This is a genomic window from Xenorhabdus budapestensis, from assembly GCF_002632465.1.
Lineage (GTDB): Bacteria > Pseudomonadota > Gammaproteobacteria > Enterobacterales > Enterobacteriaceae > Xenorhabdus > Xenorhabdus budapestensis.
This window is the reverse complement of the sequence record NZ_NIBS01000004.1, coordinates 1-57,671: the sequence shown is the minus strand read 5'-3', so window position 1 is coordinate 57,671 and position 57,671 is coordinate 1. Positions and strand designations below refer to the sequence as shown.

The following is a 57,671-nucleotide window of genomic DNA, read 5'->3' as shown; positions in this document are numbered from 1 at the left end:
AGAGGTCAACTACGTACGCTTGGTGCTACAACCTGGTCAGAATACAAAAAATATATCGAAAAAGATCCTGCCTTGACTCGTCGTTTTCAGGTTGTGCAGGTTCATGAACCTGACGAAACCAAAGCTCTGATAATGCTGCGTAGTCTGGTCAATACACTGGAAAAACACCACCGTATTCTTTTATTAGATGAGGCAGTAGAAGCCGCAGTGCACCTCTCCCACCGCTACATCCCTGCCCGTCAGTTACCGGATAAAGCCATCGCATTACTGGACACAGCCTGTGCCAGAGTTGCTGTCAGCCAACATGCTGAGCCTCCTCAGCTAGAAAACTGCCGCCATCAGATAGATGCACTGAATGTTGAGCTGGAAATTGTGGAGCGAGAAGCAAAAGTCGGTATGGGTGACTCGCAGCGAGCAGAAAATATCCTCAATCAACTCGCCACTCTGGCAGAACAAAAAGAGCAGCTAGAAGCACGCTGGCAACAAGAACTTTCTCTAACAGAGAAAATTATTCAATTACGCATCCAATTAAATGAAGACCAAAATAATGATACCGCTACTCTCCATACTGAATTAACTGATCTGCAACAACAATTGGAAACTTTACAGGGGGAAGAGCCTCTCATTTTTTCGGCAGTAGACAGTAACGTTGTTTCCGCTGTTGTGTCAGATTGGACCGGCATCCCGCTAAGCCGCATGATGAAAGATGAAATCGAAGCCGTATTGCAGTTGGCTGATACACTCAGTCAGCGGGTGATTGGTCAGTACCACGCATTGGAAATAATCGCAAAACGGGTACGTACTTCACGGGCGAAATTAGATGATCCCAATAAACCGGTTGGTGTCTTTCTATTATGTGGCCCTTCTGGTGTGGGTAAAACGGAAACAGCACTCGCTCTGGCTGAAACACTATATGGTGGCGAGCAAAATCTCATTACCATCAATATGAGTGAATTTCAGGAAGCACACACCGTATCAACATTGAAGGGCGCACCTCCCGGCTATGTTGGCTATGGTGAAGGAGGTGTATTAACCGAAGCTGTTCGCCGCCGTCCTTACAGTGTTGTATTGTTAGATGAAATCGAAAAAGCACATCCTGATGTTCATGAGATTTTCTTTCAGGTATTCGACAAAGGCTGGATGGAAGATGGTGAAGGCCGACACATTGATTTTCGTAATACCATTATTATCCTGACATCCAATGTGGGAGCCGATTTAGTCAGTTCATTATGCCGCCAGCATAGCCAACAAGATAATAGCGTACCAGAGCCGGAACAGCTCAGTTCTGCATTACGTAAGCCATTATTAGACACATTCCCAGCAGCTTTATTGGGACGTTTATTGGTTATTCCCTACTATTCATTGAATGACGAAGTGATGACTAATATTGTCCACTTACAATTAGGGCGAATTCAAAAACGTTTACTGGAGAACCATGGCATTGCTGCAATATTTGATGACGCTATGATTGAAAATATTGTCAGCCGTTGTACTGAGGTTGAATCAGGTGGTCGTACGGTTGATGCTATCTTGACTAACACCATATTGCCACAAATCAGTCAACGGCTGCTCTCTGCCAGTGCTCAGGATGAACAATATAACCGATTACAAGTATCACTCGAACAAGGGGAACTTCAATTCCAGTTTTCGGATGATAATCAATAGATCCTGCATAACATCTTGTGTATACCCATAGGTTCAAGAGGCCATCTCCGATGCAGAATTCCTACTATAACTATTTTAATAACAGGCACCCATTATTGCAGGCATTACCTATTGGGTACTGCTTCAATGAGTTTGAAATTGAGAAGATTATAGGTAAAGGTGGATTTGGCATCGTATATAAGGCTTGGGATCACCGTAAAAAATGTGCTGTTGCCATTAAAGAATATCTGCCATCGGCAGTTGTGATCCGTCGCAATGATTTGAAATTAAACCTGCGTTGTTCAAGTCTGCAAAAGAGATTCAAAATCGGTCTTCATAGTTTTATGCGTGAAGCCCATATAATGTCTTACTTTAATCATCCATGCCTGCCCCGTTTCTTGCGTTTTTGGCAACAAAATAGCACGGCTTATATTGCCACTCCGTTTTACAGAGGCATAACACTAAAACTGTTGCAGTTAAAACACCCAAAGATCATTACACAAAACTGGCTGTGTCGTATTTTGTTTTCCTTATTTGATGCCCTCAATACGCTTCATCAGGCAGGCTATCTGCACTGCGATATTTCTCTCGATAATATTTTAATTCAGAACAATCAGTTACCAATACTGCTTGATTTGGGATCGGCCCGAAAAACAACAGAACATTTATCTGATGATGAAGAAATCACTGTCAGGTCTGGTTTCACGCCTTGTGAACAATACACTGCCAATGAAGAAGGACAGCAAGGCCCCTGGACTGATATCTATGCCTTAGGGGCTGTATTACATACTTTGATTGTCGGGAAACCACCACCCGTCAGCATTGTGCGCAGTATTGAAGATCATTATCAACCTTTAACCAAACGGTGCCCTACAGGTTATTCCTTATCATTTCTGCATGTAATTGATTGTATGTTGGCAATAAAAGTGTCAGACCGCCCGCCCTCTATTTCAAAATTAGCTGCGATGATAAAGCCCGCTATCATCCAAGCCTGTCAAATTCCCACATCGCATCTCCCATTCCTTTATCAAATCTCCTGACCTATCTGCCTTCAGGAGATCTGAGCAAGGAAGAGCAGCCGAAAATTATCTCCTGAAAAACGTTATCCCTCGGAGAAAGCCTGTAGTTTGCACAAACAGGCATTATTCATCACTCGAATCCAATTCAACTGTCTGTTTTTTTCCACTCAATCCATATTCACGCAGTTTATTGGCAATAGCGGTATGAGAAACACCAAGCCGTTTTGCCAACTTGCGGGTACTGGGATAATGGCGATAAAGACGGGTCAAGACAGAACGTTCAAAACGCTTACTGATTTCATCTAAAGAGCCAACCAGAATGTCTTCATTGATAAAGGCGGTTTCTGTTTCTAATTCCGGTAACTGAATATCTTGTGGGCTTAATTGGTTACCTTCAAGCTGCGTTAATGCCCGATAGATGGCATTACGCAACTGCCTCACATTTCCGGGCCAATAATAGCTACACAAGAATTGTTCCAGATCAGGTGAGAATTTGGGTTTTTCTACATCTTGCTCTCTGGCAAACCGGGTTGCAAAATAATTCGTCAATGGAATGATATCAGCCTGACGCTCCCGTAAAGGTGGCAAAGTGATTGTTAATACATTGAGCCGATAGTAGAGATCTTCCCTGAATTCCCCTTTTTGCACCAACTCAACCAAATTCTTCTGAGTGGCGCAGATGATCCTGACATTCACTTTAACTTCGTTATCCTCTCCAACACGACGAAATGTTCCATCATTGAGGAAACGGAGTAATTTGATCTGCATCTGTGGTGACATTTCACCAATTTCATCTAATAGAACCGTGCCTCCATTTGCCTGCTCAAAAAAGCCTTTTTTACCTTCCAGTGCATTCGGATACGCACCTGCCGCATAACCAAACAGTTCACTTTCTACTACGTCATCCGGCATAGATGCACAATTTAGTCCAAGAAAAGGTTGTTTTCCTCTTGCACTTCTCAGATGACACGCTTTGGCAAATTCATCTTTCCCTGTTCCTGTATCACCAATAAGCAACAAAGGCAGATCCAACATAGCAATTTTATGGGCCTGTTCAACGATATGAACCATCTTCGGACTGACAGCAACAATATCCTTAAAGGCCTGATCGTCATTCACTGTCAATTTTTTCTGCACAGGTTCCGCATAAACGGATGCACGTAGCATAATCACCGCTCCCACACATTTAACCTTCTGATTTTCATCAGTCAGTTGCATGGGAGTAATATCCATCAAATAAGATTTTCCTTTGATAGTTAACGTTGTCGAATGAGGCTGATGATGATCACTTTCCAACCAACGAAGGAAATTGTAATTACTGATAAGCTGGCTGATATTTTTTTGGCTGATTTTTCCTTTACTAATGCCAAACAATGTCTGGGATGCCAGGTTAGCCAAATCAATATTTCCTTTTATGTCAATGGACAAGATAGGCTCAGGCACAGACTCCAGTAATGTCCACATAGCTCTGTGCTCTTTTTCTGATGGCATAAAAGCCACTGTCCTGACATCTATCACACCATTAATACGGCGGATTTCTGCCATCAGCAGGCGAAAGGTATTGAAATCAATTTGAGTAAAACTAAGGTAAATACGACGCTCAGGAGAGATCTCAATTCCTTTCAGGTCAATATTTCTTAAAACCAATAAATCAAGTAACTCGCGAGTCAGCCCAATTCGATCCTGACAAGTAACTTCCAATCGCATTTATTCCGACCTTATTTACACAATGTTCATAGCCACCTGAAATATTACTCGTTACTGTGCAATAGATGAAGCCCCTTGTCAGCTAAAGTTGACAATAAAGCAAAGTGTCAAATTTAAATGACAGTCGCTTCTATTTGGTTACGATTTCTAGTTGGTTACAATCCCGTTTTTTTGGTTTCACTTTTGGACTTAGTCGCCAACGTATTTTTAAGCTGGTTAATCAGCTGATAACGGAAATCCCCCAATTTGGGTTTATTGTCATCAATCCAGGGTAAAGGACGACATAGCTCCATTGCCTTAATTCCCAAACGAGCCGTAAGCAACCCTGCTCCAATACCCTGCGCAGCACGGGCTGAAAGCCGGGCAGCAATATCCTGCGATAACCAATCCATTCCCACTTCTCTGACCAAATCTGACGCACCCGCAAAGGCAATATTCAGCAATACCAGCCGAAACAAACGAATACGACTGAAATACCCCAATTCAATTCCATATATTGCCGCAATCCGGTTAATAAGACGAATATTTCGCCATGCAATGAAGGCCATATCCACCACAGCAAGTGGACTGACAGCGATCATCAGTGCAGATTCTGCCGCCGAACGACGGATCTCTTTTTTGGCCTGCTCATCCAGAACAGGTTGAACCAGCTTGCTGTATAACATAACTATCTCACGGTCATTGTGAGTTTCATGCACAGCAGTCTGCCAACGTTGCAAAGCCGGATGTTGTTGCCCTATACCTGCTTGTTCTGCCAATTTTTCACAAAATTGGCGTCCTTTGCTAATGCCATGACTTTGTAATAATGTTTTGGCGATATCGCGCTCTTCTGTCCGCTGACGTAAACGATAAAGACGACGCCATTCGCTGATTACACCACCTATTCCCGCAAAGATAATCAAACTGCCTGCGGCTGCTACGCCCAACGCAATCCAATTCTGTTGTTGCCATGACTGGTATATCCACTGAATAAACTGGGCAATAACACTGACTCCCAATAATAGCACTGCGCCAGAAAAAACTTTTCTCCACAAGCTGCGCTTAGGCTTCAATGCTGCATTAACAGCTCCTTCAAATTCACTTTCCTGCTCCTCAGCATTCAATTCAGGCATAGCCGGATAGAATTCGTTCTCCTGTTCATTGAATTCTTTTTGGGATTTCAGAGAAGGTTCTGATGATGTTGATAAAAGATTATCAAAATCGACTCTTGGTTTTAAGGAACCAGATCCCTTTGGCTCCGTCTTCAAGGAATCCGTCATGTCAGTTTGTCTCCTAATAAAAACTCCATCGCACTGTCCATGCGGATATGAGGTAACGGCTCATCAATATTAACTTGTCTTGGCCGAAATGACTCAAAACTGAAACCCTGCTTTTGCCAAAAAGCATTGTCAGGCAAACGTTGTGGCACTTCCCCCGGAAAAAATGTCAATAACTTATCATCTGACAAACGGTTTCCCTTGATAGCCGGGATCTTTTCTCCCTCATGCACCACAATACCACTTTCAGTTGCCTGAACTGACGCAAGACCAACACAATCCATACTGATCCCTTCAAATGCAGCATTCTGCCATGCTTCATGTACAAGTTGCTGGAGAAGGGAAACAAGATTGGCATGTTGATCCGCTGTGACATGATCCGCTTTGCTGGCTGCAAACATTAACTTGTCAATGCAAGGCGAAAATAAACGGCGAAATAGCGTCCGTTTGCCATAATGAAAACTCTGCATTAGTTGTGTCAGCGCCAGACGCATATCGTTAAAGGCGTGTGGGCCACTGTTTAATGGCTGCAAACAATCAACCAGAACAATTTGCCTATCAAAACGAAGGAAGTGTTCTTTATAAAAATCCTTTACGATGTGATTGCAGTAGTACGTAAACCGTTCACGCAGCATACCAATATTGGTATTTTTATCCGCTTTAAGTAGTTGAGGCTCTCCGATTCGATCAATATCCGGCCAGGGAAAAAATTGCAGTGCAGGTGCTCCCGTCAAATCTCCCGGTAAGATAAAACGCCCCGGCTGAATGAAATGTAGCCCCTCTGTTTTACACTGATGTAAATAATCCGTATAAGCCTGCGCAATTCTGGCCAACAGATTTTCATCGGCAGGTGCTAGTGGGTCACACTGTTTACATAATGCCAACCACGGTTCGGCCCAGCTTAACCTTTCACCTTTCAATAATCCGTTCATCTGCCATGACCATGCCAGATAACTCTGTTCCAGCATGGGTAAATCCAATAACCACTCTCCCGGATAATCGACAATTTCCAGATAAAGGGTGGAGGTTTCTTTGAGATAACGAAATAAAGAATCTTTTGAACGATAACGCAGAGCAAGACGGATTTCACTTACTCCCCGGGTCGGAATTGGCCAATAAGGCGGTATGTTATGCAACGCGGCAATGTTTTCATCATAGGTAAAACGGGGAACACCAAAATCCCGCTGGGGTACTCGTTTCACACCTAATAAACGCCCATCACGTACAGTTGAAAACAGCGGTAACCTGACACCATTGTGAACATGCAGAAGCTGATTGACCAAAGAAGTAATAAATGCTGTTTTCCCACTACGGCTTAATCCTGTTACTGCCAGCCGTAAATGGCGATCGATTCCACGATTAACAAGTGCCGTCAGTTCATTTTGCAATCGTTTCATGTTTCTCCTGAATTAGACACTATAACATTGTTTATGCCTGCCATATTTCAATAAAGACATCTCCAATGTCGTCCATTTTTATCATGACTTGTTTATTATGGCTTTGATTTTCCGAATAGGTGAATTCCCTCACCCAACCCAATGGGTGAGAGATAATGGGCGAGGGATTGCAGCCGGAGCAACCTTTAGATCTCTGCCAATAATTCAAGTTGCCTCACTGAAAATCTATCCGGCATCGCTTAAAGCTGGCGAAAGCGGCTGCGCACATTATAGGTATCAGAAGTAACATAACGTTCCATTTGGCGCAGACGTTCTTCCCCTGCCCGCAATTGGTAGTCAACTTCATCCAACATTTTTCGGGTTGATGGTGCCCGGTTTTCCTCTGCCTGATATCCCGTAGGTGCGGGATCTAACACAAAGGTCAGGATAATGTAGGCCAATACTGTTATGCCAAATAATCCAAAGAATAGTGACAATATTGTCATGGTACGGATGAGCGCAACTGGGACACCAAAATAGTGCGCTAACCCGGCACACACGCCTTTAATCACTCCCTGTTCTGGCAAACGGTAAAGTTTTCCACGGTAAGAGTTAGACATTATGACTGTCTCCAGTTTGGATGTTCTGCATCAAGAATATCTTCCAGCGTTTTGATTCGCTCCTGCATACGCCGGGCATTTTCTGCCAGCTGCTCCAAACGTTGAATTTCATTGTTCTCTAATTTACCGCGATTCTGGTGGCTGTAATGCAGCCATAACCAGATGGGTAACACAAAGAGTACAAACAGGATCAGTGGGATCCCCAGAAATATATTGGCCATTACCTTTCCTTAGTTGTAAATGGAAGTGCAAATAACATTTGCTATCACAGTGAATCTTTCGCACTCATTTTAGCCTTGAGTGCAGCAAGCTGTGCACTAATTTCATCATCCGCTTTCAATTCTGCAAACTGCTGTTCCAGTGATTGTTTTTTCCCCAGACCAACAGCTTCCGCTTCTGCTTCCATGTGGTCAATTCTGCGCTCAAACTGCTCGAAACGTGCCATGGCTTCATCAATTTTACCGCTGTCTAACTGACGACGTACTTCACGGGAAGAAGCCGCCGCCTGATGACGCAAAGTCAAAGATTGTTGTCTTGCCCTCGCTTCTGTCAATTTGTTTTCCAGTTCAGCAATTTCTCCTTTGATACGGTCAAACGTTTCATCCAGAATAGACAGTTCGTTTTTCAGCGTTTCAACCAATTGGCTGACTTTTTGTTTTTCAATCAAGGCGGCACGAGCCAGGTCTTCTTTATCTTTACTCAATGCCAATACGGCTTTTTCCTGCCAACCTTCAATTTGACTTTCTCCGGTGCTGATACGGCGCAGAAGCTGCTTTTTCTCAGCCAATGTACGGGCAGATGTTGAACGTATCTCCACCAGCGTATCTTCCATCTCCTGAATCATCAAGCGGATCATTTTTTGTGGATCTTCTGCTTTATCCAGCAAAGAAGAGATATTAGCGTTAACGATATCAGCAAAACGAGAAAAAATACCCATAGTCATAAACCTCTTTCATTAGAATATATGTATGTTATGCCTGTGTACTGTTAAGTAAGATACAGAGTAAGGCATTCAGTTAAATACAAGATACGTGCCAACTTTTATATCTCAATTATCATATTGAAATATATCGTTTAATTTTCATTTGATTTTTTCTTACAATGTTTTAATGTAGTCAAATCAACCAGTAATTGGCTAAAAACACCATCTATTAGTGGAAAAATTATGAATCAGTTCACTGATAACCTATTAGGGGAAGCAAACAATTTTATTGAGATTTTGGAACAAGTCTCTGAATTGGCAAAATTAAATAAACCTGTTTTGGTTTTGGGAGAACGAGGAACAGGTAAAGAGCTAATTGCCCGCCGTTTGCACTATCTTTCTCCCAGGTGGCAAGGCCCTTTTATTTCACTGAACTGTGCCGCCCTCAACGAAAATTTACTGGATTCAGAGCTTTTTGGTCATGAAGCTGGTGCTTTTACCGGTGCCCGTTCGAAGCATCTGGGGCGTTTTGAACGGGCCGATGGCGGAACACTGTTTCTTGACGAACTTGCTACTGCTCCAATGCAAGTACAAGAAAAGCTATTAAGGGTCATTGAGTATGGATATTTTGAACGCGTGGGAGGCAGCCAAGCCTTACAAGTTGATGTCCGGCTGATCTGTGCCACCAATGAAGATTTACCTGCTATGGCAGCTCATGGAAAATTCAGGGCTGACTTGCTCGACAGGCTGGCATTTGATGTTGTCAACATCCCTCCATTGCGCCAAAGACATCAAGATATTATGTTACTGGCACAACACTTTGCCATTCAAATGTGTCAGGAATTAAGCCTTTCTTTCTTTCCGGGATTTACCGAACAAGCCAAACAGCAGTTACTTGATTATCATTGGCCCGGCAATGTTCGTGAATTGAAAAATGTTATAGAGCGCTCTATCTACCGCCATGGAGATAATCAAAATGAATTAAATACTGTTATTATCAATCCTTTTTCAACATCACCAATATCTTCATCTTCCGCACAAACGGTGTCAGATAAGACCTCCAACCATAATGTAGCCAGTGACTATTTTCTTCCCGATTTACCTCTCGATTTAAGACAATGGCAAAATGACTGTGAAAAGCGACTGATTATACAAGCAATAACAGAAAGCCAATACAGCCAGAAAAAAGCGGCTGAAAAACTCAACCTGACATACCATCAATTACGTGGGTTAATCAAAAAACATCACATCAATATCCATGTTATGGATTAAAAATTATCGGCTATTTATGGGTTAGTTTTGGGCTATAAAAGAAAAAATGCAGAAGGTTGTGCAGATAAAAAAATAGCCAGCACCCGAGCTGGCTAATAATAAAAATACTGGAAGCAATGTGAGCAATGTCATGCTTGTTGAGACAACAGACTGGGGTCATGAAATACATCTCAACAGCACGATGAGAATGATAATGCTTATCAATAGTGATTGTAAAGTATTTTATTGAGAATTTTTCTCACTATCGTGATCTACCCATTGTTTTTGAGCAAGAAGGGTTAGTTAAGCTACAATAGCCAGACTTTTTCCCATAACTGATCTGATGTTTCATATGCGCTATTTGATTTACTGGATCATATTATTGTTTTCAGCATCCACTCCGGCTGCTGAGATAGCAATTCCAGAAACGACTAAAGCTACTGCCAAAGTGGCTCATGGACATATATCAGAAGGTATATCCTATGTTCCGGCAGCCCTGCGGCGGAATGGTTTTATTTATTGCGTCAACGGTAACCTGAATACCTTTAACCCCCAAATGGCTATTAGCGGCCTGACCGTAGATACTCTGGCCGCCCAGATTTATGATCGCCTGCTGGGAGTAGATCCTCTGACTTATCGTTTAATGCCAGAATTAGCTTCTCGCTGGGAAGTAAGGGATAACGGAGCAACATACCGTTTTTACCTGCGTCATAATGTTGCTTTTCAGTCAACTGCCTGGTTTACTCCGACCCGTATGATGAATGCTGATGATGTTATCTTCAGCTTCCGCCGTTTATTCGACAAAACGCACTATTATCATTATATCAACGGTGGGCATTACCCCTATTTTGATAGTTTACAGTTTGGTGATTCCGTTCAGGATATCCGAAAAATAGATACATATACTGTCGAGTTCCGCCTGAACGCCCCTGATGCTTCTTTTCTCTGGCATTTAGCCACTCATTATTCTCCTATATTATCTGCGGAATATGGGCAGAAACTGTATAGCACAAACAGAGAGGAACAAATTGACTGGCAGCCCGTCGGGACAGGGCCATTCATGCTGGAAGATTATCAGATGGGGCAATATATCCGTCTTGTCCGGCATGATAATTATTGGAAAGGTAAGCCATTGATGGAACAATTCGTTGTAGATACTGGAGCGGGTGGTACAGGCAGGATATCCAAATTACTCACTGGTGAATGTGACGTATTGGCCTACCCAACGGCTAACCAATGGAGCTTACTCCATAATGATCCAAACTTGCGCCTGACCTTACGTTCAGGGATGAATATTGCCTATCTTGCATTCAATACCAGTAAACCGCCATTAGATAAACTGGAAGTGCGTCAGGCCATTGCATATGCCATTAATAACCAAAGATTGATGCGAACTATCTATTATGGTACGGCTGAAACCGCGGCATCTATTTTACCAAGAGCATCATGGGCTTATGATAATCGGGCTGAAATCACCGAATATAATCCGGCAAAAGCCCGCAAGATCCTGCATAAATTGGGTTTAACTGGACTGGAGCTGACATTATGGGTGCCAACCACTTCACAACCCTATAACCCAAGTCCTTTGAAAATGGCGGAGTTGATTCAAGCAGATCTGGCACATGTCGGTATTAACATGTCTATCCGCTCTGTTGAAGGCCGTTTTCAGGAAAACCAATTAATGGACAAAACCCATGATATGACGTTAGCGGGTTGGTCTACTGACAGTAACGATCCCGATAGTTTTTTCCGCCCGCTTTTTAGTTGTGCAGCTATCGCATCTCAAACAAATTTGAGCCGCTGGTGTGATCCGACTTTTGATAATGCAATCCACCAGGCACTGTTAGATCAACAACTCGCGTCACGTATCAAAAGTTATCATATTGCACAGCAAATCCTTGCCCAACAATTACCTGTATTACCATTAGCCTATCCAATGAGATCACAGATATTTCGCTATGATATTAAAGGATTAGTTCTGAGTCCTTTTGGCAATAGCTCCTTTGCCGGTGTTTACCGAGAGCAGGAACACTATATATCTACTGAACTTACGCCGGCTAAAAACGAAAAGGGAAGCAAATGATTATTTATATTCTGCGTCGTTTGCTATTGCTGGTTGTGACGTTATTTTTTCTCTCATTAATCAGCTTTAGTCTGGTGTATTTTACGCCTCACGGACCTTTGAGCGGTGCATCACTGATTGATGCCTATCTGTTCTATTTTCACGGCCTGCTACAGTGGGATTTTGGCATTTCCAGCATTAATGGTGAGAGAATTGTTGAACAACTGTATGATGTATTTCCGGCAACTCTTGAACTTTGCCTGCTTTCATTCACTCTGGCGTTATTAATTGGTATCCCTTTAGGGATTATTGCTGGTGTATGGCGGAATAAAAAGGCAGATAAAATTATCAGCACGCTTGCACTGTTTGGTTTTTCTATTCCAGTGTTCTGGCTGGCTTTACTACTCACTCTCTTATTTTCACTACATTTAGGTTGGTTACCAATATCAGGAAGGATTGACTTGCTGTACCGGATGGAACCCGTAACAGGTTCAGCACTAATTGATGCCTGGTTATCAAAAAGCCCTCATCGTAATGAAATGATCATGAATGTCATCCTGCACATGATCTTACCTGTTATCACACTGTCAGTTGCTCCGATGACTGATGTTATTCGCTTGATGCGTAATAGTGCGGAAGAGGTTTCAGCATCCAACTATATAAGATCTGCTTCCATTCGTGGCTTATCAAGACTGACGATTATCCGTCGTCATTTACTGCATAATGCCCTGCCTCCCATTATCCCCAAGCTGGGATTACAATTCTCAACCATGCTCACATTAGCCATGGTCACAGAACAAGTCTTCAATTGGCCTGGATTAGGACGTTGGCTCATCAGTGCCATTCGTCAGCAGGATTATTCGACTATCTCTGCGGGGGTGATGATAATAGGAACTTTAGTTATTTCAGTTAACGTGCTGACAAATATTATTGGCGCGATGGCTAATCCCTTAAAACATAAGGAATGGTATGCCCTTAGATAATTTTTACCGTGAAAAGAAAACGCCTTCACCCCTAAAAGTTATCTGGCGTTTTTTCTATGCTGACGCACTGGCAATGACGGGTTTCTATGGCGTACTGATTTTAATTGTCTTAAGTCTTTTCGGTAGCTATATTGCTCCATATCAGCTTGATCAGCAATTTATCGACCAGTTAATGCCCCCTTCGTGGTCACATTACGGTAATGTTGCCTTTTTTCTTGGCACAGATGATCTTGGGCGGGATATTTTCAGTCGATTATTGATTGGCACTTCTTCTACTTTTGGTGCGGCATTGGTTGTGACTACGGCAGCAGCCATTGTCGGATTATTTATCGGCAGCCTTGCTGGGATAACACATGGGTTGAAGTCTGCAATTCTGAACCACATTCTTGACACCTTACTTTCTATTCCCTCACTGCTATTGACCATCATTGTAGTTGCTTTTGTGGGAGCCAGCCTGCAACATGCGATGATTGCTATCTGGCTGGCCTTATTACCAAGGATCGTGCGGACCATTTACACCGCTGTGCATGACGAGTTGGATAAAGAATATATCATTTCTGCCCGTTTGGATGGCGCTTCAAATTATCATATTTTACGTTATGCCGTTTTTCCGAATATTACTGCTGTGATAGTCAGTGAATTAACACGTACTTTCTCTATTGCCATCCTTGATATTGCAGCTTTAGGTTTTCTCAATCTTGGCGCACAATTGCCATTACCTGAATGGGGAGCTATGCTCGGTGGATCACTGGAATTAATCTACACTGCCCCCTGGACAGTGATGTTACCCGGTGTGGCGATTATGCTCAGCGTCCTGCTGGTTAACTTACTTGGTGATGGCCTGCACCGTGCTATTAATGCAGGAGTCGAATAATGCCGTTACTCGATATCCGTAATCTTACAATTGAATTCATGACGGCAGAAGGCCCTGTCAAAGCCGTTGACAGGATGAGTATTTCGTTAACAGAAGGTGAAATACTCGGACTGGCCGGTGAATCAGGTTCTGGTAAAAGCCTGATCGCCAAGGCTATTTGTGGTGTCACAAAAGATAACCTTACAGTTACCGCAGATCGTTTCCGCTTCAATGATATTGATTTATTACGCCTGACACCAAAACAGCGCCGTAAAATCATTGGTCACAATATTTCAATGATATTTCAAGAACCCCAATCATGCCTCGATCCATCGGAGAGTATTGGTAAACAACTTATTCAATCTATTCCCGGCTGGACGTTTAAAGGTCGTTGGTGGCAACGATTTAACTGGAAAAAACGCCGTGCTATTGAATTGCTCCATCGGGTGGGCATCAAAGATCACCATGACATTATGAACTCTTATCCCTATGAGTTAACTGATGGAGAGTGTCAAAAAGTGATGATTGCCATTGCGCTTGCCAATCAGCCAAGATTGCTGATTGCCGATGAACCGACCAATGCAATGGAGCCAACAACGCAGGCCCAAATATTCCGTTTGCTATCGAGTCTGAATCAAAACAACAACATGACGATTTTGTTAATTAGCCATGATTTGCAAATAATGAGTAAATTAGTAAAGCGCATCAACGTGTTATATTGTGGTCAAACGGTGGAAAGTGCTACACCTGATGAGCTGCTGGTAACTCCTCGTCATCCTTATACACAGGCATTGATTCGTTCAATTCCTGACTTCGATAGCCCACTACCCCATAAAAGTCGCCTGAACACCCTACCCGGTGTGATTCCATCATTGGAACATTTGCCGATTGGGTGCCGGCTGGGGCCTCGTTGCTCTTATGCCCAGAAGACCTGTATTGAAACGCCACGATTGCGGGGGGTCAAAAGTCATACCTTTGCTTGTCACTTCCCCTTGAACATGGAGGAACAATAAGTGGTCAAGACATTATTGGAAGTTAAAAACCTGACGAAAACGTTCCGTTATCGTGCCGGATTTTTCCGCCGCCATCATCTTAATGCCGTGAAACCCGTAAGTTTTACTTTGCAACCCAGCAAAACACTGGCGATCATCGGAGAAAATGGCTCAGGCAAATCTACACTGGCCAGAATGCTGTCAGGGGTTATCGAACCTACAGCAGGTGAGATATTGATCAACAACCATAAACTGGTTTACGGGGATTATAGTTATCGTAGCCAGCTCATCCGCATGATTTTTCAAGATCCCAGTACGTCATTAAATCCTCGTCAACGGATTGGTCAAATTCTGGATATGCCTTTAATCCTGAATACGAAACTCTCTCCTTCTGAACGGGAAAAACGCATCAATCAGACATTACGCCAAGTCGGGCTGTTGCCCGATCATGCCAATTATTACCCACACATGCTGGCTTCAGGTCAGAAGCAACGTGTGGCACTGGCACGAGCACTAATATTACAACCACAAATTATTGTTGCTGATGAAGCATTAGCTTCTCTTGATATGTCTATGCGTTCCCAGATTATTAATCTGATGCTGGAATTACAGGAGAAACATGGTATTGCCTACATATATGTCACCCAACACCTCGGTATGATGAAACACATCAGTGATCAGGTGTTAGTCATGCATCAGGGGGAAGTCGTAGAGCGCGGTAATACTGCCGAAGTGCTGGCGTCTCCATTACATGATATTACACGCAAGATGATAGCCAGCCATTTTGGCGAACCTCTGTCCGCCGAAGCATGGAGACAGGATATCACTTGATTTTATCACTGATCGGAACAGCAGTGGAAACTCACCACATTTTTTTCCAGCGTGGTAGAATCATACCCGTTTATTAACAATGATACCCTAGTTATAGTGAGTATATTATTATTCCACAATATTAACTTTGGTATTTTGATCATTAAGAACAATAAGGAACTGCTATGGGTTTCATGACCGGCAAGCGCATTCTAATCACTGGCGTCGCCAGTAAACTGTCTATTGCCTATGGAATTGCTAAGGCAATGCACGATCAAGGTGCTGAACTGGCTTTTACCTACCAAAATGACAAATTGAAACCTCGTGTCGAAGAATTCGCTGCATCACTGAATTCGAACATCGTTCTGCCATGCGACGTGGCTAAAGATGAAAGTATCGACACATTGTTCGCTGAACTAGGTAAAGTATGGCCGAAATTCGACGGTTTTGTTCACTCTATCGGCTATGCACCTGCTGAACAACTTGACGGCGATTATGTCAATGCCGTCAATCGCGAAGGCTTCAAAATTGCACATGATATCAGTGCATACAGCTTTGTTGCGTTGGCAAAAGCCTGTCGCAGCATGTTGAATCCTGACTCTGCCCTGCTTACCTTAAGCTATTTAGGTGCAGAGCGCGCAATCCCTAACTACAACGTTATGGGGTTAGCAAAAGCGTCTCTGGAAGCAAACGTACGTTACATGGCAAATGCGATGGGCGCTGAAGGTATTCGTGTTAATGGTATTTCCGCAGGCCCAATCCGCACTCTGGCCGCATCTGGTATCAAGGACTTCCGCAAGATGCTGGCACACTGTGAATCTGTCACACCTATCCGTCGTACCGTTACCACAGAAGATGTAGGTAATGCTGCTGCATTCCTGTGCTCTAACCTGGCTGGCGGTATTACTGGTGAGATCCTGCATGTTGATGGCGGATTCAGCATCGCTGCTATGAATGAACTGGAATTGAAATAATTTCGGTAAATTTTTGATATAATGAGATAAGTTAAGAGAGAGTATTATCTCTGAACTTATCTCTTCTTTCCTGATAATTAGATTATTCCGGTTGTACTATGGTCACGAATTTCAGTCCAAATTTCATTGGTATTAGAGTTTTGTCGAAAAAGTGAGAGCTTAAAAATGATCTGTCTGTCGAATTCAGAGATTTCACACTTTTAAAAAAGGACTTGTTTTCTTGAACTCAAATAGTTACCAAATAAGAATACTATAATATCAATCAACAAATTGTTGTCACAATCAAACCTGCTATTGACCTCCTACTGCAATATATTCTGTCATTATTGTATGATTCACAGCATATTTCGCCTGCCATGCTTTCGGATTGATCAGATAATGTTGCCGAAAACGTTTAGAAAAATGGCTTGGACTGGAATAACCTACTGCTGTAGCAACTTCAATAACACTCATCCCTTTTTTCAATAAATCTTCTGCCGTGATCATACGAACATTTTCCAGATATTGATGGAAGGTACGAAAAACAACCGCACGGAATCCCTCTTTTAATTTCCGCTCATTCAAACCTACTGCTCTTGATAATGATTTTATTGTCCAAGGGTAATGATAGTCGTTATTAATTATTTTTATTGCATTGTAAACAGCTCGACGCTGTAAGCCGTTAATCGCATTATATTGGCAATCATAAACTTGAGCCGTCACACACGCGAGAATTTCTAATGCTTTTGCCTTTAAATAAATCTTGCGGACATTACCATTTAATTGACATTCTTCTATTTGATTAACTATCTGCATAAATGGCGGATGAATAGGACCAGCCATCATTAATACATTACTGTAACTAACATTTTTTTCAAAACTAGTCGCTAATTTGGTAAAAGATGGCAATTCCTGAGCTTCAATTTCGTTCAGAGAAAAACGAATATCAAGAATATGCCATTTTCCACTACCAAAAAAATTCATACCTCGTGTTTTTTTAGGGGAATAGAAAAATATCATTGTTCCCGGATTAATATCTAAAATATCGCCGTTTTCAATCGCCATTTTTCCTTTCCCACTTAGAACAAAAGCAATTGATACCGTTGGTGGCCCTTCACAATATTCTGTTAAATCTTTGTTAAGATCGAGACGAATACGGTTTATATGAATTCCGTCAGATAATTCCTCAGTAAGTAACGGGGGATTTATATTATTTTCCACCACCTGTGGACGTATGTAATTGCAATGACCAGCAGTGAAAATGCACAATTTCTCGCTATAAATCGTCTTCATGAGATCCTCTGTAAAATTAGCATCAGATTCCATTTAAAAAGCTATTTCCACAATAAAAACAGTATATTGTTCGTGCTAGATTCATTATGCTTTTATTTTATATATATATACATAATGTAAATATCACGCAATTTATCATTAATGATAATTATTATCAATAGTACGTATCGCGTTACTTTTGTCCCTATCCCGTTAGCCCTATTTCTCTATTCCTGTTAGCCTCCCTGATAAGTTTTCTTCGTTTTACCATACCTGATTTTTGTAAAACATGATTTGAAAGGGCATAATGAGTACTTATATGAAAAAAAAATATGCTAATGCGTCTGTCTTATGTTGCTTAATTACACCCGTAGTCTGGGCGGAACATACATCTGAAGCGAAAGAAGATGTTTTGATCGTGACGGCTAACAAACAGAAGGAAGCATTAAATAAAATTAATGGCAGCATTTTGGTTAAAACTGGCGAAGAACTTGAGCAAGCGGGAATTACCCAAGTGCAGGATCTTGAACGTGCCTTCCCCGGTTTACAAATTCGCTCTCGCGGTAACCGAACCTATTCGGCAACCACAATCCGCGGTATCAGTTCACCTGACTATTATTCACCTTCCGTTCGAATTTATGTTGATGGTGTTCCTCAGGATCATCAATTCCTAACACAAGAATTAATTAATGTAGAACGCGTAGAATTATTACGTGGCCCTCAAGGCACTTTATACGGCAGGAACGCCCAAGCGGGAGTTATCAATATTGTTACCCGTTCCCCCAAAGAAGGTCCCTGGCTTAACCTGTCTGGTAATTATTCTAAATTGAAACAAGGCGGTTCCTTCAGCGGATCAACGCCTCTTATAGAAGGCATTCTTTATGGCAGTACGAGCCTACGTTGGGTAAAAGAACCTGGGCAAATTGATGCACCAAATCGTAAAAGTATTGACTCCAGTAAAACTTGGTTAGGTAAAGGCCAACTGACATTTGCGCCAGATGATTCACCTTTCAATGCTGAACTTAGCTTTGCTCACGAGGATCTCAACTCACATGAAGAGCTTTATTTAACCGACGAGCAATTCCGTCGGAAAGAGTACGATGGCCCTATTCCTGATTTAAAACGGCGAGTCAACAGTTATGCACTGAAGGCTGAATATGATTTCGGCAACAGTGCATTAACCAGTGTCACTTCCTATCAGGATCGCGATATTTTCCGTAATTTCATCGGGGGTCAATGGAAAGAGAAGCACCACGCCACAACCCAAGAACTGCGTTTAAATTCTAACTACTCAAATGGAATCACCAGTGTTCTCGGCGGTTGGTTCTCAAATGAAAATAGTAAACATCTGGTTGGTGCTTATCCTGGTTACTATAGTGATTCCCTGAACACAATTAAGACAAAATCCCTGGCACTGTTTGGTGAGGTTAAATTACCACTCGCTTCTCAATGGGATCTGACTCTTGGCGGACGTTTGTCACATGAAAAATCACAGATAGCCTATGCAGGCCGTTCTGGCATAAAGACGATCAACGCTTTTGAAAATCAAGTTTCCAACAATGAGTTTACACCTAAAGCGGCTTTGGGCTGGCAATTCACGCCTAATACCCGTTTCTATATTTCTGCCACTAAAGGTTATAAACCCGGCGGATTCAATAACATTATTTCCTCTGCTGAGGATAGAAAGCCTTACGATACCGAAACTTCAGACAATTATGAATTCGGCTGGAATAGCGCATTCTTTGATGATACCGTGACATTAAACAGCGCGATTTATTACATCTATTCAAAAGACAAACAGATCTATGTTGGACCTATTGCCATGCAATCCATTCGCAATGCCGGAAAAGCAGAAAGTAAAGGTATTGAACTGAGTAGCCAGATTAAACCAATGCAGGGGCTCAGATTTTCTCTTGGCGCTAACGTTGGTAAATCAAATTTCACTTATGCAACCGATACAACAACTGGCGTAAGTTACAACGGCAAACGTCTGCCTTATGCACCAAATGTCATGCTTAATGCAGGTATCGACTATCTGATTAAACAGACATTCTTACCAGGAAATCTCTATGTCAATGCTGGTGCCCGCCATTATTCAAAAAGCTACTTTGATGAAGCAAATACCCTTGAACAAGGTGCATATACTCTCTATGACGCTTCATTAAGTTTAGAGATGACCCATGGTGTCAATATTAAGCTTTATGGCGAAAACCTGGGCAATAAAAAGTACCGTGTTTCTAGTTTCCCGAAAGGCCATACGCTCAGTATGATGAGTAAGGGCTTGAATGTTGGGCTGGATGTGAGCATTGCACTATGACGAGCAATATTTCAAACTCCCGTCATGTTTCGTTACTACTTCTGACTTTGGCTGGTGTTTACACCATACAAAGCACCATTGGTATGTTAACGTTACAAAGCATGCCTGCGTTTCTGCGCAGTCACGGTGTAACGCCGGATAAAATAGGGTTACTTTATCTGTTAATGTTACCCTGGGCATGCAAATTTCTTTGGGCGCCGATTGTAGAGCATTATCGTAAATCAGGTTCGGGGGATACCAACCCCCGCCGCATCATGCTCTGTGGTAACATTTTAATTTTTTTCCTTTTCTGTTTAATATCATTGGCAAAACCTGCCGAACATATGCCGTTAATTATAGCGGCGCTATTTCTGATAACACTTTGCCTGACCGTCGTAGATACTACCACAGATGGTCATGCTATTGATCGGTTATCACCACAGCATCGCCCCTGGTGCAATGTCATGCAGGTTGGTGGTAGTTATCTGGGAGCAATTATCGGTAGCGGCCTGTTTTTATATCTGACCTCACTGTATGGATGGCACATTGGAGCAGGCGTATTAGCCATAGTGATTCTCTTGATGTCGCTGCCTATTTTATTCATCCGAAAAATACAGGAAAAGAGAGAACCGGATGTTTCAAAGTCTACCGCCCCCCCATCCCTCAAGATTGCATTTCGCCGTACTCCGGTTAAACAGGCATTGGTTTTAATCCTGTTATGTATGCTTGGTACACGTCTGTCACTCGGTATGCTCTCTCCATTTTTGGTCGATCGCGGAGTGGATTTAACTCAATTAGGCATTATTGCAGCCAGCGGAGGTGCATTAGCCGGATTATCTGGTGTCCTGTTTGGCGGTATTCTTGTACGTAAGTTGGGCACCATGCAAACATTAATGGGCCTTATGCTGCTTGAATGTATAGTGCTGGTGGGGATTTTTTGGATTGCCCAACAACCAAAATCCTCCGTATCTTTGCTTTCAGCAGCATACGTCTTTATCACGTTGATCACTGCGGCAAAATTTGTTGCCTTATACACCCAGATGATGTCTCTGGCAGTAGGCACCCAATCTGGTGTGGATTTTGCTGTGATGCAATCGGCAGATATGGGCATTGCGATCATCTGTTCAATGCTCGGTGGACTGCTGGTTACCAAAGCGGGCTATTCTTCCCTTTTCGCTCTCGCATCACTCTTCACCCTCGCTGGCCTGTTCTGGACACTACGCAAGTACCACGATTTCCAAAAGGAAAACATCTATGCTCAGTAACGACTCGTCTGTCCAGAATTCGCCAGAGCAACGTGCCGCTGATGCCGGCGTTCTTAAAGCATTATGGAATATGATGCGCCCATACCGTGCTCTGAATTACGTAGCTATTGCACTTGCCATTGTTTCCGCTGGCCTGCAAATTTTGCCGGCGGCAGTTGCTGGGCTGATTACTCAATCCATCTATAACAGGCAATACGACACACTCCTGAGTTATGGTGTCATGTTATTAAGTTCTACTTTTGCCGCTATGTTGACTTTCAGTGCTTCAACGTTTGTTTCTCATTTGATAGCTGCCGACGTTCAGGCTGATATTCGGCGTAATATCAGTAATAAGTTGAAGTCCGTTCCTCTGGGCTTCTTTATGCTAACTGACAGTACTGAAATCAAAAAGATAATGTTAGATGACGTCGAACAGCTCGAAGATGGGATTGCCCACATTATTCCAGAAATGTCAGCAACCCTGTTCGGCCCGCTGATCGCGGTGAGCGTCATGTTGGCTATCGATTGGCGACTGGCATTGGCGGCATTTGCTCCAACCTTAGGCGCTTGTCTACTGTTCATCTATATCCAGATGAAAGTTCAAACCACAACTCAGCGCTTTTACGCAGCCCAAAATCGCATTGCTTCGACGATGGGAGAAGTTATCAATGCAATCCCCGTAGTAAAAACCTATTCAGGCGGCAATATTGCGCTACAGCGTGCCGAAAAAGCATTTACCGCTCTGACACGTATTATCGATGTTTGGGTAGAGAAGGTGCAGGTCAAATCCAGCCGATTTTTTGTCCTATCCAGCGCCAATTTACTGTTCGTACTCCCTTTGGCGGTCTGGTTAGTTAACCGACAAGAAATCTCGATATTTGAATTTACCTTCTTTATTCTGGCTGCCATGGCGTTCGGCAATATTGCCTCCTCCATGTTCGCTGTAATGACCCGCTTGCAACAGCAAGAAGCATTAATCACACGTTATCACTGGTTAATGAACCAACCTGAACTAGCACCATGTGCTCAGAGTCACACACCTGTTGATAACAGTGTAACTTTGCAAAATGTCAGTTTCTCCTACCAAGATGAGCAGGATAATGCCTTAAATAACATCTCATTCTCCGTACCGGCCGGAAGCTCAATGGCTCTGGTCGGAGCCAGTGGTTCTGGTAAATCCACAGTAGCCAGTTTGATTGCTCGTCTTTGGGACCCGCAGCAAGGCAGAATTACTGTTGGTGGTGTTGATATCCGCAATATGGATGAACTCACCCTGCGCAATAACATCTCTTTTGTTTTTCAGCGGGTATTTCTGTTCAACGATACGGTAGCTAATAACATACGCTTGGCCCGTCCTAATGCTTCCCTGGCTGAGGTTGAAGCCGCAGCTATCGCAGCTCAAGCACACCAATTTATCCAACAGTTACCACAGGGTTACAACACAGTACTGAACAACGGTATCAGCTTATCTGTGGGAGAAAAGCAGCGTATCGCCGTTGCCGCCGCTATCCTGAAAAACGCGCCAATCCTTGTCTTGGATGAAGCGACCGCCTATGCCGATCCTGAGTGTGAAAAAGAGATGCAACAAGCACTCAACGCACTATGTCATACCCAAACAGGCCAGAATAAGACAGTGATTGTTATTGCCCATCGCCTGCCGACCATTTGTCATCTTGATCAAATAGTGGTTTTGGATAAAGGACAAATCATTGAACAAGGCATCCATGATGAACTTATCACACAGCAAGGTGCCTATGCCAAACAGTGGGCTGCTTGGCGGGGAGAAAATACCAGAACAGGAGTAAATTATCATGGGGTTATTTAATCGTCTCCAGCAACATCTGTCCCCGAAACTGCAACGGGTTTGGTTCATTGGCTTGTTATATAAGCAGCTTGATACCATAGCAATTATTGCTCAACTTGCCATCGCAGCTTGGGCTATCACACATCTGGAGGATCGTCATCTGAAAGAAGGTAGCACTGATATGCTGCCGATTATCACTCTGATATTATTAGTTATTTTATTGTTGTTGCGGTTCGCGTTTATGTCCCGCGCACTGCGTAAACTCACCATTGCCGCTTATGGATTGGGTATCGAGATCCGGCGCTCTTTACTACAACGGCTTGTGAGTATGTCGGTCGCGACAATTCGGGGCTTAAGTGCCGGAAAAATAGCGCTGACATTATCCGAGGATGTGCTATGGCAGGAAAATCAGTCAGCCTATACCACTCCACAAATCACCTGTCAGATTGTGATGCTGGCGCTCATTTATCTGGCTTTATTTTGGTTCGATTGGTTTGTGGCTGGCAGTGCGTTGTTAGTATTGATGGTTGGATTATTCATCCTGATCGCGATCCGCCAAAAACTCAATGAAATATTACGTCGACGAGCTGCTATGATGGCTGGCGTATCTGAAGCGATTGTAGAATATGCACAAGGCATGGCCTTTATCCGTGCAGCAGCAACAACCACAACGGTAGAACAACGTTTTGTCCAAGAAATTGAACAATTACGTACCGCATTCCGACGGGGAGTATTCAAAAGCATACCACTATTGAGTCTGTTCTACATCGTTATTGATACGAGTGTAGTTGTGGGAATACTGGCTGGTGCTCTACGCTTCCATGTGCCAGAAACGCTCTCAATTTCCGAAATGCTCATCACAACCCTACTATTGTTTGCCACGATTACCCCTTTACGCGGGATTATTCCCCTGATCAATGTAACTGCATTGACACAAGTGGGTGAAACGCATATTGCCGAGATAGAAACAGTTGCAACGCAAGTTTCTGGGCCATTAGCCGCACCTACTCAATATGATGTTGAAGTTAACAATATCTCATTTAGTTATCCGGGTACTAGCCAACCCGCTATCCAAAACGTTTCATTCTATGCACCACAAGGAAGTATAACTGCCATTGTGGGGCCTAGCGGCAGCGGTAAATCTACGCTGGCTTATTTATTGCTCTCTTTCTATCAGCTAGACAAAGGTGAAATTCACCTGGGTGGAAATCTCATCCATCATTATCAGACTCAGGCACTGTATGACACCGTCACAATGGTGTTTCAGGAAACCGCACTATTTCAGGATACTGTCGCGAATAATCTCCGTTTGGGGGATCCAAATGCGACTCAGTTGGAATTGGAGCAAGCTGCTCGTCTTGCCAATATTCACGACACAATTATGGCTCTGCCACAAGGATACGACACCCTTTTAGGTGTAGATGGCGGTACATTATCCGGCGGTGAACGCCAGCGTCTTGCCATTGCTCGCGCTATCTTAAAACAGTCTCCTGTTTTATTCCTGGACGAAGCAACCGCTTCACTAGATCCTGAAAATGAGCGATTGATACAAAAAGCATTTTCTTCTCTTACCGAGAATAAAACTGTCTTTGTTATCGCTCATCGATTAAGCACGATAACTCGTGCTGATCAGATATTAGTAATGGATCATGGAACCCTTTGTGATAGTGGAACCCATGACGAATTACTACAACGTTGTCCACTTTATCAATCTCTCTGGAAAAATCATCTTGGTTCAGAAGAGCATTGGCATTTGCAACCAAAACATTTATCCGAGACATCCACTTAGAAATATTCATTCCAATAAATTGTAACTCCGTTTATTGATTTATTAGGTAACTGCCATTTTTATAGGATTTCTTCATGCACATGGACCTTCCTTCCCCAGATTCACTGCGCCAGCTTATTTCTGGTCTATTTAACCAAAAAAATATTTTGGTGGGTGATAACGACGATTTAATTCGCAACGGACTGGATTCAATGCAAATAATGGCATTGCTAAACCAATTCAGACGTCAAGGGTATCGCGTCACTCTGCGTGAGCTTTACCAAAATCCAACACTGTATGCCTGGAGCCAGCTTCTACAACGCCATGCACCGCTCTCTCAAACCGTCTCTCAAGATACAACGCCACTGCCACGGATTGCAGATGTTCATCCATTCCCATTAACAGCAGTACAACATGCTTATTTTGTTGGACGTTCACCAGAACAAACATTGGGGGGCGTTGGTTGTCATTTGTATCACGAATTTGATGGTATTGGGCTGGAACCTGAACAATTGGAGGCAGCTATTCATGCTCTGATTCAGCGGCATCCAATGTTGCAAGTACAGTTTTTGCCAGATGGCCGCCAACAAGGAATGGCTCATGCTTACTGGAAAAAATTAACTGTTCACGATCTGCGTAACCTGACAGCCAATGAACAACAACAAACGCTGATTAGCATACGTGAACAGCTAAGCCATCGGCTATTACAGGTTGAAAAAGGAGAAACTTTCGATATCCAACTTAGCCTGTTCGGTGATAATCAGCATCGGCTGCATGCGAATATCGATTTACTGATCATGGATGCCGCCAGTTTCAGTCTGTTCTTTACTGAACTGGCGGCATTAATTGCCAAACGTAACTTGTCAGTTATATCCTCTGACTATGATTTTTGCAGTTATCTAACGCAATATCAGGCTCAATTTAAGCAAGCCAGACAAGAAGCCGAGGTATTCTGGCGTAGTCGATTAGACACCTTGCCACTTGCACCTCAGCTCCCCCTGGCCAAAGATCCTGCCCTAATAAAAAATGTCCGGATCCAGCGCAGACATTTCTGTTTAGCGCCTGAGCATTGGGAACATTTTAAACACCTCGCGCAGCAAAATGGGGTAACACCAACCATGGCATTGGCGACCGCATTTGCTGCTTTATTATGTCGCTGGAGCAGTACGATACAAGACCGCGCAATACAAGATAAGGCAACACAAGATAGCGTCACGCGCTTATTGTTTAACCTAACGCTATTTGACAGAACTCCGCTGCATCCTGCGGTTGACAACATCCTGGCAGATTTTACCAATATTCTACTGCTGGATATTCCCGGTAATAATTTACCATTCTGCCAACTAGCTCAAAATGCACAAGCAACGTTTGCCGAAGCATATGAACATCGTCATTGGTCTGGTGTAGAAGTATTGCGTGAGCTTAAGAAACGCGGCAACCACCCACACGGTGCGCCAATTGTGTTTACCAGCAATTTAGGCCGACCTTTATATGGTGAGAATACCCACGATGTTCTGGGAAAACCAAGTTGGGGAATCTCACAGACACCTCAGGTATGGTTAGATTTCGTTGCTTTTGAACATGAAAACACATTGAACATTCAATGGGACAGCAACGATGAACTCTTCCCTGACGGCTTAATGGATACCTTATTCACTGTCTACCAAGGGCTTATTGAGAACCTGACGGAAAACGCCGCTCAGTGGAACGAGAAACTCCCGGATTTGATGCCTGAATCACAATATCAGCTACGACGTCAAATCAACAACACGGTTGAACCGTTACCAAACACTTTGCTGCATGAAGGTGTGTTTACCCAAGCAGAGCGCACACCCCATGCGGTTGCGTTGGTGACTCATCCTAATGAAAAAATCAGTTATGGCGAACTCAGTCTGGCAGCTCGCCAGTTAGCGGCCGCACTGCAAAAAATGTCGGTTATGCCGGGAGATAGAATTGCGATTAGCATGGAAAAAAGCATCGGGCAAATCGTTGCTGTATTAGCCATCCTTTATGTTGGAGGTGTTTACGTTCCAGTTCCGGTGGATCAGCCATTAAATCGACGTCGTGCTATCTGTGAAAGTGCCGGTATCGCTATCGTTATCATTGACCTTAAACAGCAACATGTGGATTGGTCACAAAATATATGCTGTATTTCCTGGCAACAAGATGACCCATTATTACCTTTAACTCACATGGCTAAACGTGCCGTGACCGATCCGGCTTATATTATTTATACCTCTGGTTCAACCGGCATGCCGAAAGGTGTCGTCATCAGTCATCAAAGTGCACTGAATACCTGTCTGGACATCAACCGCCGTCATCAGGTTCAAAGTCGTGATCGATTGCTGGCACTCTCCGCACTGCATTTCGACCTTTCCGTTTACGACATTTTTGGCATTCTCAGTGCCGGAGGAGCACTGGTACTTATTAATGAAGCACAACGGCGCGATCCATCAACTTGGGAAATGTTGATCGAGCAACACAATATTACGTTGTGGAACAGTGTACCGGCACTGTTCGATATGTTGCTGACCTATTGTGAAGGAATGGAAGTCGATGCACCGAAAACGCTTCGTACCGTGATGCTATCTGGAGATTGGATCGGTTTGTCACTGCCTGAACGTTACCGTGCATTCAATCCTGCTGGCGTACTCAGTGCCATGGGAGGTGCAACGGAAGCCGCTATCTGGTCAAACGAATATATTGTCAAAGAAGTTGATCCGCAGTGGCGTTCTATCCCTTATGGCTATCCTCTGGCTAACCAGCGTTACCGTGTCGTGGGTGAAGATGGCCGAGATTGTCCTGACTGGGTTGTCGGTGAACTTTGGATTGGTGGAGCCGGCGTTGCACTAGGCTATTTTAATGATGAAGAACGCACCACCGCTCAATTCAATATCGATCAGGGAGAGCGCTGGTATCGAACTGGTGATCTGGGTTGTTATCATCCCGAAGGCTGGTTGGAATTTATGGGGCGCCGCGACAGTCAGGTCAAAATTGGGGGATATCGCATTGAGCTAGGAGAAGTTGATGCTGCCCTCAATCAAGTAACCGGTATTCGTAAAGGCGTTGCCTTAACCAGTGGCGACAAAGAAAAATCGCTGGTGGCATTCCTTGAATTGGAAGGCGATACCTTATGCCAACGCATAAATCGTGCCCCACAGTTACCGACAACCTACCGTGATCTGTTTCCTGCAACACAGGCCATTATCAATAAAACAGATACAACTGGTGACAACAGTGAACCTCAAGTTGCAACATTTTTGCTGGAACATCTGTCTCGTTACGGCATTACGTTTACTTCCCCCCAACCGCTCACCGATTGTCTGAAAGATTACCAGCCTCAACCGGAATATCATGACTGGTTTGCCCGTATGCTGGCGTATCTTTGCCAATGCAATCTATTGGTTGAATCTGAGCATAACGTTTATCAAACTGGATTGTCATCCTCGACATTCAAGAATGAAACTAAAGCAGGATTTATCCCTGAGCGCTGGCATTCTACGCTGCGTAGTATTCTGACCGGACAACAAACCGCAGTCACATTGCTTGATGATCCGCAGTTCGCACCGGAACAACAGCTCTTTGTACTGCCCGAAACTCAACAATGGTTGGCAGGATTAAAGCAGGTTATCGTTGCCCTTTCCCAACGGTTACAACGCCCTGTTACCGTGATGGAGTTCGATGCCCGCAGTGGTCTCTGTGCCCAATGGCTGGCAGAACAGATTACCGATCAACATCTGTCCTATATCGGCTTTGAACGTTCTCAGGCATTCATTAACCAGATGCAAACTCGGTTAAGTGCTCACACTCATATGTCAGTGAAACGCTGGCCTAAGCAAATTCCTGATTCGTTACAACATCAGGCAGATATTATCTTGCTAAACAATGTATTACACCGAGAAGAAGATCCGGCAAACTGTATTGAGGCGTTGATACCTTTAGCACAACCCGGTGCGTTGGTATTGGCAATAGAGTTGCACCACGCTTCATCTATCTCTCTGGTTACCACTGAGTTGCTCTCACCTCACGGTATTCAGCTACGCGCTGCATCACAATGGTTATCTCTTCTGCCGCTACAGACAGAAGCTCCAATTACCCTTGGCAACCTTAGTGTGTTATTAATGCAAGCAAGTGACAACGTCACCGTAACAGATAGGGAAAAAATTAAGTCCGTATTGGCACAATATTTACCGGGATATATGATCCCACAACGCTTGCATGTTATTCCTCATCTGCCCCTTACACCTAATGGTAAAATCGACCGTAAAGCTCTGGCACAAGGCTTGCTGTCCGCCACAAAAACCGAAACCGAACCGCACCAGAATGACATGATTCTGTTGAATGCACAGGAGCAAACTGTTGCTGCCATTTGGCAACGTTTGTTGAATACTGAGCAGCCAGGTCGTAACAGCGACTTTTTCCAACTTGGCGGTGACAGCCTTTTGGCTACACGTCTGATCGGTGAACTGGCACAACAAGGCTTGAAAGGTGAACTGAGTCACCTTTTCCGTAACCCGCAATTAGCGGCATTCACCACGACACTTTCTCCACTCATTGCGCCTCTGTCTGAAACTTCATCAGAAACATATTTAACACTAAAAGGACAAGATGAATACCAACCTTTCCCACTGACCGAAGTTCAACAGGCTTATCTGGTTGGGCGTCACCCCGGTTTTACCCTAAGTGGTGTTGGCTCGCATTTCTTTATCGAATACCGGATAGAACAACTAGATGTTCAACGCCTGAACCGAGTATTAAATCGCCTGATCCAGCGTCATCCGATGCTTAGAACCGTGGTTGTTAATGGGCAACAACAAATATTACAAGATGTCCCCTTCTTCTCAGTTAAACAACACCAATTCACTGATATTACTGAGGCGGATACACTACGCGATCGTTTGTCACATCAGGTATTAGATGCCGGACACTGGCCAGTGTTCGATTTCCAACTTGCGCAAGACAACAGCCCTGTTTCCCGATTATTCGTCAGTCTGGATAATTTACTATTAGATGGCTTGAGTATGCAGATATTGCTGGCTGAATTAGAACAGCTATATCTCAACGAACAACACGAATTGCCACCACTGAGCATCACATTCCGAGAGTGTGTGTTACGTCAGCAACAAACGCCAGTGCATCAAAGTTCGCTACAATATTGGCAAGAGCAGGTGAAAACATTACCACTGGCACCACAATTACCATTGCGTATTGTACCGGAAAACGTGCAATCCCCACATTTTGTACGTTATAGCGATCGGTTATCTGCACATGAATGGAAGCAGTTGAAGCAATATGCTGCCCCACATCAGATAACACCTTCCGCGCTCTTGATTGCCGCTTACGCGGTTGTTCTCTCTGCATTCAGCACCAGAGCGGAATTAACCCTTAATCTTACCCTGTTTGATCGTCCACACTGGCATGAGGACATTAATCATATTTTGGGTGATTTTACTTCACTGTCACTTCTCGCCTGGCATCCAGAGAAAAATTGGTTATCAAGTGCACGGCGATTACAACAACAGTTATGGCAGGATCTGGATCACCGCCATATTTCGGCGATCAGAGTGATGCGTGAGCTGGCACAAAATCGTGGCCCGGATGCAGCTACCATGCCTGTTGTTTTCACCAGTGCATTAGGAACTCATGAGGGGAAATTCCTTTCACGTTCATCATGGATGAAACCCGTTTGGGGCATCTCGCAAACGCCACAAATCTGGCTGGATCATCAGGTTTACGAATCTGACGATGAGCTTTGCCTGAACTGGGATGCGGTCGAAGCGTTATTTGAGCCGCATCAGTTGCAAACCATGTTTAACAGCTATATGACGCTATTACGCACCCTCGCGGCACAACCAGAAAGCTGGCATTCAGCGTTAGAACAACTGATGCCACGCCAGCAATGCCTGATGGTTGAAGATAATGCATCCGTTGTTATTGCATCATCACATTCAGAAGGTTGCGATCCAAAGATATGCAGTGAAATTCAACACCTGTTTTTATCTGTAACCAACCACGCCATCAATGTTCAACAGAACTTTTTTGATGCCGGAGCCAATTCGCTACAGTTAATTCAATTGCACGGCAAATTACAACATGCAGGTTTTCACCACCTTGCTGTTACTGATTTATTCGCTTATCCAACTCCAGAAGCACTCAGTTTGCGTTGTCGAAAAGATACTCACGGCGGAAATCAATCGTCGATTACTCTTCGTCAGCGTCAACAACAAAAACGTCTGCAACAACGGGAAAAACGTCATAAAGGAGCTGCACAATGACTGATTTAACGCTTCACTACGATAATTGTGATCCTATCGCAGTGATTGGCCTTGCCTGTCGTTTTCCACAGGCACCAGATAGCGATACTTTCTGGCATAACCTGCAACAAGGGATTGAGTGTACTACCACACTCTCCCGCCAAACATTATTGGATGCAGGTATTCCACCTGAAGTCATTGATAGTGAAAACTTTGTCAATCAGGCAGCGATATTAGAGGATGCGGAACAATTTGACGCCACACTGTTTGGCTATTCGAGTCAGGAAGCAGAAATGCTCGATCCTCAGCAACGCCTGTTTCTGCAAACAGCCTGGCATGCCCTTGAACATGCCGGCTATTCTCCACGTAATGTGCGCCTGAAAACAGGCGTTTTCGCTAGTAGCCGAGTCAGTACTTGGCCTTCATGGTCACAATTCACTATGACCGACATTGGCAAAGTGAAAGGGCTACAAGCGCTAATGAGCAACGATAAAGATTATCTTGCGACGCGTACCGCCTATAAATTAAATCTGAAAGGTCCCGCACTGACAGTACAAACAGCCTGTTCAAGCTCACTGGTTGCTGTGCATATGGCTTGCGAAAACCTGCGTTCCGGTGAATGTGATATGGCACTGGCGGGTGGTGTAGCGGTTTCTTTCCCACAAGAAAGCGGTTACTTGTATCAACCAGGGATGATCTTCTCACCCGATGGGCACTGCCGTCCCTTTGATAGTCAGGCAAACGGCACTTACGGTGGCAATGGCGTTGGTGTTGTTACGCTGAAACGTCTGAGCGATGCGTTACGCGATGGCGATCCTATCATGGCGGTGTTGCGTGGCAGTGCTATTAATAACGACGGCAATGAGAAAGTGGGTTTTACTGCCCCTTCGGTTAATGGTCAGCGCAGTGTAATTACCGAAGCATTACAACTGGCAGATGTCAGCATTGATGATGTCGGAATGATTGAAGCACATGGTACAGGTACACCACTTGGCGATCCAATAGAAGTTGATGCATTACGCAGCATATTCTCCAAACGTAGTGTGGCTGTACCGCCTTGTTACCTTGGTTCAGTGAAAAGCAACATAGGCCATCTCGATACTGCCGCGGGTATTGCCAGTTTGATTAAAACGGTTCTGTCAGTCTGGCATGGTTACATTCCGCCGACTATCAATGTACAGCAACCCAATCCGGCATTGCGGTTGGAAGAAAGCCCATTCAGGCTAGCAACACAAGGGCAACGTTGGACACAAGAACTGCGTACTGCGGGCGTTTCTTCATTCGGTATTGGCGGCACCAACTGCCATATCGTGGTGCAATCATTGCCAGAAGAATTACAGCGTCACCGTGTCAATTATTCTCAAGTTCAAGCACAAAGCACGCCTTTGTTGCTCTCCGCAGCTTCTGAATCTTCACTACGTCAATTGGCACAACGTTACGCTATTGTGCTTGCCTCAGAAAATCATGCTAATTTGGCCTGGACGGCTTTACAGGGGCGCGATCTTTCATTCCCCTGGCGTTTAGCATTGACACTGATACCACAAAATACGGCAAAAAATGCTGCGAGCTTATCCGCTTTTGCGAACCATAGTCCAACACCGGATATTTTTAGCGGACAAGAGAGGAGTGAAAATAAACAACTGTGGCAATTCAGCGGTCAGGGTTGTCAATGGTCTGGCATGGGAGAAGCAATGTATGCCAGCTCTCCTGTTTTCTCCGCTATGTTGGATCGCTGTTGTGTCGCCTGTACCTCTGAGTTGGCACTGCCATTAAAAGCAGTGATGTTTGGAGAGCATGAAGCCGCATTAGCTACCACTGAATATGCACAGCCAGCAATTGTGGCGCATCAGATTGCGCTGGCAGCATATTGGCGATCACTTGGCTTAAAGCCGGATTACGTATTAGGGCACTCCGTTGGCGAATTCGCTGCTGCCGTTGTTGCCGGAATTCTCACGCCGGAGCAAGTGATGCCGCTGGTCGCGGTACGGGGCAAGTTGATGCAAAAATGTGCCCAAGGGGGGGCAATGTTGGCAGTTTTTGCCAACGAAGAAGATATTCTTCCCCTTACGCATACACTGGCATTGGATCTGGCGGTTTGCAATAGTCCACAACACTGGATTTGGGCTGGTACAGAAACAGAAATTGACACACTGACACAACGTCTGGAACAGCAGCAGATCAATTACCAGCGCCTTAACGTTGCCTGCGCAGCACATTCAGCCATGCTTGAACCAATTCTGGAAGAATTTTCTCAGCATTTTTCCCTGTATGGCAACCAGCTACAGCCTGTATCGGGCGAAATTCCGTTAATTTCTACCCTGACAGCAGATATTGCAACTACCGAGCAACTAGGTTCACCAAACTACTGGCGTCACCATATACGTCAGACAGTGCGTTACCATCAAGCGATTGAGTTCGCCCGTCAACAAGGTGTGGCATTATTCGTAGAATTTGGTGCTGATGCACAGCTAACAGGGATCGGACGACGTATCAGTTTGCCACATGAAACCTGGGTTGCCAGTGCGCCTCGTCAAAATATGCCAGAGACAGCTCAGCAAACAGCACTAATGCAACTCTACTGTGCTGGGGCACATCTTGATTGGCCGCGTCTTTTTCCGTTTACCGGATCAAAATGCCATGCTCCTCTCTATCCATTTGACAAACAGCATTATAGCTTCGCTACCGCCAACACTGTGCAACACAATTTTGTACAACATTCGGCCAATACTAATACTGAGCTTGATATTAATTCCCTGCTCGATCCTGCCATTGAGCAAAACGCCAATGCAGCAATACTTCGAGCGCTGTATACCGATGCACTGATCTATCAATGTCATGGGCACAAGACTGAACAAGGTTTCAGTGCCATTGACACGATTCGGGCTGGCCGACTGCAACCTTGCTGGCGCCCTTTGCTAGAACAACTATTGAACCATTGTGTTCAGCAAGGCTATTACCAACAAGTTGTCGGGCCAACAGTCAGTAAAATGTATCGCCCGCTCCGTGCTCTGCCATATGCCAAGCGCCGCTTATTGGAGGCAAATTTACTCACCGATTTCCCTGCATTGATTTATGTTGGCGAACGTTTATTCGCCTTAATGAGTGATCGGGCTGATCTACCTCGCCAGTTAGCGACAACACCGACGACGACAAAATCATGGCTTCCTGCACCACAACCTTGCCCTGATACTCACTATGTTCTGCATTGGCGCACCATAAAGACTGTAGATAAACCAAGATTTTCAACGAGGTATACTCTTCGTTCATCAACAGCGAGTGACACAATTGCTCAACATTGGCGTCAGGCAGGCATTAATTTACAGCCGGAAAGCGGAAATACATTATTACTGCTCCAGGGTGATGATGTTGGTGAATTGTGTGATCAGGTTATTAGCGAATTAAAACGTGATGAAACAACATCCTTAACCGTTGTAACTTGCTGTGCTCAACCTGAAAGCACCTTATCAAAAGAGGATATCAATCCCGCTCAATACGCCGTCTGGGCACTGTTGCGGGTTGCGGTTGAAGAGTATCCCCATCGCCATATTCAGGCGATTGATATCACCGATATCAATGATACCGATGCTTTGTTATTAGCACTCGGTTATCTGAATGAACAACATCGCTGGCTGAAAGTACGCGGAAATCAAGTGGCTGTCCCTGTTTTACAGCGTCAGCCATTTATGTTATCGCAGCAACCAATGTCGATTCCCCATCAGGGTTGGCACATCGTTACTGGTGGTATGGGTGGGATCGGGCAAATTTCTATCCGTTGGTTGCTGGCTCAAGGTGCTCGTAAGGTTGCTGTGTTTGCCCGCCGCAAACATGAGAACTGGGATGCTTTTGTCCAAGAGCTGTCACTAAGTGGCGAATACGAAATACGCTGGATTAATGTTGATGTCACTGACACATCAACTTTGTTAAATGCCGTGCAATCACTGGCACAAGAAGATGGTATTGCTGGCGCGATTCATGCCGCCGGTATTGCTGATCATACTCCGCTGGCAAAACTTGAGCGTCAACATCTGTTGCAAATGTTATGCGTAAAATCCCAGAGCGCGTCAACGTTACATACGGTACTTCAGCAACATAAGGCAAAATACCTGCTGCTTCATGCTTCCGCTGCTTCCATGTTAGGTGCTCAGGGACAAGGCTCTTATGCCGTCACCAACGCTTGTCTGGAATCTTTAGCACTGACCGCAACCACTCCATTGATGGCAAATACATTGATGGTAAAAACGTTAGTTTGGGGTGTTTGGGGTGGCATTGGCATGACCAGCGATCGGCGATTAGTGGAAAAACTAGCGCAAGATGGCATGTTACCATTCAGTGTCAATGAAGGAATCTGGCATCTCAATCAATCCCTGCGTACCGCTTCTCCTTGCTATCTGGCAATGCGGTTAGATGAGCGTCATCCTGACATTTTGCGGCGTTTGCAGGCTGACACAGCCCATACCGCTACAATGCCGACATCTGCATTCACTGCTGATAACGCGCTCTATCAGGACAGTAAACAGCGGCTTCATTGGCTACATCAGCATATTGCAACATTATTGCGCTTAGAACAGCCTGAACGTCTGGAGTCCCAACAAGATCTATTACAATTCGGTTTGGATTCCTTACTGTTCCTTGAACTAAATACGGTAATTCACCAGCAATTTGGTTTCAGATTAACCGCTGAATTGGCCTATCAGAATATGACACTGGAGGGGCTTAATACGCTTATTGGCGACGCATTGCCTGAACAAACCTCTGTATCCGCTCAGCCTGAGATCATTATTGACAGTGCCCAACACCATGCACCATTTCCTCTGACACCCATTCAGCACGCTTACTGGGTTGGTCGTACCCAGGCCATTGATTTTGGTGGTGTGGCATGTCACGTCCTGTTTGAATGGGATCTGACACTGAACAGCTTTGATATCCCACGTTTTGAAAAGGCATGGAATGCTTTAATTCAGCGTCATGGCATGTTGCGCATGATCGTTGATGAAGATGGGCAACAGAGAATTCTGTCTGAAACACCTTGGTATGTTTTATCGCAGGATGATTTGCGAACGCTGGACGATACAGCCTGCGAACAAGCTTTAGCTCAGCGTCGTCATACTCTTTCTTATCAAGTGCCGCCTGCGGAACAGTGGCCACTGTTTGAAGTCTCTGTTTCCCTGCTGCCGAATGAGCGTTGCCGCTTACATATGAACTTGGATCTGTTGCAGTTTGACGTACAGAGTTTCCGGATCATGATGGACGATCTACAACGAGCTTATCACCAGCAACAACCACTGGCTCCACAAACATTTACTTTCCGCGACTATGTGATGGCAGAACAAGCACAACGTGAAAGTAAAGAGTGGCGCGCATCATGGGCATACTGGCAGGAACAATTACTTTCACTGCCTCCTGCGCCAAGATTACCGTTGAACCCACAATTACCTCAGCGTAGCCAGCCACAATTCACGACTTATGAAGGTCGGCTGGCACAATCTGACTGGCAAATACTTAAACAAAGCTGGAAAAAATGGGGAGTCACACCTTCCGCGGGTCTGCTAACACTATTTGCCCATACGCTTGAATGGTACAGCCGCCATCCGCTGTTTACCCTCAACCTGACATTTTTTAACCGCCAGCCTTTCCATCCAGAGGTTCAAGAGCTGATTGGTGATTTTACCTCCGTCATGCTGATGGATTTTGATTTACGCAAAACCACCTCCCTGCGTGCCAGCATGGAAAAAACCCAGGCTTTGCTCTGGCAACGGCTGAGTCATAGTCATGTCAATGGGGTTGAAGTGCTGCGGGAATTGGGTCGCCAGCAATCTGGTGAAGCCCAAAACAGGCAACCTCTGACACCGGTTGTTTTCACCAGTATGTTGGGGATGGCACAAGAAGGTGTCGCAATTAAACAATCCATCACTCAATTACTGGGCGATCCGGTCTTTGTGCTGAGCCAAACGCCACAAGTCTGGCTGGATCATCAGGTTATGGAAGTGGATGGTGATCTGCTATTTAACTGGTATTGCATGGACGATGTACTGGAAGCGGGAGTCATTGAAGCACTATTTACTGCCTATAACACGCTGTTAGTGCAAGTTATGCAAATTTGCCGCCAGCCTGAACGTCTGGAACATTATGATCTGCATACGCCACCTGCCGGTCATACTCGTTATGACTTCTGGCCACAACACCCCGCATTGCATCAGGCCGAACAATATCTGCGTTCTCAGCCTGAAATACGGTTAGCAGAAATTCAGCCACGTCAGGACGATACTCAGGGTTACAATTTATGGCTGGTAGCAGAAGATAATGTGTCATTATCGTTGCCAGAACCATCGTTTTCAGAACCATTGGTGATAAACACTGAAGTCTTACCGCTGCCGACGTTAACGGAACAACAGGCATTTGAACATTCCTGGCAACATATTGAGCAACAGGCGTTATTGGGTCTGGGACAGACCTTACTGCGCCATAACCTGTTCACGTCTTCACAACAATGTCACTCTCGTGAAGAGATTGAACAACGCTTACAACTGGCACCACAGTATCAACGCTTGCTTACCCAATGGTTAGCATTATTAAGCAAGCAAGGATTTATGGAAAAAATCGCTGGTGGATACCGTTGTCTGCAACCACTCAGCCAGATCCCTGCTCCTACGGCAAAACTGGATAATGCCGTGTGGTGCCAAACCATCAGCCGTTATGTGACAACCTGTATAGACCAACATGACACTCTGCTTGCCGGGCGTGGCAATGCATTGGAACTGCTGTTTGCTGATAAACAAACTACAGCCAGCCTTTACAGCGAAAACCCTGCGTTACGTTGCCTGAACCAGACTGCCGCTGAAATTGTCCGACAATTGAGCCAAACATCTGAACATTTCACTGTGCTGGAAGTCGGTGCAGGCACAGGTGCTACATCAAAAAGAGTGCTTAAACAGAATGCTCAATGCATTAAAAGTTACCACTTTACTGATGTTTCACCGCTATTTTTGGATGATGCTCGCCAGTCATTTAAGCACTATGGTGAAACCGTAAAATTTGCCCTGTTCGACATTAACCAGCGCATTGATTTTAACCAACATCCTGCATCTGGTTACGACCTGATTATGGCGGTTAACGTCTTACATGATGCCATCCATTTAAAAAATACCTTGAAGCGTCTGTCCCGATTACTAAAAGTCGGTGGATGGTTGCTGATTATTGAATCCACCAAGCGTGAAAGTGCTATGCAACTCGCCAGTGTCGGATTTATTGAAGGTATTAATGCCTGGGCCGATGATCGCGGTGATGATCAAGGTAATAGCGCATTGCTGGAACTTGCGGACTGGCGTAAATGTCTGGAGAAATCCGGTTATCGGGTTTCACTGGAATGGCCGGGACAGGATGGGCCAGAATTGCATCAACAATTGATTCTGGCACGATCCGAACAGCAGGCACGACTGAATGTCAATGAAATCGCGGTACAATTTTCTGCCTTACCTTACCCATTACATATTCAGCAGCAAGAGCAGTTACCATTGGCAGCATTACCAACAATGACCGCGAAAGATAACATGGCACAATCGGTAACCACGGAAGCTGGACAACCGGAAACGGCAGATGATCAGCTTCATGGTATTGAACAGCAAGTTATTGCGCTCTGGAACTCACTGCTTCCTCAAACAATTCAACGTCACAGTGACTTTTTCCAAAGTGGCGGCGATAGCTTGATTGCGACCCGCATGGTAGTGCAACTACGTCGCCAGGGTTACGAACAAGCCAATCTGCAACAACTGTTTGAACATCCTAAGTTGAATGAATTTTGTCGTACCCTGCGGATTATTGAGGCAAATTCAACAACACTGGTTACACCACATCACACAGAATCAGCATCAGAGCAGATTCTGCCACTCACCGCTCTGCAATATGCTTATTGGTTAGGAGAGAGCCAACTGTTTCAATTTGGCAATGGGATTGCCCACTTCTATGCCGAGCTGGCTATTGACGGGCTCGATCTGCCTCGTTTTACTGCCGCCTGGAACCGTGTGATAAACCATCATGGGCAATTACGCGGTTACGTAAAAGAGGGGCAGTACCATATTCTGCCAGAAGTGCCCTGCTATACGCCGACAATCATTGATTGTCGTGACATGACACAAGAGAAACGCGAGACACAACTGAAAAATGCCCGAAACACTCTGCGTACTCAAGGCGTTCCTAGCGACAACTGGCCGTTATTTGATTTAACGCTGTACCATACCGATGACCGGACACACTTATTGCACCTGACTATTGACCTACTGGTAGCAGATGGCAAAAGTCTGACCTTAATCTTGCGTGATTTACACCACTGGTATCAGGAACCTGACTGGCAACCTGAACCGCCAGCAACAACTATTGCTGACTATATTCAGGCTCTGGAGAATGAGAAAGCCGGAGAAGCCTGGCAACAAAGCCGGCAATACTGGCTTGATCGCTTACCTTCAATTCCTGATGCACCAGTGTTACCACTGAAAGATCATCAGTCACAACAACTCGATCAACAGTGCCTGACAGGATATATCAGCTCACAACAATGGCAGCGTTTGCAACAACGTGCGGCAGAACACCGGGTATCACCATCCCAAGTCATGCTCACACTATTTGCTCATATTCTGTCGGTATGGAGCAACAGCGAACATTTCACTATCAATGTTTTGCATGGCAATCGCCTGTTAATGCCACAACATTGCGATATGCTGGTCGGCAATTTGTCCACCACCTCATTGCTGGAAGTCGATTTACACAATATCTCTGGATTTAGCGATGCCATAAACCGGATTCAAAAACAATGGATAGCGGATCTTCAACACGCACTGTTTGACGGGCAATTGGTACTCAGGGAGAAAAATCAACATCGCCATAACCTGAATGCCGGTATGCCGATCGTATTCAACGATACCACTGGTACTGCGGGCAAAGGGCCATCAGGATTAGGAACACTCAATCTCTTTGGTGCGCAAACACCTCATGTTTATCTTGACTGTATGCTAATTTCCGGTACAGAAGGTGGGGTCACCATACAATGGGCGATCTTGCCGCAACTGTTTCAGCCTCAAGTAGCAGAAAATATGTTTGACCATTATCAAGCCAGTATCATTGCACTGCTCGAACCGGATTACCAATGGAGTGCTCCACTTCCTGACTGGCTTCCGGCAAGTGATCGCACTTTATGCCAGAACAGCAATGCGACAAAAAACGTTTTTCCACCCCATACACTTTGCTCGTTGATTGAACAGGCAGTAAATCGTTATCCACAACATATCGCCGTTGTCGATGCTTGTTGTCAGTTAGACTATCGCACTTTGTGGTCACAAAGCCTGACACTGGCGGCTCATCTGCAAGCACAAGAGAATCAGACCTCGCCTCTGGTTGGTGTGGTGATGGAAAAAGGCCGGGAACAGGTTATTGCGGTTATTGCGACTTTATTAGCAGGACGGGCTTATCTGCCTATTGATGCCAGCTATCCGCAACAACGGATTCATCAGCTATTGGCATCAGGGGAAGTTGATACCGTACTGACTCAACCTAAGTTCGCTCAACAGTTGAATTGGCCCGACAATGTCCAGATCATCCCTCTGGATGAAACATTACTCAACAAGTTGCCAACCACCAGCAAACCAAGTTTATCCGTACACCCTGAAGATCTGGCTTATGTTATCTTCACCTCCGGTTCTACCGGAACACCAAAAGGCGTAATGATTGATCATCAAGGCGCAGTCAATACTATTCTCGATATTAACCAGCGCATTGCACTCAATGAGCACGATAGCGTACTGGCAATCTCAGAGTTAACCTTCGATCTCTCCGTTTATGACCTGTTCGGCGCGCTAAGCTGTGGGGCAAAACTAGTAATCCCTGCTACTGGTGACAATCGGCAGCCGGACAAACTATTAGCATGGTTACATCAAGAATCAGTGACTGTCTGGAACTCCGTTCCCGCATTTGTGCAATTGCTTGAGGAATATGCCCGTAGCTATCCCCATTCCCTACACAGCCTACGTTGGGTGTTGATGAGTGGTGACTGGATACCAACCAATTTACCGACCAAATTACATACGCTTCACCCTGAGTTAAATCTCCTTAGTTTAGGAGGTGCAACCGAAGCATCAATCTGGTCTATTGCCTATCCCATCGCACAGGTCGATCCAAATTGGCGCAGCATTCCATATGGTAAACCTCTGGCTAATCAGACTTTCCATGTGCTTAATGCAGCACTTTCGCCTTGCCCTGTCTGGGTAACCGGTGAGTTATATATTGGTGGACAAGGTCTGGCACTGGGTTATTGGGCCGATGCTGAAAAAACGAAACATGCTTTTATCACGCACCCTCAAACAGGTGAACGGCTTTACCGTACAGGTGATTTAGGGCGCCGGCTCCCAGACGGGAATATCGAATTTCTGGGGCGCAATGATCACCAGATTAAAATCCGTGGCTACCGAATTGAGTTAGGCGAAATTGAGCACCGTTTATGTGAACATCCTGCGATACAACAAGCGTTAGTATTTTCTCATACAACGTCAACCGGTGCATTGCAACTGGTTGCGGGCTTACGTTTAACTGACAACGCGCCGCTATCTACCGAACTTTTACCAATACTACCTCACTGGTTGCAGCAAACCTTACCGATTTGGATGTGTCCGCAGCAATTTCTCATTCTCGATGCGATACCTGTATCCGACAACGGTAAAATCGACAGACGCACATTGGTTACTCTGGTTGAAAAAGCACAAGAAGTTAATTCAACACCATCGGCAGCCCTCAGCGCGACAGGACACACTATATTAAGCCTGTGGGAATCAGTATTAGAGCAACAAAGTATCAATGTGCATGAGAGTTTCTTTACTCTTGGAGGAGATTCTCTGGCGGCAGTACGGTTAATGGTGAAAATCAACCAGACCTTCAATTGCCAGTATCCACTCAGCCTGCTGCAAACTTACGATACGGTGCATTCATTAGCTGAATTTATTGAGCATCAACCGGAAGATACCTGCCAAAGGGTAATCTTAAACGAGGGAAGCACTGAAAAACCTGCTTTATTTATCGTCCATCCTATTGGTGGACATCTGCTGGGATATCGCCATCTGGCGGCCAATTTCGGCGATCAGCGCCTGATTGGGTTAGCATTTGCCCCAGATAACCTGAATACCGATAGACCTACCATTGCAGCGTTGGCGGCTGACTATATCAACCAAATCCGTACTTTCCAGCCTAAAGGACCTTATGCACTGGCAGGTTGGTCTTTTGGAGGATTGGTGGCCTATGAAATGGCGCATCAATTACGTGCTGCGGGTGAAAACGTTTCTCATTGCATCCTGATTGATAGTTTCGCTCCAAACGTGCGCCCTGATCTGATTTTGGATGATACATTCTGCCACCGTCATTTCCTGCTCGATTTACAGGGACAATTCCCCGATCTGACGCTGGATAATCGCACGATTGCGGCCAATACCGAGACATTCCTGCAAACGCTGCATGAGGCCCTGCCACAATCTGCACAGATTGATAGCTCGCTGACTGAGCTCTACACCGTATGGCGCCATAATCTGTGTGCATTGCTTGATTACTGCCCACCACGGACTTCACAGCCTTTCAGCCTTATCCGGGCCGCGCAAGCATTACCTGATTTTATGGATTATCTCGATCCAACAACAATCACCTCAGTGGATCTCGGCTGGCAAGTTTTCGGACCTGTCAGCGTGACACAACTTGACGGTAATCACTACAGCTTATTCCAACATAAACATGTCAGCTCTCTGGTTATTTGTCTGAAAAAAATTCTGCATTCAATCCCAGCTATTGAGCCTGTTAAGGGGAACATATGATAAAGCCACGGCGGGTTCTGATTGTCGGTGCCAAATTTGGCGAACTGTACGTTAATGCATTCCTGCAACCTCGGCCAGATCTGGAGCTGGCCGGTATTCTGGCGCAAGGAAGTCCTCGCTCGCAGCAACTGGCCCGTGATTTCAATGTGCCACTGTTTCGTTCATTGGATGAATTGCCGGACGACATTGATATCGCCTGTGTAGTCATACGCGCAGAAGTCATTGGTGGCAAAGGTGATCAATTAACCCAAGAATTATTGGCACGGGGTATTTCTGTTATTCAGGAACATCCGCTTGATGCAGAAGCCATCAAACGGCACCAATCAGTTGCTGAAAAACAAGGGGCTATATTTTGGGTAAATAGCTTTTACAGCCAATGCCATGCTGGCAGAAGTTGGTTACATGCAGCACATCAAATTAGCCGCTTATCACGGCAACGTCCGATAAATGGCTATCTGACAACCAGCCGTCAGTTGCTGTTTTCCGCCCTTGACCTGTTACTACAAGCCTGTCATTGCCCGGAACAGATAGAAATAGCCTATGTGGGTCAACGGAGTAATGCATTTCATTGCTTTGAACTGCGTCTGGCAGGGACAACCATCGCGTTAGACGTTCAATCCTATCTCGATCCGAAAGATCCCGATATGCATAACCTTGTCATGCACAAGATGACGCTGGTTTGGCCTGCGGGTTATCTGACGCAAGAAGCCAGTTATGGACCGGTGATCTGGACACCGGTTCTGCATGCCCCAAACCATCTGAATAGTAATCAGAGTCTTTATCTGACTGCCGGTCAGCCGGATGGTACTTATCAACACCAAACAACATCACAAATTCTTTGCCCGGCAACCAAAGACTGGATGACAGCATTTGAATGTGATGGTGCTGAGGGCGTGGCATTTCTACTTAATACCTTAAGTTCTGTATTGAATGGCGCACTCCGCCCTCCCGCTTTTAGTGACGACTATCAACAACAGTTGGCAAGCTTGTGGCAACAAATTCTGCGTATGATGGGAGAGCCTGTTACTCAGGATTTACCGCCTCCAGTCTGGATTGAACCGGCTCAATTGATGCTGGCTACTGATGCTAATGATGATGTTAATTAAGGAAGAATGCTGATGAAATGGGCACTCCCTGTACATCCGATGATTCGCCCGTACCTAACACCTCGTGGCGAACCCAAATACACTCTACTAATTTGCCCCTTTGCCGGGGGCAGCAGCAGTGCATTTCACCAATGGTCTACTCTGGAAAATCCAGATATAGCCGTTTCGCTAGTGATTTATCCCGGACGTGACAGCCGTATGAATGAACGTGCGGTCACCAGCATTGCACCATTAGCTCAATCACTTTCTGAATTGCTCGTGTCACTAACACCTGCCCAGAGAGAAAACCTGATACTGATTGGTCACAGTATGGGAGCTCAGGTCGCTTTTGAAACTTGCCAACACCTTGAACAACATAATTGTTCTCCTAAAGCACTGGTACTTTCGGGGTGTCATGCCCCTCATCTTCAATCTCGTCGTCAATTGAGTGGATTACCTGATTATGAATTTATTGAACAACTCATCGATATTGGCGGTTGCAGCCCGATGTTACGCGAAGATCCCGGATTGCTGGCGCTGTTCTTACCCATGTTACGTGCTGATTTCTGGGCTACAGAACATTATCAACAGGTTATTCAATCTGGCTCAATAAAACTGCAAACACCAACCTTGTTGCTTTATGGCAACGAAGACAAAGAGGCTTCTGCTCTGGAAGTTCAGCAGTGGCATCACTGGCTTGCCAGTGACAAACAAAACCTTTCGCATTGCTGCCAAGAGATTATCGGCAATCATTTTTATATCACGCAAAAACCTCAAAGTTTTATCCGTCACATTACACAATTTATGCAATATGTTTATCCACAGGAGTTCGCATAATGGCATCTTATTCAATCCCAGGAAGAAATTTTACTATGACGCCAGACTATCTTTGGAATGGCAAAACCATAGACCAACAGCTTACCGGATGGTCGAAAACCTGGGGGAATAAAACAGCACTGATCTATCAAGAACAACATCTGACTTACCATGAACTCCATCAACTTGCGGAAAGGCTGGCAAGTGGATTATCTCAGCGGGGAATATGTCGTGGTGACAACATCATGGTGCAATTGCCTAACTGCATCTCCTTTGTTGTCACCTGTTTTGCCCTGTTTAGATTAGGCGCTCATCCAGTATTATTAATGCCGACACAACGGGCCCATGATGTTCATGCACTTTGCCAGATTGCCCGTCCGGTGGCTTACATTATCCCTGATTGTATCTATGGTTTTGATTACCGAGAAATGGCACGGGAAGTGGCAGCGTCTTGCCCTGAGATGAAACATATTATTGTTGATGGGGAAGCAGAAGAATTTACTGCTTTATCCTCCATTGATGGTGAACCACTCGATATTTCTGTTTCTGGCCCATGTTACGGTGATATTGCCGTCCTCCTACTTTCCGGAGGAACAACTGGCACACCGAAATTAATTCCACGCACTCACGATGCCTATACTTATGACTTTGTGCTGTCAGCTCGCTTGTGCTCAATTAATACCGAAAGCGTTTATTTAGCAGTACTGCCTGTTGCACATAATTTCACCTTAGGCAGCCCCGGTATTCTGGGCACACTTTCTCAAGGAGGATGTGTCCTCTTAAGTAATACCGCCAGTTGTGATGAAGCCATGCCATTAATTAAACAGTATAAGGTGACACATACTGCGTTAGTTCCGGCGCTTGCCCGACTCTGGGAACAGGCTCGTGACTGGGAACAAAGCGATCTTTCCTCCCTGCGTTGTTTACAAGCCGGTGGAGGCAGACTTACACCAGAACTGGCAAAACAGGTGATGACACGCCTTGGGCCTTTGCAACAGGTATTTGGCACCGCAGAAGGATTACTTTGCTATACCCGACTGGATGATCCTGATGAGGTCATTATTAACACCCAAGGTCGCCCACTATCAGAAGAAGATGAGATCAAAATTGTTGACGCCAATCTGCAATCTGTCCCCGCCGGTGAAGTAGGCGAATTGATTACACGAGGCCCTTACACCATTACGGGATACTACCGCGCTGAGCAACATAATACCATCGCCTTCACCACTGATGGATTCTATCGTACCGGCGATTTGGTTCGTATGAGATCAGATGGCAACCTGATCGTTGAAGGACGCATTAAAGAGCAGATCAACCGCAGTGGCGAGAAAATTTCAACACAAGAAATTGAAACATTACTGCTGCAACATCCAAATATTGATGACGTAGTTGTCATCGCTGTTCCTGATGAACTCTTGGGTGAACGAATTTGCGCTTGCATACCAAAGAATATTAACCAACCGGAACCTACACAGATACAGGCATTTTTACATCAGAAAGGCGTTCAGCGCCATAAGGTCCCTGATCAATGGTTGTTTGTGGCGTATTGGCCATTAACCACAGTAGGAAAAATAGACAAACGTCAGTTGGTACAGATGGCACAAACAGAACATACAGAGCAAACGAAACAAGCAGAAGAAAATAACAACCCAATGCAGCAATATCATGAACACACTATCACTATTACCAGCACTCCATTAGATCTGGTCACTCATTTACTTGCAGATCTTACAGATAATAATACACAACCTTATACACTCTACGAGATCAAAGGTGAATGGTCATTGGGGATTGGCTGTGCAGCCACTATAAGTGCAAATGCATCTGGACAACTAATTGATTCAAAAGGTGATCGACATCCATACGATATCAGTACGTTAAGCCAAAAACTTGAGCAGGTTCTCAACGACCTTTCTATCAAAGACTGGCGTGCTTATGGCAGAACATTATTTGAGTTTTCTCATATGACATATGGGATACCATTAGCTTCATCATTAGAACAACAAAATGAAGCATTAATAAAAATCACTGTTCCGCAGCATGAATTACGCATAATTCAAGGGCAAGTTCTGATACGAACACTTGAAGAAAACCAGCTCACTATATTGAGCGAAAAAATCAGACAAGCTGATCAAGTCGGTACACCAACTTTCCCATATACAAAAGAGCTGGAAATTATCAACATAGCAGACGCAGAAAAAAATTATCAAGATAACGTAGCGAATGCGGTAAAAGATATTGTCACAGGCCACTACCAAAAAATAATCCTCTCACGCAAAGTTCAGCTTGGTTCAAATGTGGATATAACACACAGTTACTGGTTGGGCCGTCAGGCTAACACCCCTGCCCGCTCTTTCTTCTTACGAGATGAAGAATTTTCTGCTTACGGCTTCAGCCCAGAAACTGTGGTTGAGGCAGATAGTACTGGTTGGGTTAATAGCCAACCATTGGCAGGCACAAGAGCATTGACACATGACAAAATGCAAGATCAAAAGCTACGTGCCGATTTACTTTCTGATCCGAAAGAAATCGCTGAGCACGCGGTGTCGACCAAACTTGCATTAGAAGAATTAACCCCAATTTGTCAGGCAGACACGCTTTGTGTATCAGAATTTATGGCTATTCGTGAACGAGGTTCGGTACAACATTTGGCATCACGCGTAAAAGGATTACTACAAACAGACAAAAATCGTTGGGATGCATTCATTGCCTTATTCCCGGCAGTAACCGCTTCAGGGATACCGAAAAAACCTTCTTTACAAGCTATTTCACATTATGAAGATGAACCTCGTCGGCTTTATGGTGGTTGTGTCATGTTATTGGATAGCTCAGGTAAATTAGACGCAGCTCTGGTATTACGTTCTCTTTATCAGCATAAAGAACACTGTTGGCTACAGGCTGGTGCTGGACTGGTCAGAGATTCAAAACCAGAAAGAGAATGGCAGGAAACCTGCGAAAAACTTGAGTGCATTATTAAATATGTTCGCCCTTATTCCGACAAAAAAGACTAAAAGTCTATTGAAGTAAGCCGTAATGCTATAGTAACAATACCTCCGGGAAAGCCAGAGTTATGTCTGGTTTTCCCAAAATCAATATTGGCCTTCGGTAAGGAATGACAGCTGTTGCTCCTTGTTGTTCAATGCACAGGCAAACCGTAACTGTCTACAGCTAAATGAACTTTGGTTGAACATCCTTTTCCCTGACTCTTACCGATGGCTTCATTTTCCTTTAAAGAGCCTCCTGAACTATGTTGATGAGCACGAACATACTGGCTGTTTTTATGCTTAATCAATTTGTACAGCGCTGAATTTATGGATCGGGGTCACCATTTTGTCCTGAGCGGCAACAAGCTGTAACTCAAACTCCCCTCTTTTTTGCGTTTCCAGCATGACTTCATAAACTCCTGCGGTAACATGTTCCAACGCAGCCTGCAATGCTGAATTTGTTAAAGACGGGCTTTTCAGTAGATTGACGAGGAATAAGCCACTGGTTAAATCACCTATTCCAACGGGTTGATGTTTACCAGTATCGATCAGTGGTCGGCTGATATGCCAGCTATTTTCTTTAGTCACCAGCAACATTTCGAAATTATCTTTTCGGTAGCCTGCACGACTGAGATGTTTAACTAAAACAATTTTTGGGCCTTTTTCACACAGTAAGCGAGCTGCAGATATTGCTTGTTCTACATCTTTTATTTCCCGCATAGTGAGTGTTTCAAGTTCCAGTAAATTAGGTGCAATGATGTCACTGACAGGTAACGCCTTTTCAGTGAGGAATTCAGCCACTCCCGGAGCAACAATACACCCTTTTTCCGGATGTCCCATAACAGGGTCACAGAAATACCATGCTTCAGGATTAGCTTGTTTAACCTGTTTCACGATATCAAGGATATAGTTTCCCTGCTCCGCTGAACCAATATAACCACTCAGTACAGCATTACAGCATGCCAATTTATTAATTTCACCAATTCCCTGCACAATCTCAGCCAGATGCTCCGGCGGCATCACACAACCACGCCATTGTGGATATTGAGTATGGTTAGAAAACTGAACCGTATTTAATGGCCATACGTTCACTCCCATACGACACATCGGAAAAACAGACGCACTGTTTCCTGCGTGACCAAAAACAACATGAGACTGAATTGAAAGAATATTTTTCATAATAAAGCCTGATTTATTATTTTAGGAGCGATGCTTAAAAATCATGTTTAAGAAACATAAATGACTTAACAGGCAGATATTTTAAGGGCAACAGTAACGTTGCCCTTTAGAAACACGTTTATGGATTACTTCCAATTAATGAGGCAGTAATGTTTTTTACCACGACGTAATAAAGTATAACGTCCAAACAGACGGTCATTGTCGGTAAACACATACATAGGCTCAGACTGTTTTTCACCATTAACAGAAACCGCATTGGAACTGATCATGGTCCGCGCCTGCCCACGGGAAGGAACAAATTCCGCAGTAACCAGAGCCTGCTGCAAGTCAGCATTCTTCTCAAGTTCTATTGCCGGCATACCATCCTGTGCTAATTGTGCAAAATCATCTTCGGTCAAATCAGCTACAGCTCCAGAGAACAAACTTTCAGTAATGCGTTTCGCCGCAGTAAGACCCACTTCTCCATGTACCAGCCTGGTAACCTCTTCAGCCAGAACATACTGAGCACGCGGAGCTTTACCGCTGTTCTTATCTTCTTCTTTCAATGCGTTGATTTCTTCAATGCTCATGAAAGTAAAGAACTTCAGGAAACGATACACATCAGCATCTGCTGTGTTAACCCAGAACTGATAAAATTTGTATGGGCTGGTTTTCTTAGGATCCAACCAAACTGCTCCACCTTCTGTTTTACCGAATTTAGTACCATCAGATTTAGTAATCAAAGGTACTGTCAAACCAAATACTTGTTTCTGATGTAAACGGCGTGTCAAATCGATACCTGAAGTAATATTGCCCCATTGGTCTGAACCACCAATCTGCAATTCAACACCGTATTTTCCATTCAGGTTAGCAAAATCATAAGATTGCAACAGATTATAAGAAAACTCAGTGTATGAAATACCAACATCATCACGGTTCAGGCGCTGCTTCACCGCTTCTTTATTGATCATCTGGTTAACGGAAAAGTGCTTGCCGATATCACGCAGGAAAGTCAGTACATCCATTTCGCCAAACCATTCATAATTGTTGGCTAATTCTGCACCATTTTCACCTTCAAAATCGAGGAATGGTGAAACTTGTTTACGAATTTTTTCAACCCACTCTTTGACAGTTTCTTCTGTATTTAATTTGCGCTCCACAGCTTTAAAGCTCGGATCACCAATCAAACCCGTCGCTCCACCTACCAACGCTATCGGCTTATGCCCTGCCAGTTGGAATCTTTTCAAACACAGCAAGGGAACCAGATGGCCCAAATGCAAGCTGTCAGCGGTAGGATCAAAGCCGCAATAGAGAGAGACCGGACTTTGCGCCAGTCTTTCCGCTAACGCCTCTTCATCCGTTACCTGGGCAATAAGGCCCCGCTCTTGCAGTTGTTTAATCAGGTTATTGCTAGACATCAATGACTCCATCGGTTTGTATTCTGTAGTTATACCCTTTGTCTTCCAAGTTGCAGGCTTTATCGATTATGTTCACGGACTGCTGCACTGCAACTTGCAACCTATCAGGCATATATAATTGTCGTAATTTACTATAAATCGCGAGCTATAGCATAAAACGCCAGTAATATAAGTGCCAGTATTAAAAATGGTAATTGGTACAGTTAAGGCGCCAGACGATCAATATGCCACTCATCTCCTTCACGTTGGTACAGAAAACGATCATGAAGACGATTAGCTCCTCCCTGCCAAAATTCTACTGAATCAAACTCAACCCGGAATCCCCCCCAGAAACTGGGTAGTGGCACTTCACCATTCTGGAATTTCTGTTTCAGCTCTAAAAACTTACCTTCTAAAATACTTCTGGCAGAAATACGAGAAGATTGTTGTGAAGCCCAAGCTGCAATCTGACTATCTTTCGGGCGGCTGTGAAAATATTTCACCACTTCAACAGGCGATAAACGCTCAGCTTTCCCCAGGAAACTAACCTGTCGCTCAAGCTGATACCATGGGAAATGGAGACTAATACGGTTATTTTGAGCTAAATGTTTCGCCTTCCGACTGCCAAGATTGGTATAAAACACCAGACTACGGGCATCAAAGTGTTTTAATAAAACAATACGCTGATAAGGCTGGCCACGCTCATCAACTGTCGCAATACACATTGCCGTTGGATCGCTGAGTTTGGTTTCACAGGCCTGTTTGAACCACAGTTCAAACAAATCCATCGGCTCTTTAGTAAGATCTTTCCGCCGTAATCCGCCACGCATATATTCGCGGCGCAATTCTGCTATATGAGTTTCATTATGCTCTGACATTTTTAGCTCTCGACTCCTGAATGAGTATCAGCATAGCATTGTTATCTACCAACAATAGGATAAATTGCTCCTAAAATTGTTGCCCTGTCCGCACCCGTTACTGATGGCAAGTTACCCGGCAGCCCAGACATTGTACGGAATGCCAGCCAGGCGAATGCTAATGCTTCCATATCATCACCACTCAATCCATATTTATCTGTTGTAGCAACTTCAGTATCAGGCAACAAAGCAAATAATCGACGCATGATGAGCGGATTTCTGGCGCCACCACCACAAACCAACAAACGTTCACAACCATCATTCAGCAATACCTGCTCGGCAATACTAACTGCCGTCAGTTCAGCAAGAGTGGCTTGCACATCCTCTGGTTTGACATCAGGAAAATCAACTAATTGTTTTTCCAACCATGCCATATTGAAGTATTCACGCCCCGTACTTTTCGGCGCAGTACGCGCGAAGTAAGGATCAGACAACATTTTCTGTAACAAATTCTCGTTGACGTTCCCTTTATCCGCCCATTGTGCATCTTTATCATAAGGCAGTTGTTTATGACGCCATGTCCAGGCATCCATCAGCATATTCCCCGGCCCGGTATCATATCCTTTGACAGAAGAATTTGGCAAAAGCGCGGAGATATTGGCAATACCACCAATATTCAGGATCACTCGTCTTTCTGTCGGATGACCAAGTACCGCCATATGGAATGCGGGGACTAAAGGTGCTCCCTGACCACCATACGCCATATCGCGGCGACGGAAATCACCTACAGTTGTAATGTCCGTTAATGCCGCTACACGGTTATTATCACCGATTTGCATGGTAAAAGGTTTTTCGCCGTCCGGCTCATGCCATACAGTCTGACCATGACACCCAATCGCTGTAATATCATTTGCAGTTAACCCGGCTTTATCCAATAATCCTTTTACTGATTCAGCAAAAAGCGTCCCCAGTTCATAATCAAGCTGCCCAATTATTGATAATGTTGTTTGCTGACCCTGACAAATAGAAAGTAATTTTTGTTTAAGTTCCTGAGGAAATGGATGGCTGTAACTTTCTTGCTGTGTAACTGCCTTATCACTAATCTCTGCTAAAATAACATCAACTCCATCCATGCTGGTGCCTGACATCACACCAATATAACGTCCTGACTTCATAAATATTCTCCTATTTAAAGAATGGATTACATTTGTAAATAAAATTCCGTGTAACTATAAAACACATTGATTTGGACTATATATGCTTAACAAGCAATATAAGAGATAAAATCTGAGTTTTGGAGGACTCTTCACAAAACATGCTAAACTTTTGGTCAGGAATTATTCCTATTGGAGTTCATCGAGAAATTTATTATATATTTAGAGATAAGCCATTAGTGTATAGAATAAGTAACTCGTAAAATTATTATGCTTGTTACTGACCATAGTAGCTGAATGCTTGGTTGTAGGTTTATTATCAGTTTTTCCTCGTAGCATTAAAATTAGGAGTAACTATGTTCAAACGTTTCCTGGTTGGTGCAGTTGTAGTGACAACATTATCCGGATGTGCTGACATGGGAGCACTTTCCAGTGATACCTACTCGATTGGTCAAGCCAAACAAATTCAAAACGTAGCCTATGGCACTATTCTGTCTGTCCGTCCAGTGACTATTAAAGGTGGTCAAGCTGGTGACCCGAATGTGCTGGGTCTGATTGGTGGAGCTGTTTTAGGTGGATTGTTAGGTAATACCATTGGTGGCGGCTCTGGTCAAAAGCTTGCAACAGCCACAGGTGCTATTGCGGGTGGAATGGCAGGTCAAGGAATTGAAGGTGTTCTCGATAAAACAAAAGGTGTTGAGTTGGAAATTCGTACTGATAGCGGAAGGAATATCGTTGTGGTACAGAAGCTGGATCAGGTTGTATTCAATAAAGGGCAACGAGTTAAAATCGTCGATAGTGGTGATTCAACAACAGTATCACCTATTTAAGATTGTTCAAGTATGTTTAAACAGAAAATCGCGGAACCAAATCTTGGCAATCCGTGATTTTCTGTTTATCGATTATTTTTTATATTACCTGTTTATGTAATTGGCTAATATTTCTTTCGATTTTTTTTATTACAGAAGCAAGCAGAATTAGCTCATCATGAGTAATTCCCTCCAAAATTTCTTTCCTCGTCGAACCAATAACACTATCCACTTCTTTGATAAAATTTTCCGATTCTTCGGTTAATTTGATTCTTTTGGCGCGCCTGTCATTAGCACATGTGTGCCTTGTAATGAGTTTCTTTTCTTCTAATTGATCTAAAGTTCTTACCAAGGATGGTTGTTCGATACCAATAGCTTTCGCAAGTTGTATCTGTGACTGCTCCGGTGGTAACAGACTAATATTATACAGAGTAACCCAATGTGTTTGAGTTAATTTCAACGGCTTCAAACGATGATCAATTAAAGCGCGCCAAACACGAACTAAACGTGCCAGGTCTGATCCCAATGTCAATTCCAATTACCCCTCCTTATAATTAGAGACTCATATAACATCAATGAATTATCCAATCAGTTTATTCATATGAATAATGGATACGCATCCTATATCACGCTCACATAAGTAGAGTCAGATATTTCGCTAATTGCTTAATTTAGTGTCGCGTTGGACTGTTACTTAAAAATTGATATCTTCGTCGCCCTAAAGAGCGAAGTTTTACGGCGCATCGAATAAAATCGCGTATTAATCCACCAACGATATAAACTGTATAAAATAATCCTTCAGCTAAACTATTAAGATTTTAAATCTCAACGAAACAAATCCAAACTCTAAAAAATAGACACAGTACCACTCGGTTAAAGTTCTATAAGAATAACCGCCATCCAAATACTAATCTATATATTTTTACATTAATATCATTTTTCTCTTACAGTTACAGCTAATAAAACGATAAAAATCATTAAAAACAACAAGATAAATAATTAGTGTGATTATTGTTCAATAATTGATTATTTGATAAGAAAATTTTACCGAAAGACTTTAATTAGTCAACTGTTGTAATATTTTTAAATGACCTATATCAAATAAAAGATATGTAATATGAATAAAATATCATTTTATCATGGTAAAACTTCCTAACCTTATAGAAAATATGAAATATTATTCATATAAACAATTTACATTAATAGTTAAGACGAAGAATCAAAATAATCCAAGCTGTTTTGATGGAGCACCTTCATCATGTTCTTTATTTCTTCGCATTCGCAGATATCTATCACGACATAACCGCAATACTTCTCTTTTTTGCCCATCTGATAATTTCATCCACATAAATCGCTCCTCCCTACTGCGATAACATCCCCGACAGAAACCACGAGTATCAGATTCACAAATCCCTTTGCAAGGGCTCGGAATAACAAAAAACTCTAATTGCTCAGCCATGTCATCCTCCTGTACTCAGAATTACCTAAATGATTATCTATGACAGAATTACAACATCACCTAGATTAAGTTCAAATCAAATACTGAACTATAAAATAGTAATGAGTAGAAATAAAATAGATGAAAGGACAAATTGAATTACTTTATCTTTACCATATATAGTTAATCAAACATATGCGGTCAGAGCGCGAAATTTCACCACTACGTTATTTCGCGATATCACCATTTGATTATCAGACCATCAACTCAAGAGGTCATCATGCGTCTACTTCATACAATGATCCGTGTTAGCAATATGCAACGCTCGATTGATTTTTATACTAAAGTAATAGGCATGCGTCTACTTCGCACTAGTGAAAATCCAGAGTATAAATATTCCCTCGCTTTTGTAGGTTATACCGATGAAAGTCAAGGTGCAGTCATCGAACTGACCTATAATTGGGGAGTTGAAAGCTACGAAATGGGAACAGCATTCGGGCATATCGCTTTAGGCGTTGATAATGTTGCAGCAACTTGTGAACATATCAAACTTGCTGGCGGAAAAATTACTCGTGAAGCAGGGCCAGTTAAAGGTGGAACAACTATTATTGCTTTTGTTGAAGATCCTGACGGCTATAAGATCGAATTAATAGAAAACAAAAGCGCCACCAGTGCATTAGGGCACTAATTATTCCTCTATACAAAAGGGCATCTTGCATGCCCTTCATTTCTCAACTAATAGATATTACTTCTGCAAGACACCGTAAATTTTGTCATAATATCGACTATCCTGAAGTTAAGAACAAAATCAGATGTCTAATACAAAAGATCAAAACATACTAAGCGGACGTTTTCGTGGCTATTATCCCGTTGTCATTGATGTAGAAACTGCTGGTTTTAATGCACGGACAGATGCTTTACTCGAAATCGCTGCAATTACTTTAAAAATGGATGAAGAAGGTTGGCTGGCACCTGCTGATACACTACATTTCCACATTGAGGCCTTTGAAGGAGCCAACCTTGACCCGGCAGCTTTAGCATTTACAGGTATCGACCCTACCAACCCATTACGGGGAGCTGTCAGTGAATATACAGCGTTACATGCTATTTTCAAAATGATCCGCAAGGGCATGAAAGACAGTAATTGCAACCGCGCAATTATAGTTGCCCACAACGCCAATTTTGATCACAATTTTGTCATGGCGGCAGCAGAACGCTCTGGTTTAAAACGCAATCCATTTCACCCTTTTGCCACTTTTGATACTGCCGCATTGAGTGGATTAGTGCTAGGTCAAACAATTCTGGCTAAAGCTTGTATTACGGCAGAAATACCTTTTGATAGTAATCAGGCACATAGTGCTCTGTATGATACAGACCGGACTGCCTTACTTTTCTGCGAATTGGTTAATCGCTGGAAACGGCTTGGTGGTTGGCCGTTGGCTGTACCAGATCCAGATAATGAAACCTAATAAACTAAGAGCCTAATGAGATAGGTTCTTAGTTTATAACTATATAACGATTATCACCCCATACCTGTTGCCACAACCTAACATTGCCATAACATGTTACCGTCAATAAATATGACTATTAATGCTAATTGTGTATGGGGCTTTGTTGATTCAGAACTTCACTGAGACAACGAATTACTTACTGTCTTCCTGCTCACGGTATTTATCCGCAGTCTCTTTGACCAGAACCTGTAATTCACCGCGTTGATACATTTCAATCAGAATGTCACATCCCCCAATTAACTCACCTTCAATCCAAAGCTGAGGGAATGTTGGCCAGTTTGCATATTTAGGCAATTCTGCGCGGATATCAGGGTTTTGCAGAATATCTACATAGGCAAAACGTTCACCACAAGCAGACAAAGCCTGAACTGCCTGAGCAGAAAAACCACAGTTTGGCAGTTTTGGCGAACCTTTCATATACAGCAAGATTGGGTTTTCTTGAATCTGGCATTCGATTTTCTCAATTGTCGTCATTCTTACTTCCTTAAACGGCAGGCGCTGTTTATCAGCATCAAAAAAGATTGATTCAGAATACCACTTTCTGATGCGAGTTTGCTACCGTGAACGTGCTCCTGAAAATTTTTTATTCTGAACATTAAAATCAGCAAAATTGAATGCTTCTGCGTCAAATCGCCACTGAATAGTATCATTTTCCCTGTTATTTAGCAGAAAAATTGTTAAGATAATTACCAAACAAAATAGCAACATGACAATAAGCTAAAATTTGCTCTATCCATGATTAATATACTATAAATCATGGCTTATAAAGCCAAAAACCCGATATTAAAAGGAGTATGCAATGTCTTTTGAATTACCAGCATTACCTTATGCTAAAGATGCCTTAGAACCCCACATCTCAGCAGAGACTCTGGAATATCATTACGGCAAACACCACAACGCTTATGTTGTAAACCTAAATAATCTGATTAAAGATACCGAATTTGCCGGAAAATCACTGGAAGAAATTATCAAAATCTCTGAAGGCGGCATCTTTAATAACGCAGCACAAGTCTGGAACCACACCTTCTACTGGCATAGCCTGTCACCAAATGGTGGAGGTGAACCAACTGGTAAAGTTGCAGAAGCTATCAATAATTCTTTCGGTTCTTTTGCTGAATTTAAACAGCAGTTTACTGATGCAGCACTGAAAAACTTCGGTTCTGGCTGGACATGGCTGGTTAAGAAAACCGACGGCAGTCTGGCTATCGTCAATACTTCCAATGCAGCAACTCCATTGACTGGTGAAAACAAGCCAGTTCTGACTGTTGACGTTTGGGAACACGCCTATTACATCGATTACCGCAATGCACGTCCTCAATATCTGGAGCATTTCTGGGCTCTGGTTAACTGGAAATTTGTGGAAGAAAATCTGGCTTAATTAACCAGCCAGTTAAAATGACAAGGGTAAGTTTTTCCGATTCAACGCACTTCATTTCATTTATAAATACAATTAAATTTAAAATAATAATAAAAAACAAATAATTATGTTTGTTATTTTCCTGTATTAATTAAAAATGTACTAATATATGTACAAACGAA

General features: G+C 43.8%; 36 protein-coding genes and 1 pseudogene (1 of these 37 running past the window's edge). 22 read left to right on the top strand and 15 right to left on the bottom strand.

The annotated features are described in order from the left end of the window. Positions 1-1,665, top strand: the 3' portion of a protein-coding gene (tssH, locus tag Xbud_RS05840) for a type VI secretion system ATPase TssH (protein ID WP_099135183.1). 978 nt of this gene lie to the left of the window's left edge; 1,665 of the gene's 2,643 nt are visible here — the last part of the coding sequence; its start codon lies off the left edge, out of view; the stop codon is at positions 1,663-1,665. Positions 1,666-1,715: 50 nt separating this feature from the next. Then, positions 1,716-2,684: a serine/threonine protein kinase gene (locus Xbud_RS05835; RefSeq protein ID WP_099135182.1), complete on the top strand. Its 969-nt coding sequence runs from the start codon at positions 1,716-1,718 to the stop codon at positions 2,682-2,684. Positions 2,685-2,786: 102 nt separating this feature from the next. Here Xbud_RS05835 and tyrR read toward each other — a convergent pair whose 3' ends face one another. The 6 genes from tyrR to pspA all read right to left on the bottom strand — a co-directional run bounded on the left by tyrR (position 2,787) and on the right by pspA (position 8,559). Continuing rightward, positions 2,787-4,370, bottom strand: coding sequence for a transcriptional regulator TyrR (tyrR, locus tag Xbud_RS05830; RefSeq protein ID WP_099135181.1), 1,584 nt, complete (start codon positions 4,368-4,370; stop codon positions 2,787-2,789). Between the two features lie 155 nt (positions 4,371-4,525). After that, on the bottom strand, positions 4,526-5,629 hold the full coding sequence (locus Xbud_RS05825; protein ID WP_099135180.1) for a YcjF family protein: 1,104 nt from the start codon (positions 5,627-5,629) through the stop codon (positions 4,526-4,528). Next, positions 5,626-7,023, bottom strand: coding sequence for a YcjX family GTP-binding protein (locus Xbud_RS05820; RefSeq protein ID WP_099135179.1), 1,398 nt, complete (start codon positions 7,021-7,023; stop codon positions 5,626-5,628). The genes Xbud_RS05825 and Xbud_RS05820 overlap by 4 nt, the downstream gene beginning before the upstream one ends. Before the next feature lie 239 nt (positions 7,024-7,262). After that, positions 7,263-7,622, bottom strand: coding sequence for an envelope stress response membrane protein PspC (pspC, locus tag Xbud_RS05815; protein ID WP_099135178.1), 360 nt, complete (start codon positions 7,620-7,622; stop codon positions 7,263-7,265). Then, a complete protein-coding gene (gene pspB, locus Xbud_RS05810) occupies positions 7,622-7,843 on the bottom strand; it encodes an envelope stress response membrane protein PspB (protein ID WP_099135177.1) in 222 nt (73 codons plus the stop codon). Before pspB ends, pspC begins: the two co-directional genes overlap by 1 nt. 44 nt (positions 7,844-7,887) lie before the next feature. Further along, positions 7,888-8,559 (bottom strand): phage shock protein PspA, encoded by a 672-nt coding sequence (gene pspA, locus Xbud_RS05805; RefSeq protein WP_099135176.1) that lies wholly within the window; start codon positions 8,557-8,559, stop codon positions 7,888-7,890. Between the two features lie 228 nt (positions 8,560-8,787). Here pspA and pspF point away from each other — a divergent pair, with 228 nt between their 5' ends. From pspF to fabI, 7 genes are all read left to right on the top strand, one after another. Beyond that, positions 8,788-9,816, top strand: coding sequence for a phage shock protein operon transcriptional activator (pspF, locus tag Xbud_RS05800; protein WP_099135175.1), 1,029 nt, complete (start codon positions 8,788-8,790; stop codon positions 9,814-9,816). Positions 9,817-10,147: 331 nt separating this feature from the next. Then, entirely contained in the window at positions 10,148-11,878 is a 1,731-nt protein-coding gene (sapA, locus tag Xbud_RS05790; protein WP_099135174.1) for an ABC transporter substrate-binding protein SapA, read from the top strand. Further along, positions 11,875-12,840: a putrescine export ABC transporter permease SapB gene (gene sapB, locus Xbud_RS05785; RefSeq protein WP_099135173.1), complete on the top strand. Its 966-nt coding sequence runs from the start codon at positions 11,875-11,877 to the stop codon at positions 12,838-12,840. The genes sapA and sapB overlap by 4 nt, the downstream gene beginning before the upstream one ends. Further along, positions 12,827-13,714: a putrescine export ABC transporter permease SapC gene (gene sapC / locus Xbud_RS05780; protein WP_099135172.1), complete on the top strand. Its 888-nt coding sequence runs from the start codon at positions 12,827-12,829 to the stop codon at positions 13,712-13,714. The genes sapB and sapC overlap by 14 nt, the downstream gene beginning before the upstream one ends. Further along, a complete protein-coding gene (gene sapD / locus Xbud_RS05775) occupies positions 13,714-14,706 on the top strand; it encodes a putrescine export ABC transporter ATP-binding protein SapD (protein WP_099135171.1) in 993 nt (330 codons plus the stop codon). Before sapC ends, sapD begins: the two co-directional genes overlap by 1 nt. Continuing rightward, positions 14,707-15,516 (top strand): putrescine export ABC transporter ATP-binding protein SapF, encoded by an 810-nt coding sequence (gene sapF / locus Xbud_RS05770; protein ID WP_099135170.1) that lies wholly within the window; start codon positions 14,707-14,709, stop codon positions 15,514-15,516. 164 nt (positions 15,517-15,680) lie between these two features. Then, complete coding sequence (gene fabI / locus Xbud_RS05765; RefSeq protein ID WP_099135169.1) at positions 15,681-16,469, top strand: enoyl-ACP reductase FabI; 789 nt, start codon at positions 15,681-15,683, stop codon at positions 16,467-16,469. A gap of 291 nt (positions 16,470-16,760) precedes the next feature. Here the strand turns inward: fabI and Xbud_RS05760 are convergent, their stop codons facing one another. Continuing rightward, positions 16,761-17,774, bottom strand: coding sequence for a helix-turn-helix transcriptional regulator (locus tag Xbud_RS05760; protein WP_244589861.1), 1,014 nt, complete (start codon positions 17,772-17,774; stop codon positions 16,761-16,763). 265 nt (positions 17,775-18,039) lie between these two features. On the opposite strand from Xbud_RS05760, the gene Xbud_RS05755 reads away from it, so the two are divergent. From Xbud_RS05755 to Xbud_RS20925, 9 genes are all read left to right on the top strand, one after another. After that, on the top strand, positions 18,040-20,037 hold the full coding sequence (locus Xbud_RS05755; protein ID WP_099135168.1) for a TonB-dependent receptor: 1,998 nt from the start codon (positions 18,040-18,042) through the stop codon (positions 20,035-20,037). After that, entirely contained in the window at positions 20,034-21,281 is a 1,248-nt protein-coding gene (locus tag Xbud_RS05750) for an MFS transporter (protein WP_099135167.1), read from the top strand. The genes Xbud_RS05755 and Xbud_RS05750 overlap by 4 nt, the downstream gene beginning before the upstream one ends. Continuing rightward, entirely contained in the window at positions 21,271-23,085 is a 1,815-nt protein-coding gene (locus Xbud_RS05745) for an ABC transporter ATP-binding protein (RefSeq protein ID WP_099135166.1), read from the top strand. Before Xbud_RS05750 ends, Xbud_RS05745 begins: the two co-directional genes overlap by 11 nt. Beyond that, the gene (locus Xbud_RS05740) at positions 23,072-24,853 is read left to right on the top strand and encodes an ABC transporter ATP-binding protein (RefSeq protein ID WP_099135165.1); all 1,782 of its coding nucleotides are present in this window, start codon (positions 23,072-23,074) and stop codon (positions 24,851-24,853) included. Before Xbud_RS05745 ends, Xbud_RS05740 begins: the two co-directional genes overlap by 14 nt. Before the next feature lie 74 nt (positions 24,854-24,927). Then, entirely contained in the window at positions 24,928-31,107 is a 6,180-nt protein-coding gene (locus Xbud_RS05735) for a non-ribosomal peptide synthetase (RefSeq protein ID WP_099135164.1), read from the top strand. Further along, a complete protein-coding gene (locus Xbud_RS05730) occupies positions 31,104-42,923 on the top strand; it encodes a hybrid non-ribosomal peptide synthetase/type I polyketide synthase (protein WP_099135163.1) in 11,820 nt (3,939 codons plus the stop codon). The genes Xbud_RS05735 and Xbud_RS05730 overlap by 4 nt, the downstream gene beginning before the upstream one ends. Beyond that, positions 42,920-44,029, top strand: coding sequence for a Gfo/Idh/MocA family oxidoreductase (locus Xbud_RS05725; RefSeq protein WP_099135162.1), 1,110 nt, complete (start codon positions 42,920-42,922; stop codon positions 44,027-44,029). Before Xbud_RS05730 ends, Xbud_RS05725 begins: the two co-directional genes overlap by 4 nt. Before the next feature lie 39 nt (positions 44,030-44,068). Then, complete coding sequence (locus Xbud_RS05720; RefSeq protein ID WP_099135322.1) at positions 44,069-44,845, top strand: thioesterase II family protein; 777 nt, start codon at positions 44,069-44,071, stop codon at positions 44,843-44,845. Positions 44,846-44,880: 35 nt separating this feature from the next. Further along, positions 44,881-47,835: a salicylate synthase gene (locus Xbud_RS20925; protein WP_339353674.1), complete on the top strand. Its 2,955-nt coding sequence runs from the start codon at positions 44,881-44,883 to the stop codon at positions 47,833-47,835. Between the two features lie 128 nt (positions 47,836-47,963). Here the strand turns inward: Xbud_RS20925 and Xbud_RS05710 are convergent. The 5 genes and pseudogenes from Xbud_RS05710 to anmK form a co-directional block, all read right to left on the bottom strand. After that, positions 47,964-48,089: pseudogene (locus tag Xbud_RS05710) on the bottom strand (IS5/IS1182 family transposase); the annotation flags it as partial. A gap of 19 nt (positions 48,090-48,108) precedes the next feature. Then, positions 48,109-48,987, bottom strand: a complete 879-nt coding sequence (pdxY, locus tag Xbud_RS05705) for a pyridoxal kinase PdxY (protein WP_099135160.1) — start codon at positions 48,985-48,987, stop codon at positions 48,109-48,111. 125 nt (positions 48,988-49,112) lie between these two features. Continuing rightward, the gene (gene tyrS, locus Xbud_RS05700) at positions 49,113-50,384 is read right to left on the bottom strand and encodes a tyrosine--tRNA ligase (RefSeq protein ID WP_099135159.1); all 1,272 of its coding nucleotides are present in this window, start codon (positions 50,382-50,384) and stop codon (positions 49,113-49,115) included. A 203-nt stretch (positions 50,385-50,587) separates the two neighbouring features. Next, a complete protein-coding gene (gene pdxH, locus Xbud_RS05695) occupies positions 50,588-51,241 on the bottom strand; it encodes a pyridoxamine 5'-phosphate oxidase (protein ID WP_099135158.1) in 654 nt (217 codons plus the stop codon). Positions 51,242-51,282: 41 nt separating this feature from the next. Next, positions 51,283-52,395 carry an anhydro-N-acetylmuramic acid kinase gene (gene anmK / locus Xbud_RS05690; protein ID WP_099135157.1) on the bottom strand — a complete coding sequence of 371 codons (1,113 nt, stop codon included), beginning with the start codon at positions 52,393-52,395 and terminating at the stop codon, positions 51,283-51,285. Between the two features lie 335 nt (positions 52,396-52,730). On the opposite strand from anmK, the gene Xbud_RS05685 reads away from it, so the two are divergent. After that, positions 52,731-53,204, top strand: a complete 474-nt coding sequence (locus tag Xbud_RS05685; protein WP_099135156.1) for an outer membrane lipoprotein — start codon at positions 52,731-52,733, stop codon at positions 53,202-53,204. A gap of 79 nt (positions 53,205-53,283) precedes the next feature. Here the strand turns inward: Xbud_RS05685 and slyA are convergent, their stop codons facing one another. Further along, on the bottom strand, positions 53,284-53,721 hold the full coding sequence (gene slyA, locus Xbud_RS05680) for a transcriptional regulator SlyA (RefSeq protein ID WP_099135155.1): 438 nt from the start codon (positions 53,719-53,721) through the stop codon (positions 53,284-53,286). A 681-nt stretch (positions 53,722-54,402) separates the two neighbouring features. Next, the gene (locus tag Xbud_RS05675; RefSeq protein ID WP_099135154.1) at positions 54,403-54,642 is read right to left on the bottom strand and encodes a DUF1289 domain-containing protein; all 240 of its coding nucleotides are present in this window, start codon (positions 54,640-54,642) and stop codon (positions 54,403-54,405) included. A gap of 259 nt (positions 54,643-54,901) precedes the next feature. Between Xbud_RS05675 and gloA the strand changes: the two genes are divergently transcribed. Together gloA and rnt are read left to right on the top strand one after the other, a co-directional pair. Then, entirely contained in the window at positions 54,902-55,309 is a 408-nt protein-coding gene (gene gloA, locus Xbud_RS05670) for a lactoylglutathione lyase (RefSeq protein ID WP_099135153.1), read from the top strand. A 124-nt stretch (positions 55,310-55,433) separates the two neighbouring features. After that, positions 55,434-56,090: a ribonuclease T gene (gene rnt / locus Xbud_RS05665; protein WP_099135152.1), complete on the top strand. Its 657-nt coding sequence runs from the start codon at positions 55,434-55,436 to the stop codon at positions 56,088-56,090. Positions 56,091-56,264: 174 nt separating this feature from the next. Here the strand turns inward: rnt and Xbud_RS05660 are convergent, their stop codons facing one another. Further along, complete coding sequence (locus tag Xbud_RS05660; protein WP_099135151.1) at positions 56,265-56,606, bottom strand: Grx4 family monothiol glutaredoxin; 342 nt, start codon at positions 56,604-56,606, stop codon at positions 56,265-56,267. A gap of 325 nt (positions 56,607-56,931) precedes the next feature. On the opposite strand from Xbud_RS05660, the gene sodB reads away from it, so the two are divergent. After that, positions 56,932-57,510, top strand: a complete 579-nt coding sequence (gene sodB / locus Xbud_RS05655; RefSeq protein WP_099135150.1) for a superoxide dismutase [Fe] — start codon at positions 56,932-56,934, stop codon at positions 57,508-57,510. Positions 57,511-57,671 lie beyond the last annotated feature (161 nt).

Excerpts from the sequence above, each read along its gene's own strand:
- Xbud_RS05835 (WP_099135182.1), top strand. The coding sequence starts at position 1,716 with ATGCAGAATTCCTACTATAACTATTTTAATAACAGGCACCCATTATTG.
- tyrR (WP_099135181.1), bottom strand. The coding sequence starts at position 4,370 with ATGCGATTGGAAGTTACTTGTCAGGATCGAATTGGGCTGACTCGCGAG.
- Xbud_RS05825 (WP_099135180.1), bottom strand. The coding sequence starts at position 5,629 with ATGACGGATTCCTTGAAGACGGAGCCAAAGGGATCTGGTTCCTTAAAA.
- Xbud_RS05820 (WP_099135179.1), bottom strand. The coding sequence starts at position 7,023 with ATGAAACGATTGCAAAATGAACTGACGGCACTTGTTAATCGTGGAATC.
- pspC (WP_099135178.1), bottom strand. The coding sequence starts at position 7,622 with ATGTCTAACTCTTACCGTGGAAAACTTTACCGTTTGCCAGAACAGGGA.
- pspB (WP_099135177.1), bottom strand. The coding sequence starts at position 7,843 with ATGGCCAATATATTTCTGGGGATCCCACTGATCCTGTTTGTACTCTTT.
- pspA (WP_099135176.1), bottom strand. The coding sequence starts at position 8,559 with ATGGGTATTTTTTCTCGTTTTGCTGATATCGTTAACGCTAATATCTCT.
- pspF (WP_099135175.1), top strand. The coding sequence starts at position 8,788 with ATGAATCAGTTCACTGATAACCTATTAGGGGAAGCAAACAATTTTATT.
- sapA (WP_099135174.1), top strand. The coding sequence starts at position 10,148 with ATGCGCTATTTGATTTACTGGATCATATTATTGTTTTCAGCATCCACT.
- sapB (WP_099135173.1), top strand. The coding sequence starts at position 11,875 with ATGATTATTTATATTCTGCGTCGTTTGCTATTGCTGGTTGTGACGTTA.
- sapC (WP_099135172.1), top strand. The coding sequence starts at position 12,827 with ATGCCCTTAGATAATTTTTACCGTGAAAAGAAAACGCCTTCACCCCTA.
- sapD (WP_099135171.1), top strand. The coding sequence starts at position 13,714 with ATGCCGTTACTCGATATCCGTAATCTTACAATTGAATTCATGACGGCA.
- fabI (WP_099135169.1), top strand. The coding sequence starts at position 15,681 with ATGGGTTTCATGACCGGCAAGCGCATTCTAATCACTGGCGTCGCCAGT.
- Xbud_RS05760 (WP_244589861.1), bottom strand. The coding sequence starts at position 17,774 with ATGGAATCTGATGCTAATTTTACAGAGGATCTCATGAAGACGATTTAT.
- Xbud_RS05755 (WP_099135168.1), top strand. The coding sequence starts at position 18,040 with ATGAAAAAAAAATATGCTAATGCGTCTGTCTTATGTTGCTTAATTACA.
- Xbud_RS05750 (WP_099135167.1), top strand. The coding sequence starts at position 20,034 with ATGACGAGCAATATTTCAAACTCCCGTCATGTTTCGTTACTACTTCTG.
- Xbud_RS05745 (WP_099135166.1), top strand. The coding sequence starts at position 21,271 with ATGCTCAGTAACGACTCGTCTGTCCAGAATTCGCCAGAGCAACGTGCC.
- Xbud_RS05740 (WP_099135165.1), top strand. The coding sequence starts at position 23,072 with ATGGGGTTATTTAATCGTCTCCAGCAACATCTGTCCCCGAAACTGCAA.
- Xbud_RS05735 (WP_099135164.1), top strand. The coding sequence starts at position 24,928 with ATGCACATGGACCTTCCTTCCCCAGATTCACTGCGCCAGCTTATTTCT.
- Xbud_RS05730 (WP_099135163.1), top strand. The coding sequence starts at position 31,104 with ATGACTGATTTAACGCTTCACTACGATAATTGTGATCCTATCGCAGTG.
- Xbud_RS05725 (WP_099135162.1), top strand. The coding sequence starts at position 42,920 with ATGATAAAGCCACGGCGGGTTCTGATTGTCGGTGCCAAATTTGGCGAA.
- Xbud_RS05720 (WP_099135322.1), top strand. The coding sequence starts at position 44,069 with ATGATTCGCCCGTACCTAACACCTCGTGGCGAACCCAAATACACTCTA.
- Xbud_RS20925 (WP_339353674.1), top strand. The coding sequence starts at position 44,881 with ATGACGCCAGACTATCTTTGGAATGGCAAAACCATAGACCAACAGCTT.
- pdxY (WP_099135160.1), bottom strand. The coding sequence starts at position 48,987 with ATGAAAAATATTCTTTCAATTCAGTCTCATGTTGTTTTTGGTCACGCA.
- tyrS (WP_099135159.1), bottom strand. The coding sequence starts at position 50,384 with ATGTCTAGCAATAACCTGATTAAACAACTGCAAGAGCGGGGCCTTATT.
- pdxH (WP_099135158.1), bottom strand. The coding sequence starts at position 51,241 with ATGTCAGAGCATAATGAAACTCATATAGCAGAATTGCGCCGCGAATAT.
- anmK (WP_099135157.1), bottom strand. The coding sequence starts at position 52,395 with ATGAAGTCAGGACGTTATATTGGTGTGATGTCAGGCACCAGCATGGAT.
- Xbud_RS05685 (WP_099135156.1), top strand. The coding sequence starts at position 52,731 with ATGTTCAAACGTTTCCTGGTTGGTGCAGTTGTAGTGACAACATTATCC.
- Xbud_RS05675 (WP_099135154.1), bottom strand. The coding sequence starts at position 54,642 with ATGGCTGAGCAATTAGAGTTTTTTGTTATTCCGAGCCCTTGCAAAGGG.
- gloA (WP_099135153.1), top strand. The coding sequence starts at position 54,902 with ATGCGTCTACTTCATACAATGATCCGTGTTAGCAATATGCAACGCTCG.
- rnt (WP_099135152.1), top strand. The coding sequence starts at position 55,434 with ATGTCTAATACAAAAGATCAAAACATACTAAGCGGACGTTTTCGTGGC.
- Xbud_RS05660 (WP_099135151.1), bottom strand. The coding sequence starts at position 56,606 with ATGACGACAATTGAGAAAATCGAATGCCAGATTCAAGAAAACCCAATC.
- sodB (WP_099135150.1), top strand. The coding sequence starts at position 56,932 with ATGTCTTTTGAATTACCAGCATTACCTTATGCTAAAGATGCCTTAGAA.